The 40,372-nt window shown below is 39.1% G+C and carries 34 protein-coding genes; 19 read left to right on the forward strand and 15 right to left on the reverse strand.

What is annotated here, in order from left to right:
- From QZ562_RS04085 to QZ562_RS04100, 4 genes are all read left to right on the forward strand, one after another.
- Window positions 1-991: alpha/beta fold hydrolase (locus QZ562_RS04085; RefSeq protein ID WP_293757184.1), on the forward strand; the 991-nt coding region annotated here is incomplete at its 5' end.
- Between the two features lie 337 nt (window positions 992-1,328).
- Complete coding sequence (locus tag QZ562_RS04090; protein WP_293757186.1) at window positions 1,329-2,429, forward strand: glutathione S-transferase family protein; 1,101 nt, start codon at window positions 1,329-1,331, stop codon at window positions 2,427-2,429.
- A 46-nt stretch (window positions 2,430-2,475) separates the two neighbouring features.
- Window positions 2,476-2,907 carry a thioredoxin TrxC gene (gene trxC / locus QZ562_RS04095; RefSeq protein ID WP_293757188.1) on the forward strand — a complete coding sequence of 144 codons (432 nt, stop codon included), beginning with the start codon at window positions 2,476-2,478 and terminating at the stop codon, window positions 2,905-2,907.
- Between the two features lie 143 nt (window positions 2,908-3,050).
- Window positions 3,051-4,433 carry an MATE family efflux transporter gene (locus QZ562_RS04100; protein ID WP_293757190.1) on the forward strand — a complete coding sequence of 461 codons (1,383 nt, stop codon included), beginning with the start codon at window positions 3,051-3,053 and terminating at the stop codon, window positions 4,431-4,433.
- Between the two features lie 189 nt (window positions 4,434-4,622).
- Here the strand turns inward: QZ562_RS04100 and QZ562_RS04105 are convergent, their stop codons facing one another.
- From QZ562_RS04105 to QZ562_RS04115, 3 genes are all read right to left on the reverse strand, one after another.
- Window positions 4,623-4,976: a RidA family protein gene (locus QZ562_RS04105; protein WP_293757192.1), complete on the reverse strand. Its 354-nt coding sequence runs from the start codon at window positions 4,974-4,976 to the stop codon at window positions 4,623-4,625.
- A gap of 189 nt (window positions 4,977-5,165) precedes the next feature.
- Window positions 5,166-7,445 (reverse strand): molybdopterin cofactor-binding domain-containing protein, encoded by a 2,280-nt coding sequence (locus QZ562_RS04110; protein WP_293757194.1) that lies wholly within the window; start codon window positions 7,443-7,445, stop codon window positions 5,166-5,168.
- Between the two features lies 1 nt (window position 7,446).
- Complete coding sequence (locus QZ562_RS04115) at window positions 7,447-7,965, reverse strand: (2Fe-2S)-binding protein (protein WP_293757196.1); 519 nt, start codon at window positions 7,963-7,965, stop codon at window positions 7,447-7,449.
- A gap of 362 nt (window positions 7,966-8,327) precedes the next feature.
- Here QZ562_RS04115 and QZ562_RS04120 point away from each other — a divergent pair, with 362 nt between their 5' ends.
- Window positions 8,328-9,269, forward strand: coding sequence for a family 16 glycosylhydrolase (locus QZ562_RS04120; RefSeq protein WP_293757198.1), 942 nt, complete (start codon window positions 8,328-8,330; stop codon window positions 9,267-9,269).
- Window positions 9,270-9,437: 168 nt separating this feature from the next.
- Window positions 9,438-10,202: an SDR family oxidoreductase gene (locus QZ562_RS04125; protein ID WP_293757200.1), complete on the forward strand. Its 765-nt coding sequence runs from the start codon at window positions 9,438-9,440 to the stop codon at window positions 10,200-10,202.
- A gap of 126 nt (window positions 10,203-10,328) precedes the next feature.
- Here the strand turns inward: QZ562_RS04125 and QZ562_RS04130 are convergent, their stop codons facing one another.
- The 4 genes from QZ562_RS04130 to QZ562_RS04145 all read right to left on the reverse strand — a co-directional run bounded on the left by QZ562_RS04130 (window position 10,329) and on the right by QZ562_RS04145 (window position 14,162).
- On the reverse strand, window positions 10,329-11,075 hold the full coding sequence (locus QZ562_RS04130) for an NUDIX domain-containing protein (RefSeq protein ID WP_293757202.1): 747 nt from the start codon (window positions 11,073-11,075) through the stop codon (window positions 10,329-10,331).
- Window positions 11,076-11,601: 526 nt separating this feature from the next.
- Window positions 11,602-12,285, reverse strand: a complete 684-nt coding sequence (locus QZ562_RS04135; protein ID WP_293757204.1) for a DUF480 domain-containing protein — start codon at window positions 12,283-12,285, stop codon at window positions 11,602-11,604.
- Window positions 12,286-12,308: 23 nt separating this feature from the next.
- Window positions 12,309-13,628 (reverse strand): AarF/ABC1/UbiB kinase family protein, encoded by a 1,320-nt coding sequence (locus QZ562_RS04140; RefSeq protein ID WP_293757206.1) that lies wholly within the window; start codon window positions 13,626-13,628, stop codon window positions 12,309-12,311.
- 48 nt (window positions 13,629-13,676) lie between these two features.
- A complete protein-coding gene (locus QZ562_RS04145; RefSeq protein WP_293757208.1) occupies window positions 13,677-14,162 on the reverse strand; it encodes a MarR family transcriptional regulator in 486 nt (161 codons plus the stop codon).
- Between the two features lie 648 nt (window positions 14,163-14,810).
- Between QZ562_RS04145 and proB the strand changes: the two genes are divergently transcribed.
- Window positions 14,811-15,920, forward strand: coding sequence for a glutamate 5-kinase (proB, locus tag QZ562_RS04150; RefSeq protein ID WP_293757210.1), 1,110 nt, complete (start codon window positions 14,811-14,813; stop codon window positions 15,918-15,920).
- A complete protein-coding gene (locus QZ562_RS04155) occupies window positions 15,917-17,164 on the forward strand; it encodes a glutamate-5-semialdehyde dehydrogenase (protein WP_293757212.1) in 1,248 nt (415 codons plus the stop codon). The genes proB and QZ562_RS04155 overlap by 4 nt, the downstream gene beginning before the upstream one ends.
- Window positions 17,165-17,255: 91 nt before the next feature.
- On the opposite strand, the gene QZ562_RS04160 is transcribed toward QZ562_RS04155, so the two are convergent.
- Entirely contained in the window at window positions 17,256-18,590 is a 1,335-nt protein-coding gene (locus QZ562_RS04160) for a M28 family metallopeptidase (protein WP_293757243.1), read from the reverse strand.
- Between the two features lie 177 nt (window positions 18,591-18,767).
- Here QZ562_RS04160 and QZ562_RS04165 point away from each other — a divergent pair, with 177 nt between their 5' ends.
- The 3 genes from QZ562_RS04165 to serA all read left to right on the forward strand — a co-directional run bounded on the left by QZ562_RS04165 (window position 18,768) and on the right by serA (window position 23,393).
- Entirely contained in the window at window positions 18,768-19,664 is an 897-nt protein-coding gene (locus tag QZ562_RS04165; protein ID WP_293757214.1) for a histone deacetylase, read from the forward strand.
- Window positions 19,665-20,429: 765 nt separating this feature from the next.
- Window positions 20,430-21,326: a WYL domain-containing protein gene (locus QZ562_RS04170; protein WP_293757216.1), complete on the forward strand. Its 897-nt coding sequence runs from the start codon at window positions 20,430-20,432 to the stop codon at window positions 21,324-21,326.
- 837 nt (window positions 21,327-22,163) lie between these two features.
- Window positions 22,164-23,393, forward strand: coding sequence for a phosphoglycerate dehydrogenase (gene serA / locus QZ562_RS04175; RefSeq protein WP_293757218.1), 1,230 nt, complete (start codon window positions 22,164-22,166; stop codon window positions 23,391-23,393).
- A 494-nt stretch (window positions 23,394-23,887) separates the two neighbouring features.
- On the opposite strand, the gene QZ562_RS04180 is transcribed toward serA, so the two are convergent.
- Both QZ562_RS04180 and QZ562_RS04185 read right to left on the reverse strand, forming a co-directional pair.
- The gene (locus QZ562_RS04180; protein WP_293757220.1) at window positions 23,888-24,616 is read right to left on the reverse strand and encodes a 16S rRNA (uracil(1498)-N(3))-methyltransferase; all 729 of its coding nucleotides are present in this window, start codon (window positions 24,614-24,616) and stop codon (window positions 23,888-23,890) included.
- A gap of 129 nt (window positions 24,617-24,745) precedes the next feature.
- Window positions 24,746-24,916: a hypothetical protein gene (locus QZ562_RS04185; RefSeq protein ID WP_293757222.1), complete on the reverse strand. Its 171-nt coding sequence runs from the start codon at window positions 24,914-24,916 to the stop codon at window positions 24,746-24,748.
- Between the two features lie 304 nt (window positions 24,917-25,220).
- Here QZ562_RS04185 and QZ562_RS04190 point away from each other — a divergent pair, with 304 nt between their 5' ends.
- Window positions 25,221-26,045, forward strand: a complete 825-nt coding sequence (locus tag QZ562_RS04190) for a mechanosensitive ion channel domain-containing protein (protein ID WP_293757223.1) — start codon at window positions 25,221-25,223, stop codon at window positions 26,043-26,045.
- A 56-nt stretch (window positions 26,046-26,101) separates the two neighbouring features.
- On the opposite strand, the gene QZ562_RS04195 is transcribed toward QZ562_RS04190, so the two are convergent.
- Entirely contained in the window at window positions 26,102-26,902 is an 801-nt protein-coding gene (locus QZ562_RS04195; RefSeq protein WP_293757225.1) for a M48 family metallopeptidase, read from the reverse strand.
- A 282-nt stretch (window positions 26,903-27,184) separates the two neighbouring features.
- On the opposite strand from QZ562_RS04195, the gene QZ562_RS04200 reads away from it, so the two are divergent.
- Window positions 27,185-27,388 (forward strand): hypothetical protein, encoded by a 204-nt coding sequence (locus QZ562_RS04200; protein ID WP_293757227.1) that lies wholly within the window; start codon window positions 27,185-27,187, stop codon window positions 27,386-27,388.
- A gap of 187 nt (window positions 27,389-27,575) precedes the next feature.
- Here QZ562_RS04200 and metK read toward each other — a convergent pair whose 3' ends face one another.
- Window positions 27,576-28,721, reverse strand: a complete 1,146-nt coding sequence (metK, locus tag QZ562_RS04205; RefSeq protein WP_293757229.1) for a methionine adenosyltransferase — start codon at window positions 28,719-28,721, stop codon at window positions 27,576-27,578.
- A 267-nt stretch (window positions 28,722-28,988) separates the two neighbouring features.
- On the opposite strand from metK, the gene tkt reads away from it, so the two are divergent.
- The 6 genes from tkt to QZ562_RS04235 all read left to right on the forward strand — a co-directional run bounded on the left by tkt (window position 28,989) and on the right by QZ562_RS04235 (window position 35,189).
- Window positions 28,989-30,986: a transketolase gene (tkt, locus tag QZ562_RS04210; protein WP_293757231.1), complete on the forward strand. Its 1,998-nt coding sequence runs from the start codon at window positions 28,989-28,991 to the stop codon at window positions 30,984-30,986.
- Between the two features lie 107 nt (window positions 30,987-31,093).
- Entirely contained in the window at window positions 31,094-32,110 is a 1,017-nt protein-coding gene (gene epd, locus QZ562_RS04215) for an erythrose-4-phosphate dehydrogenase (protein ID WP_293757232.1), read from the forward strand.
- Window positions 32,111-32,140: 30 nt separating this feature from the next.
- Complete coding sequence (locus QZ562_RS04220; RefSeq protein ID WP_293757233.1) at window positions 32,141-33,304, forward strand: phosphoglycerate kinase; 1,164 nt, start codon at window positions 32,141-32,143, stop codon at window positions 33,302-33,304.
- A gap of 123 nt (window positions 33,305-33,427) precedes the next feature.
- Window positions 33,428-34,327 carry a fructose bisphosphate aldolase gene (locus tag QZ562_RS04225; RefSeq protein ID WP_293757235.1) on the forward strand — a complete coding sequence of 300 codons (900 nt, stop codon included), beginning with the start codon at window positions 33,428-33,430 and terminating at the stop codon, window positions 34,325-34,327.
- Window positions 34,328-34,441: 114 nt separating this feature from the next.
- Window positions 34,442-34,780, forward strand: coding sequence for a hypothetical protein (locus QZ562_RS04230; protein ID WP_293757245.1), 339 nt, complete (start codon window positions 34,442-34,444; stop codon window positions 34,778-34,780).
- A 265-nt stretch (window positions 34,781-35,045) separates the two neighbouring features.
- Window positions 35,046-35,189, forward strand: coding sequence for a hypothetical protein (locus tag QZ562_RS04235; RefSeq protein WP_293757237.1), 144 nt, complete (start codon window positions 35,046-35,048; stop codon window positions 35,187-35,189).
- A gap of 882 nt (window positions 35,190-36,071) precedes the next feature.
- Here QZ562_RS04235 and ppx read toward each other — a convergent pair.
- The 3 genes from ppx to QZ562_RS04250 all read right to left on the reverse strand — a co-directional run bounded on the left by ppx (window position 36,072) and on the right by QZ562_RS04250 (window position 40,283).
- On the reverse strand, window positions 36,072-37,613 hold the full coding sequence (ppx, locus tag QZ562_RS04240; protein WP_293757239.1) for an exopolyphosphatase: 1,542 nt from the start codon (window positions 37,611-37,613) through the stop codon (window positions 36,072-36,074).
- Complete coding sequence (gene ppk1 / locus QZ562_RS04245) at window positions 37,606-39,687, reverse strand: polyphosphate kinase 1 (protein ID WP_293757241.1); 2,082 nt, start codon at window positions 39,685-39,687, stop codon at window positions 37,606-37,608. Before ppk1 ends, ppx begins: the two co-directional genes overlap by 8 nt.
- 89 nt (window positions 39,688-39,776) lie before the next feature.
- Window positions 39,777-40,283 carry an ACT domain-containing protein gene (locus QZ562_RS04250; RefSeq protein WP_293757247.1) on the reverse strand — a complete coding sequence of 169 codons (507 nt, stop codon included), beginning with the start codon at window positions 40,281-40,283 and terminating at the stop codon, window positions 39,777-39,779.
- Between the last annotated feature and the right edge of the window lie 89 nt (window positions 40,284-40,372).

Below are 40,372 nucleotides of genomic sequence, written 5' to 3' on the forward strand. Positions count from 1 at the left end.
CAGTATGTACTCTCTTAATGTATCGTCTGAGTCTATTGAACTTGATTTTGATAGATTTGATGTTATTTATAAGAGACAACTTGGGACTACTCGTGGCTGTCAAACACCTGAAAGAAACGTCTTCAGGGTCTGTTCTACACGCTTAAAAAATGATGGTAATGCGCCTTATATTTTGCATCATGATAAGGTCACTAAAAAAGTAGTGGTGCTGTTCCATGGACTCAGTGATTCGCCCTTTTTTCTTCGTTCTATTGCGCAATCCATATACCAGCAAGGTAATAATGTGATTGTTGCACTCATGCCTGGTCATGGTAAAAAACAAGCTGATAAAGATATGCAAGACACAGAACTGGCGGATCGCTGGCGAGCGCATGTATCAGAAGTCATTGAGTATTCATCTAGTTTAGGTGCTCAGCGTTATGTAGGAGGTTTTTCAACAGGTGGCGTACTAGCTACCGAGTATATTCTACAAAACCCAAAAACGGTTAGCGGGTTGATGTTATTTTCTGGGGCGCTGGCGTTAGACTCAAATGTAGAGGCTATGGCTAATATTTGGGGGATCCAGTGGTTAGCTAAAATGTTAGATGGTGAATATGAAACGCAAGGACGTAATCCTTACAAATATCCACGTGTTGCGCGTTTTTCAGCATTTGAATTAACCGAAGTTATCTTTTCAGTTCGATATTTAATTCAACAGGGCGCACTACTTAATCTACCCATTTTTGTGGCTCACTCATTGGCCGATACAACAATACCTGTAATAGGGGTTAAAAATTTAATGGCGGCGAATAGAGGACCAAATACTTTTTTTGAAATGTCCTTAGATGCTGACGTCTGTCATGCTGATGTAGTAATAAACGAAAAGCAATTATCTGATATGCATTATGATGTTTCAATGTTGGATGAAATAATGCCTTGTGATGTGCCCAAAGCCAATCCTAAACATGCAGAAATGATAGATTCTTTGAGCCAGTTTTTGGTGGCTTATTAGGGCTAGCTATCATGAATATTCTGATGGTTTTACTCAGCAGCATCGATGCCGGACCACGAAAGCATTGCACCTACAAAAACGAGAATATATAAAGGTAGGGTGAGATTGCTAGGTTGTTCAAACCATATCAATTTGGAAGTACTCACATATTGAATTTAAGGCAAGCCTTAAAAAATAGTGCATCTTTTTACTAATTGACAAGGTGTTTTATTTTATTGCCACTGATGGCATTGGTTTTTTAAATTAGCTCATTAAGTCGAAAAATATCTGAGCATGGTAATCACTGTCAGAAACTGTAACACTGTCAATAAACTACTCAAGCTAAGGCGACTAAATTATGCCAAATGAATATACGCTCTATGGTGCTCCTATGTCGTTGTATACAGGTAAGGCTAGAGCCTATTTAATATTTAAAAAATTGCCGTATAACGAGGTGTTTTCTTCGCTTAAGGTTTACAAAAGTATTATTGTACCTAACACAGGCGTCCGTTTTGTGCCTGTGCTTAAAACACCTAAAGATGAGTATTTGCAAGACACTGCAATGATTATTGATACGCTTGAGCAACGCCATCCAGAACGTTCGATCACGCCTGAATCTGCTAAGCAGAAGCTAGTTTCTTACTTATTTGAAACATGGGCAGATGAGTGGCTGGTTATACCGGCTATGCATTACCGTTGGAATAAAGCCAATTTCCCTTTCATTTATGAAGAGTTTGGAAAAGTTATTGTGCCGAATATGCCAAGGTTTATCCGTGCCTTTCTCGGTAAGAAAATTGGCGCTAAATTTAAGGGTTTTGTGCCCCTGTTAGGTATTACCGACAAGAGTATCCCTGCAATAGAAAGTTGGTACGAAAATCATGTGTTGCCATTATTAGATAAACATTTCTCTAAAAATGATTATCTACTAGGTAGCAAACCATGTTTAGGCGATTTTGGTTTGATGGGGCCTTTGTATGCTCATCTATACCGTGATCCTGCACCAGGTGCATTGATGAAAGAAGTTGCGCCTAATGTGGCTAGATGGGTCGAAAGAATGAATCAGCCTCAAGATGCTGAGGGCATGTTCTTGGCTGATGATGTTATACCAGATACGTTGCTAATTTTGCTGACACGTATATTTAAAGAACAATGGCCAGTGTTGATCAACACGGTGGAAAGTATAGATACGTGGATTGTTCAAAATCCACAAGTCAAAGCAGTTCCCAGAACCATAGGTGAACACACGTTTACTATTGGTGATATAACTGAGAAACGTGCCATTGGCACTTTTCATCAGTGGAAAGTACAGCGAATAGTAGATTGCTACCACCAATTCGACAGTAAAGAAAAGTTATCAGTGGATGCCTTTCTACAGTCGGTTGGTGGACTACATTGCATGCAGTTAGATATTAAAAAGAGATTAAGTAGAATTAAGAATAAATTGGTATTGAGTGATTGAAATTAGTATTCAATTAAATTGAATTGGGCACCTTATAGGAAGATAAATGCACATAGTTTGTTCCCAATGTTTTGCAATAAACCGTATACCAGAAGATAAAAGTCACACACAGGCCAAATGTGGTAAATGTCAGCAAGCCGCTTACTGTTTGAGCCCTATAGAATTATCTGACTCTTCTTTTTATCGTTTTATTGAAAAAAATGACTTACCCGTTGTAGTCGATTTTTGGGCCAGTTGGTGTGGACCCTGTAAAGCTATGGCACCAGTATTTAAAGCAGTTGCTGGACAGTCCGACAGTCTGCTGTTTGCTAAAGTGAACACTGAAGAGGCACAAAAAGTATCGACCGATGCTCAAATTCGTAGTATTCCAACTATTATCTTTTTTCATAAGGGGAAAGAAATAGATAGAATGTCAGGAGGTCTAAGTCAAGCACAGCTAAAAACTTGGTTATTGCAGTGTGTACAAAAACTAAGCTGATATAATTTTGACACCTTGATTACTCTTTTCGAATTATGTTTCTTTTTTGCATTTGTTACGTAAACACATCCATTACTCACTTCGTTCGCCTTTATGAAAAGCGGTTCAAAGAATAACGGTTCAAAGAATAACTAAGGAATGCCATGAGTAAATCTTCTCGTGATTTAACTGTAGGGTCTTTATGGACCGCCATTGCTGTACTAACTTTGCCCATGATAATTGGCATTATGGCAACCATGTCTGTGTCCATTGTTGACACCTACTTTGTTGGTAAGCTGGGTACTAACGAACTAGCGGCATTGTCATTTACCTTTCCAATAACGATCACTATCGCAAGTTTAGCCATAGGCTTAGGCGCAGGTGCGGCGGCAGTCGTTTCACAGGCAATTGGTGCCAAAAATGAAAAAGAAGCTAAACGTTTGTCGACTGATAGTTTAATTATTGCGACTTTAATTGTGGTGATCATTTCGATAATTGGTCTGCTCACTATTAAACCTTTATTTATGTTGTTAGGAGCACAAGGTGATGTGCTTTCGATGATTGAACGTTATATGTGGATTTGGTACATTTCTATGCCATTTTTGGTTGTTCCTATGGTTGCTAATGCGATCCTTAGAGCGGTAGGTGATGCGGTGTGGCCGAGCATTATTATGATTGGTGCGGCTATTATCAACATTATTACAACCCCTATTTTAGTCTTCGGTTGGGGTCCCATTCCTGCTTTTAATATTGAAGGTGCGGCATATGGCACTCTCATCGCAAGAGTATTCAGCTTGTTATTAGCCTTATACGTTGCTTATTATCGCGAAAAGATGATTGTTTTGTTTGTGCCCGCTTTATCAGAGATTGTTCATTCCTGTAAAAAAGTACTAAAAGTGGGAATACCAGCGGGCGTAGGTAGTGCCGTTAACCCCTTTGGCGTGACGATTGTGACCAGTGTTATTGCCACTTTTGGAGCTGAAACTGTTGCTGCTTTTGGTGTGGCCACGCGAATTGAAACCTTCGCGTGTATCCCAATGTTTGCTTTGTCTGCTTCTATCGCTCCCATAGTAGGGCAAAACTGGGGCGCAAATAAGAAAAGCAGAGTACTGAAAGCCGTAAAATATTGTTACGTTATGTGCTGTGTGTGGTCAGCCTTTATATTAACGTTATTATATTTTTTGGCTGAGCCCATCAGCCAAGCGTTATCCTCTGATGCCGCAATTGCAAAAGAGTCTTCTAGTTATCTGGGTATTGCTACGATTGGACTTTGGGGGTATGGCATTGTGATTGTCTCGGCTGCGGCTTTTAACGCTTTGGGTCGTCCGATGAGTTCTTTGGGCTACTACTTATTGCGAACAGCACTCTTGTATGTGCCATTAAGTGTTTTAGCCGGAATTTATTTCGATATAAAAATGGTCTATTACGCCATTGCCGCCGCCAATGTTCTGTCAGGTTTAACGGTCGGTTGGTATACATTATGGTGGCTAAAAAAATCTAATACCTATGAGCGCCAATCAAACTTGTCGGATACACGAACTATTTAGTGAGTGGTTTGTGCTTTTTTAGCTGGTTGATAACCCCCCAAGCAATGCCAGTAAGTAGACAACAGACAACTAATTAGAGCAATGAGGACTGCATATAGCGTTTTCTTAAAAATGATGACCCTACTCAAATAATGCTCTGAAGGGGATGAAATAAAAATATTGTGGAAGTAAATAGAGTGACATCGAAATCTACTTTTGTGCGGCGACCACCGATATTTCAACCAACAATTCAGGTCTGGCCATAGATGCCTGAACACAGGCTCTAGCAGGAGCATAACCCTCTGGCACCCAGTTATCCCAAACCGTATTCATGGTTGTAAAATCCTGCATATCTTTGATATAAATAGTGGCTGATAGCATATGCTGTCTATCGCTGCCCGCATCTAATAACAATTGGTCCACTTTATCGAGCATAGTTTGGGTCTGATGTTCAATACTTTGGGTAGCATCAGCACACACTTGTCCGCAAAGGTAGATGATCCCTTGGTGGATCACAATTCGGCTCATGCGTTGTTTGGTTTCTTTGCGCTGTATCATTGTCATTTTTCACTTAGTTCATTGTATTATTTTGTATTTTTCGGCGTCGGATTATAACAAGATTAAGATTAATGATGCATTTTAAATAATAACGCTGTCATAAGAATCAGATATGACACATATCATTACTAAAAAAAACGCCATTGCTTGTATCAAGAAATGGCGCTGAAAATATGTACTTAGTCAAAAATGTAATTATATTAAAGCTTTGACAGCCTTAGGTGTGATGGGTAAGTCACGCACTCTTGCGCCAACTGCATTAAATATTGCATTACCAATAGCAGGGGCAACCGCAATTAAACCAGGTTCACCTAATCCAGTTGGAAACTCGGTATTTTGTATAAAACTGATATCCAATTCTGGGACATCAGCCATGCGTAATGGCGTATAGCTATTTAAATTTGTATCAGCAACTTGACCATCTTTAATGGTTGTTCCTTCATGCAATGCAAGGCTCAGTCCCCAAAGCATTGCGCCTTCCGTTTGAGCTAGGGCGCCATCAGGATGTATTACAGTGCCACAGTCCATTACATTGGTAAGCTTTAACACTTTAACCGAGCCAGTGGCAGGATCAACTCTAACATGTGCGACACAAGCACTCCATGTAGGCATCGCGCGCTCTTGTCCTGCGGCAATTGCCACACCCAAGCCTTCATTTTTAGGTAAGGTCTTACCCCAACCAGATTTTATTTTTGTTTCATTTAACACATGAGCAAGACGTTTTGCTCCGCCTACGGCCTCGGGTGCTTTACTTGCATTTTTACCTTTAGCGTCGAGTAGTTGCATTCTAAAGTCAATAGGATCTATATTTTGTGCATGAGCGATTTCATCCATAAACGATTCTACCCCCCAACCAATCCAACCTGGTCCAACAGCACGTAAATAACCCGGTACAAAGGTTTTTTGAGCAAGTGGGTTGTTGATTGCTCGCACTCTATGGTTGTTTAGGCTGTACCAATGATCTGAACCACTGATAGAAAAAGCATCGACTTTGCTTTTTTTGTCTACGCTATCTGGCATAAAACCTGGCGCCATAGTCAAGGATGGCCAACCCGCTGCAGCGGCATGATCAATGCCTTGTAACGCATCTTCGCCATCCCAGTAGGCAGCAAAATGTTGTACCGAAGGTGAGCGGATACAGTCGAAGCGTGAGTCGTCTTCGCGAGTAAATACTAGCTTAACCGGTTTACCAATGGCCTTGGCCGTTAGTGCTGCCGGTATCATGTAGTCACCGGCTAAACGCCTACCAAAACCACCACCTAAGTAATATTGATGAATAATAACTTGGTCATCGCTGAGTCCAACAGATTTGGCCACAACGGGTAAAAATAATGATTGCCATTGGTTACCCGTATGTACATGACAAATACCGTCTTTGAATTCGACTGCTGCATTGACTGGCTCTAATGCAAAGTGAAGAGCAGAGGCAGTTCTGTATGTGGAGTCGATAGATTTTTTGGCTTCTGCAGCTGTTTTATCAATATCACCATGGTCGACAAAAAGCCCACCTGTAGATTTGTCAGCAACCAGTTTTTCACCTTCACTAATTAAATCTTGTTCACTGACATTGGCTGTTTCACCGGCCTGATATTCTACTTCTATGACTTGTGCAGCACTAATTGCTCCATAGTAAGTATCTGCTAGAACAGACACCCAACCTTGTAAGAGATTGCTGGGATCTTGCAAAATCTCGAAGCCTAAGTAGCCTTTAACACTATTCGCTTTGCTATCGTTTACCTTTAGCACTTTTGAACCATAACGAGTAGGAGGTATCAACGGTCGGGCATATACCATACCTTCAATTTCTACATCAATGCCATACTCTGCTGTTCCTGTTGATTTTGCCGGTATATCCAATGCTTTACTTGGTTTAGATATAAGCTGCCTATCTTTTGGATCCTTAGGAGTGAACTGAGCTAGCTCTTCAGGACTAAATTTTCTATCTATATGACCTTTATTGATGATGTTGGCGAAGCTAATCGACTGGTCACCACATGTCACCTGGCTATTTTGTGCTTTACAATCACCTGCCTGAACGCCAAGTAATTTTGCTGCTGCTTCAATCAAAACTTTTCGACCCGCGGCTCCTGCTTGAGACATGGGCACGTAAGATTGGAAAACAGACCATGAACCCCCCGTTACCATATAACCCCATCTAGGGTCAGTATCCACATGTTTGATGGTGACTTTATTCCAGTCTGCACCTAATTCATCTGCGACAATTCGTGCCAGTGCAGTACCTACGTGTTGACCCATTTCCGCTCGCGAAACATTAACTAAAATCGAGCCAGCGTGATCGATCTCAAACCAGACTGTTGGATTGAAAAGTTTTTTAACTAGAGAGGAAGAGGCAGATTCTGATGAACATGAGGTCAACACCGGAGCAAAGGCCATAACCAAGCCTGTGCCTACTGTGCCTATCAAAAATTGACGACGACTTTGTTCAATTTTTTCCGTTTTATTGAGGCGAGTCATTTTACACTACCTCCTGTTTATTATTTTTTTCTAAAATACTTTCTCTCAGAGGATCATAAATTTCTACTACACCGGCACTAGCTGAAGATACTTGTTTGATAGCTTCTTTAATGCGTGAATAAGACATGCAGCGGCATAAGTTTCCAGTCATATAATTAACAATTTCTGTATCTGAGGGATTTGCGCTAGTAGCCAATAATGCAGAAGCTTGCATGATTTGACCTGATTGGCAGTAACCACATTGAGGAACCTGATTTTCAACCCAGGCATGTTGTAATGGATGTTTATTTTCAAGTCCTTCGATGGTCCTTATCTGAGTTCCATCAAGGGCGCTAATCGGCAAAGAACAGGATCTAATTGGACTACCATTTAAATGAACAGTACAGGCACCACACATGGCGATCCCGCAGCCAAATTTTGTGCCTTTAAGTCCAAATTCATCTCGAATGACCCATAATAATGGTGTGTCTGAGGGTGCATCGGTGCTCATCTCGTTACCGTTAAGTGTAAATGTAATCATAATTCCGCCCATTGAGCGACTTAGCAATGTGCCTCGTCTTGGTACTTTACAGTGTAACAACAAAAAATCAGGTTGATACCCGAACTATGAAAATCTATCTAAAGATATCAGTGTGGGTCCATTATATTTTGATTTAAATAACGAGTAAGTTTGGCTGTTTTTGAGGTAAATAGAATATTATATTGAATAATTACAGTTGCTTGTACGCGGGTGATTGATATTATTCGATTTTTGATTAGGTCGTGTTTTGTTTATTGCCTATGTGTCGAAAATAATGTCAAAAATAATGTCAAAAATAATGTCAAAAATAATGTCAAAAATAGTGTCAAAAATAGTGTCAAAAATTACTAATAAGGCCAAATATGTCAGCCATTAAACAGATTGTGAATCTACCCCTTTTTTTACTCGTGTTGAGTAGTTGCACGGGCGGGTCTTTAACACGACACACCGATGGTGAGAATTTACCCGTAGCTTATGTTGGTTTTACAGGCCAATACAATGGATTTAGTCTAGTACTGGACGAACGTTTTGACTTTTTAAATCAAGATATTTGGGAAATAGGTGACGGTGCAGTAGGTGGTGAAGCAGCCTGCCGTTTTCAACCTCAAGGAGTACAAGTAAATAATGGGCTACTGAATTTAATCATTCGTGAGGAACCCATCGCGGCGGGGTGGTCTGATGACCATAACATGGACAAGTCGACTTACGAGTTTTCCTGTGGCGAGCTTAGAAGTGTTGACAACAAAAGGATCAAGTATGGCCGTTTTGAAACCCGCATGAAAGCCCCTAATAGAGAAACCGCATCGGGCTATATTTCTTCACTTTTTACCTACACCAATGAGGGTACTCCTAGAGAATGGGAAGAAATAGATGTGGAGTTGGAAGGTGGTAGGCCAGATAAATTTCAAGCTAACTTAATTTATGGAAATGATGTATGGGCTTGGTGGGCCACCAGACAATGGGGTGCATGGGAAGACAAAATTGAAATAGCCCCGGCTGATGAATGGAGGGTATATGCCATCGAATGGTTGCCGACAGTTATTAATTGGTACGTTGATGGAGAATTAACTAAATCCTTAAAAGCGACCGATTTAGATTGCAAACCTAGTTGTGTTGGTAATCAGGTCTACGCAACCCCTATCCCAGATAACCTTACTCAATTAATGATGAATTTTTGGATCCCTAAAGATCATATACAAAATAATTTTGGTGGCAATAAAGAGCGCAATCGTTATCCCATGTATGCGCAATATGATTGGATCCGTTTTTATGAATTAGACTCAGAGCCTTTTACACAGTGGTGATTTTGTCACGAGATTAAATCAGAAAGTATCTCCAGGCTTTCTAGTGACCCTACTCAGTTAATCTTTAAAATATTCAGTATATTGATACAACAACATCTTGAAAGACTATTGTCGGTTTTTATCTGCGGCTGATAATCTGACAAATATTAATAATTGAGAGTGTATTACATGGATATTCAAGGACAATTCAATGACAAAGTAGTGTTAGTGACTGGTGCTGCTAATGGAATCGGTGAAAATGCCGCTCAGGCATTTGCTATTCAAGGTGCCGAGGTGGTGTTGGCGGATATAGACACAACTGGTCAACAAGTTGCAGAACGTCTGTGTGCCCAAGGTCATAAGGCTGTTTTCCATGTCTGTGATGTGAGTGATCCAGAGTCAGTGGCATCACTTTTTACGTTTATCCAAGATACTTTTGGCCGGTTAGACATTGCTTTTAACAACGCAGGTATAGATATTGAGTCGAGTAAATTAGCCGAGGGCAGTGAGCATGTTTTTGATAAAATTATGGATGTTAATGTCAAAGGGGTGTGGCTGTGTATGCAACATGAAATCCAGACTATGCTCAAAACTGGTGGTGGAGCAATCGTAAATACTGCGTCTGTTGCGGGTTTAGGTGCTGCGCCGAAAATGAGTATTTATGCTGCGAGTAAACATGCAGTAGTGGGACTGACTAAGTCAGCTGCGGTTGAATATGCTAAAAAAGGCATCAGAGTCAATGCTATTTGTCCTGCTGTAATTGATACGAAGATGTATCGTCGAGCTATAGCGGGTGATGAAAAAAAGGCCCATGCTATTGGCTCTATGCACCCCGTTGGCAGAATAGGAAAAGTGGAAGAAGTTGTTGGTGCTGTTTTGTATTTGAGCTCCGATGCAGCAGGCTTCACCACAGGAGCAACCCTACCCGTTGATGGCGGCTCAACTGCTATTTAGTCGTTGAGCAAACTAATAAGGCCGAATATATCATCGCCCTTATTAGTCCTAACACTAAAACTTAACAAGTTCGTAAATAGGGAAGAAATGCTAAGATGTTATAACTTTTGCGTGAACCAAACGTTGTTAGGATTCATTATCTGCTAAAAAAATTTCATGCTTTAGTTTGGAAAATTGACTGAAATCTAGAGTCGATTTACCTAAACCTGTTGTATTGAGTAAAGATTTAATCAAATATTTATTAAACTTACTATTGTTGTCATCGGCTAAGAAATGTTCAGGTAATGTCCATTTTGCGTCGTCAATTTCGTGGGTATCTTGAATATCGATTTGCGTTGATAACGGGGCTAGCTTACACACTATGTATATGTTAGATTTTCCAAATCGGTAAGGGTGAGTACTGGCCATGCCTAAAACAGAATTAAATGTGGTTTGGATACCTGTTTCTTCCAGTACTTCTCGGATCACCGCATCCTCAATTTTTTCACCTAACTCAATGTGGCCACCGGGCAGTTTATAAGTAGTGGCTTCGCGCTCACGTATCACCAATATTTCTCCCTGTGGGTTTTGCACTAGACCGCCTGCGCCAAGCGAGTGTGTGGGCACAAAAGGAACAAAGTCCTGTGGTTGAGATTTAAAAATTAAGGTGACTTCGGTGGATAAACAATTATGAAAAGTGAAACCTTGTGTGGTGGCTGCAGCTATCAAATGCGCTAAACTAATAGATAATGTTAACCAGATAACTGATTTTTCCTGAAGTTTGGCATGGCTCAATAAAGCGTTTAATTGTGGTGAAAATACATCTATGTCTTCAGGTATTTGATTGCTGTTGATAATGATGCCGTTGAATTTGTTGTACTCAAATGCTAACAAAACTTCTCACTTATAAATAAATATGTTTCATTTTAAAGGACATTATAGAACATATAAGTAATGACTACAGTGTTAAGGTGTTGATTCACATAAAATATGAGGCAGTCAATTGAACTTTTTATCTCTGTCATCTAGCAACAGCCATAACGGAATTACAATTACCCAAATTTGTTATAAATATTATGTGTATGTGATCAATTTATGTGGAGTTATACGCATGATGTAAACAAAGGTTAGAAGAGAATAGAGAATAGAGAATAGAGAATAGAAATTAGAAATAGGGAATGATTACCTAGATAGCAGCAAACCTATCAATCGCAAGACAAGGCTTTGGACTCAATACTGACTATTAAGGAGAATGACTCTAGCTTATCTAATATGACAGAGTAATAAAAATAGGTTAAAAGCTTAAGAACTCTCTATTCGAATTTAAATGATAATGTTGGGCAAAATTACGTAGCTTAAAACAATGTCACGCAAAAATACGGCTTTGGTATTTGCTTGAATAATTATTTATTCACTCAACTTATTCACTCAATATATCCACCAGTTCTTTTAATTCTACTAATTGGTTAGTTAATTCAGCTACTTGTTGTTCCAATAGTGTAATACGTTCACAGGCCTGAAGGCTGTTCTGTGCTGTCTTGTGATACACGTTGGAAGAATTTTCTGTTGCTTTTGAAACCACTTGCAACCCATCTTCACCACTAAATAAATGTGCATAACGAGAGTCACGTTTACCGGGTTCACGGTCTAGCTTAACGACTAATTGTTCATCGTTTAAATCGTATAACTTATTTAATGTAGCTTCTACTTCTTCAACATTATTAAATTCAGCTAAGCGATTAGTGCGTGTCTTGAGTTCACCGGGTGTTTGTGGTCCGCGCAATAACATGGCACAGATAATTGCTAATTGTTGGCGACTAAATTTTAAGTCACTAAATTCAGTATTGCAGAAGCGGTGTTTGTATTTTACAACTCGACTTCCAACACCAGTTTGTTCAAAAATTAGTTTCTTATCTTTTAGCTCATCTAAACCAATTATCACATCAGATTCACTTAGGAGCATAACAGGGTCACGGTTACTTTTCTGATTGCAACCTAACGTTAAACCATTGAGAGACAAAGGATATTGGTCAGGCGTAGTGACTTCTTTTTCAAGTAATACACCGATAAGTCGTGCTTGGATTAGGGTGAGTTGAATGAGCATTTAAGCGTCCTTGATGTTGCTAATTAAGCTTTATTATACGGCGCAAATAGGCTTTGCATATCCACTTTGGCTTTCAATTTTATCGCTAACAAAAATAGCCCACCTAGTTTACGATGTAAAAATATCGCATTAGCTGAAGGAGTGTGAGCGTATTGCTTTTCTAATCCTAACTGCATCCCTTCTTGTTGTAATCTGGAAGTCAGGTCTGAACCAGCAAAGTCGTAAGGTGATTCACCGTATAATGGCTCACAAGCCACATAAGCCAAATCAGTGATATCTTGCTGAAGCTTTTCAGGTAAATCCTGCCTGATTAAACCTATATCTAAGATTGCTTGTCGTATCTCAGATTTTTTATGATTTCGGGCGCCTTGCATAAGTTGGCGATAACTTTCGGCCATTTTTAACGTGTAAACGCGAGTTGCGCCAAAATCTAAAAGCACAATTTTTTGAGATTCTTCATCGTATTGGTAATTGGCAAAATTAGGGTCTGTTTGTACCAGTTGAAAGTCGAATAGTTCTTTAAAAAATAAGCGCATCAGTTGGCTCATAACATGGTCGCGTGTTTCTTGCGGTGCATTTACTAACTGCTCTATTGGTATGCCATCAACAAAACTCATTGCAAGGATTGTGTCTGAACTGAATTCTTTATCCAAAACAGGCATTATAAAGGCATCATCATTTTTAATAACAGCGGCATATTGTTCTAGGTAACGACCTTCGAGGGCGTAATCAGCTTCATCGTGAAGCTGTTTCTTGGCTTCGGTTAACAAGGGTTTAAGATCCAGCCCTTTGGGTAATAGTCCGCTCATTTTCACTAGAGTCGAAACATTATCGACGTCACTATCAATACTTTGTTTAATGCCTGGGTATTGGACTTTAATAGCTAAACGTTGTAGATCTCCGGTTATGACTTTATGCACTTGACCTATTGATGCGGCAGCAATGGGTTGGAGTGGAAACTGGATAAACTTTTTTTGCCAACCGTCTCCCCATTGAGCTCCTAATAAACGAATCAGTTCTTTCTCTGGCATGGACTTAGCATCTGATCGCAGTCGGGCAAGTAAATCAGTTAGCTCAGCAGGCAATATATCTCCTGCGTCCATAGATATCATTTGGCCCACTTTCATCGCGGCACCCCGCATTTGAGCAAGTTGATCTGCCACACGTTTAGCATTAGAAGGTGTCAGCAACAAATCTTTAATTTTAGGCCTATTACCTTTAACTAATTCGCTAACCCCTTCGGTAAGTATGTTTCCAGCCACACGACCTGCTAAGGAACCAAGTTTTCCGAAACGACTTAATCTACCTTTAGGTATGGCTGCTGTATCAGCTTTTTTTTGCATAAATATTAACTCTAAATGTCTTAAGTACGTTAGATTCTGAATTCCAGACTACTCTATTGGCGTTATTTCTTGGATTGCACCCACCTCTAGCATGGGCGCTGCATCTAAGTTTTCTGCATCCATCATGTATGCAATACGTTGCATAGTTGAGACTAACTGGGTTTGCTCCCATTCCTGAAGTTTTTCAAAACGGTCAATAAAATGCGCTTGTAGCGGCCTTGGAGCGTCTTTAACTACATCCTTTCCATGGCTAGTAAGGTACAAACCAACTTTTCGTTTATCTGTAACTGAGCGCTCTCGAATGACATAGGCACGTGCCTCAAGTCGGTCTAAGATACTGGTCACTGTGGCCGAACTAAGATTAATGCTTTTAGCTATATCTTTGACCATACAACCGCCATTTTGTTGAATTTCGTTAAGAACAATAAGCTGGGGACTGGTCAACCCACTTTCTTTAGATAACTTTTTCGAATACAGACCAATAGCTCTAGTCACTTTTCTTAAGGAAACCAATAACTCTTCATATTTTTGCATAACTCTTCCGTATATATATTTTAAATTTGGCTGATGCTACTGCTAACAGGGCCCAATAATAGGGGCCAAAAAATTGATGGCTAATGTATGCGTAATTAACGTAGAATTCAATTTTTATATTCGGAAATAACAGCTTAATTATGGGCGTTTAAAAGTTCAATTCTATCTAATAATCCTAAGCGCGGACTATGCTAATCGATTATTAGCTGGATTTTCAATGAAAAATTAGTTAGTATACGAATTATTAGTCCACTACGTTATTTTAGTTCACATATCTAAAGGTTAATATGCAGTCCCTAAATCAATCAGAAACTTTACAGGTCAACAATAGTTCGAGCAACAGCCAAGAAATCTTTTCTGCTGTCGGTCAATCTTTTTGCCTTAAGTTAATGGTAGTTTTGGAGTTGCTAGTAGTGCTAATACAAAAGACCAGAAGCATACTCCTCGAACAACATACCAATATTCAACAGCATAATTGGTACTTAAGCACCAAAGCCACAAGCTTTACCCACCAAGAAAACAAGCCCTGACGAACTAGGCTTTTCAACAAAATAAACTTATAAATTAACGAAATAAATTAGTAAAACAGGCACTCATGCCTAAATTAATATTTAAGCGTTTAATGACGCAAGGTAAATAATTATTCACATGAATAAATTAGAATGGAAACGTATTGTCATAAAAGTTGGAAGTGCTTTGATAGCACCACATGGAAAAGGCTGTAGTAGTCAATATTTGATAGGTATTGCACAATTTATCGTGAGCTGTCGTAATCAAGGTATCGAGGTGGTGTTAGTATCATCAGGCTCTGTTGCTGCAGGTTCACATTTGTTTCCAGATGAATTACAACAGACTATAGCAATCAAAAAGGCCATGGCTGCAGCTGGACAAGCTGAAATGATGGCGACCTGGGATAAGTTATTTTGTTTTCCAACTGCACAAATGTTGTTAACTCGTTGTGATTTGCGTGACAGAGAACGTTATGTAAGTGTCAGAGAGACCATATTTACGTTGTTAGAACATGATGTACTGCCGATTATTAACGAAAATGACACCATTGTAACCGATAAGTTAAAAGTAGGAGACAATGATAATTTATCCGCGATAGTCGCTGCTGCCGCTGACGCCGATGCCTTGATCATTTGTTCTGACATTAACGGCTTGTACAACAAAAATCCCAATAAACACGATGATGCTGTACTAATTCCGAATATCTCTGAAATAAATGCTGATATTTTTGCTATGGCTGATGGTGCAACAAGTGCAGTTGGCACAGGCGGTATGATAACAAAAGTAGAAGCAGCTCAAAAAGCGACGCTTCACGGCATTGATACATTTATAGTTAATGGCTTTACTGACTTATCATTTGATAAATTATTAAAGGGCGAAAATCCAGGGACCCATTTCTCGTCAGACCCTTCTCCTATGAAAGAGCACTTGCACTGGATGACACACACATCTACCGCACAGGGTGAAGTCATCGTTGAAGATGACTTTACCACTAAATTAGATGCACACAGTGAAGAGCTTACCAGTGAAGATTTGGTCGGAGTCAGTGGTGAATTTGCTGTCGGTGATACAATATTAATACGTAAACATGACGGCACTAAGTTGGCAAAAGCTAAATCAAATTACAGCAGTTGTTTGTTGAATTTCATTACGAGTCAAGATGATAAAAACCTTGCTAATGATTATCAAGAGCAAACAGGACCTATTATTTCAGACAAAAATGTTGCCCTTTTGGAGGAGACTTTATGAGCTTAATTAGTACGCTAACATTAGGCGCGGTAAAAGCATCCAAAATATTAGCCACTTTAGAAGAATCGGTTAAAAACCAAGTATTAGCTGCTATGGCAGAGGCTTTACGTGAGAAAAAACAAAGTATTTTTATAGCCAATAAACAGGATCTGGCTCAAGCAAAACAAAATAACCTGAGCCATTCTATGATTGACAGGCTCACTTTAAATGATGAAAGAATTGAAGCAATGGCATCAGGCATCGAAGTTATTGCTGGTTTGGCCGACCCGGTTGGCGCTGAACGAGTTGTTAGTGAACGTCCTAATGGATTACAAATTCGCAAGATGCGAGTACCTCTTGGTGTTGTTTGCATGATTTTTGAAGCAAGACCTAATGTGACAGCAGATGCGGGTGCGTTGTGTTTTAAATCAGGCAATGCCGTTATTTTACGTGGCGGTAAAGAGGCACTAACTTCTAGTTTAGCCATCGCACAAGTTCTACAAGATGTACTAACAAAATTTGATTTACCTGAAGAGCTTATTACAGTTGTACCTGATCCTAGCCGTGACTTAATGTTTGAGTTGATGCAGCAGCGAGGCAGTATTGATGTGATTATCCCAAGAGGTGGTGAAGGCCTGATTAATTATGTAACTGATAATAGTAAAATACCTGTTATTCAGCATTACAAAGGGGTCTGCCATTTGTTTATAGACAAAGATGCTGACCTAAATGTTGCGTTAGACTTGTTAATTAATGGTAAAACTCATCGAACTGGGGTGTGTAATGCGATTGAAGGCTTGCTGGTAGACAAATCAATTGCTGCGGTATTTTTACCTAAAGTTGCAGAAAGACTCATAGAAAAACAGGTGAAAATAAATGCTTGTGTCGATTCTAGCCAATTTTTTAGCGATGCTACTGTTTTAGGGCTAGACGATTTTGGTCAGGAATACCTAGACCTGGAGATTGCTATTCGAATTGTTGATGGTGCTGATGAAGCTATGGTACACATTGATAGATTTGGAAGTCATCATACTGAAGTTATCTGTACTAAAAATGAATTAACAGCTAAGCGTTTTCAACGTTCTGTAGATGCTTCTGTGGTGATGGTAAATGCATCTTCACGCTTCTCTGATGGTAGTGAACTCGGATTAGGTGCAGAAATTGGTATCGCTACAACCAAGTTGCATGCATATGGCCCTATGGGAGTAGAATCCCTGACCACCGAGAAATACTTGGTTATGGGCAACGGCCAAATACGTGCTTAGTTAAAATAACTCATATGCATTAATAAAAACAGAGTGAGTTAAAAGACCACTCTGTTTTGTTTCTAAAGTCTGATTTTCTGATCCTGTTTTATTATTCCCCAAAAGCTCCTGCCGCGCCAGGAAACACAACTGGACTCTCAAAACCTTCTTGATTGACACTGGCAACACCAAAAAAGTAGTTGTCTATCACCACATTTTCTAAAGTATAGTTGGTAACGTCGCCTACAAACTTACTGAACTGCCATTGCGGTGCGTCGGTGTATCGCCAATAAATTTTATATCCAGCTAGTTGTTTATTTTGGTCTTTGTCTAGCGCCTCCCAGCTCAATGTGGTGCTTGGTTGGACTGCACCTTTTATGGTTACCTCTGCCGGTGGAGAGGGAGCCCATGCCATAGATGCTAGCGATACTGCGTTTAAGGACGTAAGTTTTGCTGCATAATCAAAATTTACACCGTCTATGGTGTCGCCATATGTCACACCATCCTCAACTCGTAAATCTTGATGTTGACGTTCGTAATGTTCGTTGGTTTCCATGATCCTCACTCCAGGAAAGCCTAAATCATTGAATGGGCGATGATGACCGCCGCGACCGAATCTGTCCAAACGGTAAACAACCATCGTATCTAAGTTAGGAATGTAGCGATCAGCCATCAAATCGATATAACGTGCCAAATTTCGACTAGGGGAGTCAACTTCGCCACCTGTATACCTGCGGTTACGTGCCTCAGCATCAGTTTCAGTATAGCGAGTACCTTCGGCAAAAATACGGGCCGTAGTGTTATTGATCACGCCATTGATCCCAGAAATATTGCCAATCATGTCATTATTTAAAACTGCTTTTAAGCGCCATCCATCTTTTTTCGCTGTTTCAGCTAGTATTTTTCCACCGAATAAACCTTGTTCTTCACCTGCCAAAGCCGCAAAAACGATACTGCCGTTAAACTTGTATTGACTAAGTATACGCGCTGCCTCTAGTGTGCCGGCAACACCAGAAGCATTGTCATTGGCACCCGGTGAATCATCGGTATAATTCATCACATCTGAGATGCGTGAGTCGATATCACCAGACATCATGACGTAACGGTTAGGATCAGTGGCACCTGTTTGTACAGCAATGACACTAATGACTTCAGTCGCATCAGGAATACGTTTTTCATCTTGAATAGTTTGTGACTGAAAGTACACTTCTAAACAGCCACCACAAGCTTTAGAAATATTATCAAACTCGGACTTGATCCAGCGTCTTGCCGCACCTATACCGCGAGTTTCAGATTGTGTTTCTGACAAAGTATGGCGTGTGCCAAAGCTAACTAACTTACGAATATCTTTCTCAATACGTTCTGCAGACACTTGTCGCTGAATATCATGTAATTGCTGTTGATCCTGATACTTTAATTCTTGTGCTTGCGTTGTTGAGGCAAAAATAAAAAATAAAAATGCATATAAAAAAATATACAAGAAGGGATATATTGTTGGCTGAAGTGTTCTCACAATCTGTTCCTAAATGGTTCGTTTATTAATTTGAAATACTTTAACGTGTTTTGAACTGATATTGTGCATTATTAGTATTCATTATCCTTGCAGTAACAATCGAGTAACATTATGATCCCATTAGTATTTCACCCCATTTATAGTCAACTCGACTTGCCTGCACGACATCGCTTCCCCACTGAAAAGTACCAAGGGATCCGAGATGGTTTGGCAGCTAAGGGTGTTGCAGATAATTGTTTTAATGAACCAGCACCCATTTCGCCAGAACACTTACGGCAAGTATTTAATCCGCAATATATCCAACATCTTGTTAACGGAACTCTAGATGCTAAAGCAATGCGGCGTATCGGTTTCCCTTGGTCGGCACAACTTATTCAGCGTTCATTAACGGCAGTGGGTGGCACGGTGTTAACCGCTAAATTGGCCTTGGAGCATGGTAAAGCGCTAAATCTGACAGGGGGCTATCATCATGCATTTGCAAATTACGGATCAGGTTTTTGTCTATTTAATGATTTATATTTAGCCGCCTTGACCATGCTACAAAATCCTAATATCGATAAAATACTGATTTTCGACTGTGATGTGCATCAAGGTGACGGTACTGCGAAGTTAGCCGAAAATAATCTGCAAATTTATACTGTATCGATCCATGGTGAGAAAAATTTTCCACACCGTAAACAACAATCAGATATGGACTTTAACTTAATGAAAGGAACACAAGACACTGAATATTTAGAAACAGTCGACAGTGCTTTGCATTTGGCTATTAACACTTATCAACCTGACGCAGTGATCTATGATGCTGGGGTAGACATTCACATAGATGATGATTTAGGGCATTTAGACATCAGTACTGAAGGGGTATACCAAAGAGACCGTTTGGTTTTTGATACTTGTAAACAAAAGGGTTTGCCTGTCGCGGCGGTAATAGGCGGTGGATATCAACGAAATATAAATGCGTTAGTAGATGTGCACCTTCAGTTATACAAAGCCGCAGGAGTGATATAACCACAATAATCATATATTTAGACATATTTTGACTCGGTGTCTTCCGGCTAAGCAATGGACTTGGCCAAAATTTTTTAGTCTTAACTGAAACAATGACCAAAAATTATTATCGAAATAGTCAGTTGAAACAATATCAATCTGCTGCATTTTTAAAGACTAAACGTGTTGCAGGATGTTGTCAGTGTGCCAGTGTGCCAGTTTGTCAAAATGAGGTTCTTACCTGTTAAAATTTTTTAGGAGTCAATAAAAACCTTGATGTCCGCAGTGTTTTAAACAAATTACATCGTAATGTGATTAATCACTTATTGAATTTTATCGACTGATTATTTACTAACTAGTGTTATCAACTAGAGTTTGTTGTGCTGTCAGCACCTATCTCAGCGGATACCTAATTTTAGTAAAAGCGTTGATTAATATATTTTTATCGTACTATTATGTTTTAAGATTTTGATTAGGTTAGCCATATTTGTGTTTATTCAAAGATTAGTTTTTTAAATATAGTTAAAAGTTGTCTTAAATACGTGTATTGCATTTTGTTTAACGTGTTTGTCATCGTAAATCATGATTCTGAGCTTTACAGAAGTTAGTATTTACGTTTTAGATAAAATTTGATCCGCACACGTTCTTTATTTCGAACACAGTAACTAATGCCATGATATTTGATTTGAAGGGGAAATTAACCAAAGAAAGGTGTAATCATAATGATTGCATTGCATGTAAAACTCATCTAATCTGCTAGAAACTAGTTATTACGAGTCTATCCTAGTGGAATATCAGAATAATTTAAATGCATTACAAATAGATAAAAAATTAGCAGAATTAACTCATGCTCAAAAAGATCGTTTAGCATTCATTGATTTTAGTTTACAGTTTTTTGGGCATGTTGCTCGTAACGATCTTATCAAGCGTTTTAAAACGGGGCTAGCTGCAAGTACACGTGACTTTAGTACTTATAAGGAGCTTGTCCCATCCAATCTCATTCTGCGACATCAAACAAAAAATTACTACCGCACAGACAACTTTCAGCCAATATTTACACACGATCCTGAGGTTATTTTGACTTCCTTGAGTCGTGGATTTGGTAACGGTATATCCACTGGTGTACAACCTTCTGAGCAATGTTTCGATGCGGTCAGGCTGATACATCCTAATGTCGCTATCATTGCCAGTATTATGCGGGCAATTCACAATAAACAAGCAGTCAGGTGTGGTTATGTATCAGTATCATCAGGTGAAACAAAACGCGCCTTAGTACCACATTCAATTGTCAACAATGGTCATCGTTGGCACGTGCGTGCTTATGATCGCAAAGGCAATCGTTTTCGTGATTTTGTATTTACTCGTTTTACCTTTATTGATTTATTGCAAGGGCCTGTGCATGTGCACGAAGCCAGCCCATATGATCAGCAATGGCAACAAATTGTGAATATTATACTTATTCCTCATCCCAACATTAAGCAGTCAAAGGCGATTGAGATGGATTACAATATGTCGGATGGGATGCTTTCAATACAACTTAGAGCTGCCGTTGCGGCTTATGTGTTGAGGCAATGGCAAGTGGATTGTTCAACTAACCATATTAAAAACGACCAAGGGTTCCAGTTAGCACTTGCTAACCCCGAGGTATTAAATTTGATTGACAATTTTTTATTAGTTTCCTAATCTAATCTGAATTATTCAATGGCATTCGGCATCTGCAAATTGTGATGACGTTATCTAAGACACATTTGATAAGACACATTTGATGATTTATGGGTCGGATTTTTATATCAGTGGGAATATCACAAGGCCATTGTGTTGAGATGAACGTTTGAACATAAAATAATATTCTAGATAAATAGATAAGCATGTATGCCAGATTTAATTTTTACTTGATCGCGATTTGTGACTAATACATCCGTATCGTAAAAAATAATATCAAGTTTTGATTCAGTCTAAAGTATTCATCTTGACAAGTATTTTTCGGTTTCTTGAATATACTAAATAACCAATTATTGACAATCAATAATTAAGCTGTCGGTTTAGTAAAACAAGAAAGGTAATTGAATTGATTGACATTTTGACTGTTGTAAAAAAAACAGCTTAGTGCTGATACATAACTATCATCTTGACGGATTGCTGCATCGCGTTTAGCTGCAAGTGACTAGGATGATATGTGGATAAATGACGCAGAAGTAATGTGATATTGATTAAATAGACTTCTGTGGTCTGTCATTGGTAAAATCATTGTTCTGAGTGAATGGTTTTATAAAACGATTTACAATTAATGCTTTTATCATAATAGAATCCATTGTTTGGCAACGCTTGCTAACTTTTCAAGCCCATATGGCTGGTAGTGAAATAAATGATTAAACATTTTGTATATAAACAATAACTATAAATCCACTTTTTTAATATGGCTTAAGTCACAATTGGCTTTATATGTAAGTCGATTTCTGCTATTTTCTCCATCAAATAGACGTCCAGATGTCTTAAATTAAACTGCCACGTGGGAATATAATGAGCAAAGTATCGTTGCCGAAAGAAAAAATCAAAATATTACTACTTGAAGGTCTTCATCAAAGTACCTTGGATACACTTCATGCCAGTGGTTATGAAAATATTGAGTACCTGAAAACATCATTACCAGAAGATGAACTGATTGCCAAGATTAAAGACGTGCATTTTGTTGGTATCCGTTCCAGAACACAGCTGAATGAGAACGTAATTGCCGCTGCTAGTAAATTAGTGGCGGTAGGTTGTTTTTGTATTGGTACTAACCAGGTTGACTTGGTCGCTACACAAATACGTGGCATACCTGTTTTTAATGCGCCTTTTTCAAATACACGTTCAGTGGCAGAGTTAGCGCTTGCTCAAATTATTTTGCTTTTGCGTGGCGTGCCAGCCAGAAATGCCAAGGCACATAAGGGCATCTGGGATAAAAGTGCAGTGGGCTCTTTTGAAGCGCGTGGCAAAACCTTGGGTATTATTGGTTATGGACACATTGGTACCCAATTAAGTATTTTGGCTGAGCATCTTGGAATGCGAGTGCAGTTTTTTGATGTTGAAAATAAATTAGTCTTAGGTAATTCAACACAAACTAAAACCTTAAAACAATTGTTAAATACTTCAGATGTAGTCACTCTTCACGTGCCTGAGACAGTACAAACACAAAATATGATCAGTGCCAAAGAGTTAAGTATGATGAAAGATGGTGCAATCTTAATAAATGCTGCCAGAGGCACTATCATTGACATTGATGCTTTGGTTGATGCATTAAAAAGTGGAAAGTTAGCTGGTGCAGCGATTGATGTATTCCCAGTGGAACCGAAGTCTAATGACGAACCATTTGAATCACCATTGACTCAGTTTGATAATGTTATTCTGACTCCTCACGTAGGAGGCAGTACTCAAGAAGCCCAGCAAAATATTGGTATCGAAGTTGCCGGTAAGCTTGCCAAGTACAGTGATAACGGTTCGACGTTGTCAGCAGTTAATTTTCCAGAAGTATCTTTGCCTGAACAAACTGAGCGCTCACGTTTATTGCATATTCATAAAAATGCACCGGGTGTACTAACACAAATAAACCAAGCATTTGCTCAAAAAGGGTTAAATATTGCTGCTCAATACCTACAAACTAATGCAAATATTGGTTATGTGGTGATTGATGTTGAAACTGATGATGCAGAAGAAGCATTCGAGCAACTTCAAAAAATTGACGGCACAATCAAAACAAGGATATTGCATTAGTTTATTTACTATTTCCAACACCAAATTATGAAAATGCCTGCCAATTTAGGTGGCATTTTTATTGACGAGTGATGAAATATTAAGCACATAAATAGACGAGTAACAAACAGAATTGGAAACACTGTCTCTGTGATACCCATTTTATCTAACTATACCTAATTGAGATCCAATTTAGACCAACTATTTATAGTTCCTAGAAGTTGCTTCATTATGTTGTTGATACAGATATGCATGCAAAGCAAATAGCTTTTAGTGTTTTTGGCAAGGGGCAAAGATGGTTTATTCACATGCAAAATCATTTTGTATCAATAATGACAATACCAATATTGTCCTTTCAATATGCTGGGGTAGGTTATTGTTTTTTTAATGATGCCTACTCAATATTGGTCATCACATTCATTCAGCACATAAAAGCTGATACGAAAATAAATATTAGCTATGCAGATTAATACTTAAATCAAAATATTTTTATTAATAACAATATACTCAGATGTCTATAGATCTCCGTGTATTGCCTGTAGAGCTGATATGGCTGTGATTGCAGCGGTTTCTGTACGTAGCACTCTTGGTCCTAATTGAATAGTCTGAAACCCATTTTGTTCAGTTTGGTAAATTTCTTTATCTGAGAAACCACCTTCGGGGCCTATTAATAATTTGGCACCCGCTGGAGGCATAGCTACGTGTCTAAACGCTTTTTCAGCTCTTGGGTGAAGTGTGAGGCGGACCTGGTTAGTTGATAAGTTTACCCAGTCACTAAATAAACTGGGCGCATGCAATACTGGTAGTACGTTTCTGCCACACTGTTCGCAAGCTGCAATAGCTAATTTTTGCCATTGTTCGTGTTTTTTTGACCATCTTTCATTGCTCAGCTTAACACCGCACCGTTCAGTGATAAGAGGAGTAATTTCAGTTACGCCTAATTCAACTGACTTCTGGATCACCCATTCCATTCTGTCGCCTCGAGAAATTCCTTGTCCCAAATGAATACTTAATGGTGATTCTATGCTGATAGAAATTTTTGAGTCAACGCGAACAACTACTTTACGTTTAGCGACTTCAAAAAGCTGAGCACTATATTCATTTCCGTCACCATTAAATAGCACTACGGCTTGCCCAGTTTTTGCTCGTAAAACATTGGCTATATGATTAGTCGCGTCATCAGTCAATGTGACATAATTGTCAGTGGATAAGGTAAAAGGATAATAAATTCTGATAAGACGCATTTTCGTTACTTAGACATAATTTTATAAATGGTATCAACACGGTGAAGTTTAAGAAGGTATAAGAAGATAAATAACTAAAATATTAAGTATAGGCGGATGGTTTAATTCCACCTAACTTTGAATTATTGTTCAATTAGTTTCAATTCCTTCCGAGGTGTCAATAGGGTGAGCAGTCTTTTGCTCTTGGGCTATGGCGTAAACGCCTCTTCGAGCGAATTTAGTGTTTTTGCCATTTTCTCCAGACATCGAATAAACTAAAAGAAACACTAAAGACATAACTAATAAACAAACTAATATCATTTTCAATTCCTTTGAAATATCAGACTACCAAATAGCCCTCGAATTATTATAGCATCAATTTTTTTTGAAATTCAAGTCTACCAATTTGACTAAATAAGTGTGTTATAGCTTTAAGGAGTAAATAAATTAGCTGGAGTTATAAAATTGATGTTATTTTTTAAACATTCCGAACTAAGTTAAAAAGTTTATTAAAGCTGGATTTTACCTTATTGATTAACTTATCCTTTTATTCATGGTGATAATGCAGTGAATTCCGGCATGCTGTTAAACATGCTTCTTAATTATTAAAATGTTGGAGTGAAAAATGTTCAGATTTAATACGGAACAAATGTCCCAGGTCATGGATACTTATATTATTCCTTGGGGAATTGATATTGTAATGGCTATTGCTATATACATTATTGGTAAGTTTACTGTGGGTATCTTAGTTAATGTCTTTGGTAAAGTGATGGCTCGTTCAAAGTATGACGAGATGTTGATTGATTTCATCAAAGCTATTGTTAACTCGATTCTTATGTTGTTTGTTATTGTTGCATCGTTAGATAAGCTGGGTGTAAACACAAGCTCAATGGTTGCTATTTTTGGTGCTGCGGGCTTAGCTATTGGCCTCTCTTTACAAGGGTCTCTACAGAACTTTGCAGCAGGTGTGATGTTACTTGTATTTAGACCCTTTAAGTCCGGTGATTTTATTGATGCGGGTGGAGAAATGGGAACTGTTATGAGTATTAGTATTTTTACTACCATCATGACGACACCTGACAATAAGCAAATCATTGTACCAAATGGTAAAGTTTACGGTGGCAACATCACAAATTTTTCAGCTAATGCAACTCGTCGGGTAGATATGGTAGTAGGTATTAGCTACGACAGTGATTTAAAAAAAGCCAAGGAAATTTTAAATGAAATGGTAGCAGCAGATGAGCGCATTCTAAAAGACCCAGCGCCTACAGTTGCTGTTTCTGAGTTGGCCGAAAGCAGTGTTAATTTTGTGGTGAGACCATGGGTGAAATCCGCTGATTTTTGGGCCGTTAAGTTCGACTATACAGAAGCAGTTAAATTACGCTTTGACTCCGAAGGAATTGGCATTCCATTTCCGCAAATGGATGTACATGTCCATAAGAATGATTAGTGTAATTAATTGTAAAAAAAATGCCGCCATTAGCGGCATTTTTTTATTTTTTTTAATTAAATTTTACAATTGGGCTTGTTCTTTGCCAAACGATAACCTTTCATGGCATTTGGCATATTGTTAGCTAAATTTTGTATACGAGTTGCAGGCAAAGGGTGCGTTGATAAAAACTCTGGCTGACGATTGTCACCGTCGATTTTAGCCATGTTATGCCATAAATTGACCGACTGCTGTGGATTGAAGCCTGCTTTAGCCATAAGGTCTAGTCCAATTAAATCAGCTTCTGATTCATGAGTGCGCCCGAATGGTAATTGTACGCCAACTTGCACACCTAAACCCAAACCAGCCATGATCATATTACTACTAGCAATTTCATTTGTTTCCAACAACTGGTTAGTGACTTTCATTCCCGCACCAATTAAAGCACTACTCGACATTCTCTCATTACCGTGTTCAGCAATCACATGACCCACTTCATGGCCGATAACAGCAGCAAGCTGATGTTGATTTTCGCTGAGTTCAATTAACCCTGTGTACACCCCAATTTTACCCCCTGGCAAGGCAAACGCATTAATTTGCGGTGAATCAAATACCACCAGCTCCCAATCACCTGTAAAAACTGATTTTGGTACATGTTGTGTAATAGCATCGGCAATACATTTCACATACTGATTTGACACTGGTTGACTGGAAATTTTTTGTTCTGTCTTCATTCCAGCAAAAGCCTGTTCGCCCATACCTGCCAACTGAGAGCTTGAATAGAGTTTAAGTTGATTGCGCCCTAAAGGAGATTTAGCACATGATGAAACAAAGATAGTGATGACAAAAATTAAGCACAAGTAATGATTTTGGCGCATGGAAATTATTCGTTTAGTCTAAATGAAAGTTTATTATACCCGATTTAGTTAATCGATTAAGCTCCTGTTCAATTCAAAACAGCTAATTTATTCATTCATTAATAAATTTTTAAGATAAAACTAATATCTACAAATTCTATGTTGTTGCTTCAACAATATTAGGATGCTGTTTCCCATCTGCATGTGCCAATTCAAACTAAGTCGATCATCATGAAAAAAAAATTTGTTACAGCGTTTTGTGCGTGAGGTGAAAACGTTGAGAAACTTAAACTGAAGCCATATGTGGGTCAGGGCGCTGCAATAGTTACGGTGGATGGATTACTCGATAACGCAAGTGGTAATCGCCAGAATATGTTTGTTGGAGGTGTTATTAGTGGATTATTTGGTGGCCTACTCACTACTTTGTTTGAGGTTAAAGACAATGGTTATGAATACCAACTGGCAGCATTGAATGGTGATCTTGTTAGTGTGATTGTAGAAGAATAAGCAGCTTAAAAAGGACAATGTATGAGTATGAGTATGAGTATAAGTATAAGAGTGGACTCTGACGCACGAATTAAATTAGAACCAACGAGTGTCTGAGAGGAAGCTGCGATAGAATATCCACAGCTTTAATTAAAACAGAACAAATATAGACTAAATTTAAGGCTGTATTTGTTCTGAACGAATCTGTTTAAATACTTGCTTTGAGCTGTTCAGCAATATCTGTTCTTTCCCAAGGAAAATCTTCTCTGCCGAAGTGCCCGTAAGCAGCTGTTGCTTGATAAATAGGTCGCTCAAGGTCAAGCATTTTGATCAGTCCGTATGGTCTTAGTTCGAAGTTGTCACGCACCAATTTAACTAATAATGCATCTGAAACCTTACCCGTACCAAAAGTATCAATGTTGATGGATGTCGGTTCTGCAACGCCAATGGCATATGACAATTGAATTTCACATTTATCTGCAAGTCCTGCGGCTACAATATTTTTTGCTACGTAACGTCCAGCATAAGCGGCTGATCTATCAACTTTTGATGGATCTTTTCCAGAAAATGCACCACCACCATGTCTTGCCATACCCCCGTATGTGTCGACAATAATTTTACGTCCTGTCAGACCACAGTCACCCATCGGTCCACCAATGACAAACCGACCTGTTGGGTTAATAAAATATTTAGTTTTTTTACTCAAAAATTTTTCAGGCAATACAGGTTTGATTATTTCTTCCATAACCGCTTCGCGAAGATCAGCTGTGCTGATGCTCTCATCATGTTGCGTTGATAACACTACTGCATCGATCGCTACGGGTTGATTGTTTTCATAAATAAAAGTGACTTGGCTTTTTGCATCTGGTCGTAACCATTTCAAAGTGCCATTTTTACGTACTTCAGACTGGCGTTTAACTAAGCGATGAGAATAAGTAATAGGCGCAGGCATTAATACATCTGTCTCATTACTAGCATAACCAAACATTAGACCCTGATCGCCTGCTCCTTGTTCTTCTGGAGAAGAACGGTCAACGCCTTGGTTGATATCAGGAGATTGTTTGCCTATAGCATTTAATATGGCACATGAGTCTGCATCAAACCCCATATCCGAATGTACATAACCTATTTCTCTGACTGTTTTACGGGTAATCTCTTCAATGTCTACCCAAGCTGATGTTGTGACTTCGCCACCGACTAACACCATACCTGTTTTGACAAAGGTTTCGCAGGCCACTCTAGCTTTTGGATCTTGGGTCAAAATGGCGTCTAAAACGGCATCAGAAATTTGATCTGCGATTTTATCAGGGTGTCCTTCAGAGACAGATTCAGAAGTAAAGAGATGTGAGGTCATAAAAGGGCCTTGATTTAAAAAGTCATTATAAAAATTTAGTGTATTTTAACTATTCAAATATAAAATACCAGTATTTACTTCTAGACGTCCAAACGTCTGTTATTGTTATTCTACTAAGCTGTAAAAAAAAGTCATATACAAATGACTATTCATAATGGATTTAGCATTGCAGTTAGATGCTAGCTAATACAAAATACACAGCTATCTTAGGTAACTGTAATTTCGAGTTACGGAAAGCCATAATTATTGGATCAGTCAGGAGAACACATGTCTTCATCACGTCAAGAACTCGCCAACGCCATTCGCGCCCTTAGTATGGATGCTGTTCAACAAGCTAATTCAGGTCACCCAGGTGCTCCCATGGGTATGGCAGATATAGCGCAAGTGTTGTGGGCAGATCATATGCAACATAACCCAAGCAACCCAGATTGGGCCAACAGAGATAGATTTGTCTTATCTAATGGCCATGGCTCGATGCTTATTTATTCGTTGTTACATTTAACCGGTTATGCATTACCTATTGAAGAGTTAAAAAATTTCCGTCAGTTGCATTCTAAAACTCCAGGACATCCAGAATATGGTTATGCACCGGGTATTGAAACCACTACTGGACCTCTGGGACAGGGATTAAGTAATGCAGTGGGCATGGCTATTGCTGAAAAAACCTTAGCTGCGCAGTTTAATCAACCAAATTTTGATGTGGTCGATCATTTCACTTATTGCTTTTTAGGCGATGGTTGTCTGATGGAGGGTATTTCTCACGAAGTGAGTTCATTAGCAGGCACATTGGGCTTAGGTAAATTAGTCGCATTCTGGGATGACAACGGTATTTCAATTGATGGTCATGTTGAAGGTTGGTTCACCGATAATACTCCCGCTCGTTTCGAAGCGTATGGCTGGCATGTCATTGCCAATGTCGATGGACACGACTCTCAAGCTGTTGCCGATGCGATTACAGCTGCCAAAGCTGAAACATCTAAGCCAACATTAATTTGTTGTAAAACCGTTATAGGTTTTGGTTCACCGAACAAATCAGGAAGCCACTCCAGTCATGGAGCACCTTTAGGTGAGGAAGAAATTAAAGCCACTCGCGATTTTCTAAACTGGCCTCACGCTGCTTTTGAAATTCCGGCTGACGTTTATGCTGGTTGGGATGCAAAAGTGTCTGGCGCAGAAAAAGAGCAAACCTGGAATGAGACATTTGCTGCCTATCAACAAGCATACCCAGAACTTGCAGCAGAGCTAACTCGTCGTTTGGCTGGTGAGCTACCTGCTGATTTTACTGAAAAAGCGGATGCATTTATCCAGCAATCGCAAGATAAATCTGAAAATGTGGCCAGCCGAAAGGCCTCACAAAACTCGATAGAAACTTTTGCTACTTTGCTACCAGAAGTGTTAGGTGGCTCAGCAGATTTAGCTGGTTCTAATCTTACCATCTGGTCTGGTACCAAAGGTATTTCAGCCGATGATGCTAGCGGTAACTATATATATTATGGTGTGCGTGAGTTTGGTATGAGTGGCATCATGAATGGTATTGGTTTACATGGTGGTTTCCGTCCATTTGGCGCTACTTTCTTAATGTTTATGGAATACGCGCGCAACGCAGTGCGCATGGCCTCGTTAATGGGCATTCCAAATATATTTGTGTATACCCATGACTCTATCGGTCAAGGTGAAGACGGGCCTACTCACCAACCCATTGAGCAAGTAGCCAACTTGCGTCTTACTCCAAACTTAGCGACATGGCGCCCTTGCGATGCAGCAGAAACTGCGGTTGCATGGAAATCAGCGCTTGTGCGTAAAGATGGTCCATCGGCATTGATTTTCAGTCGTCAAGGCTTACCTGCTCAAACGCGTAATGCCGAGCAGTTAGCCAATGTCTCTAAAGGCGGTTACATATTAAAAGATTGTAACGGTACCCCTGAAGTCATTTTAATTGCCACAGGCTCTGAAGTAGGGATCACTGTTGAAGCTGCTGAACAATTGTCTGCGGAGGGTAAGGCAGTGCGTGTTGTATCTATGCCAAGTACCACAGTTTTTGATAAGCAAGATGCTGATTATCGCGAGTCTGTGTTACCACGAGCTGTGACTAAGCGCGTAGCGGTCGAAGCTGCTCATGTTGATTTTTGGCACAAGTATGTCGGTTTTGATGGCGCTGTAGTTGGTATGTCCACCTTCGGTGAATCTGCCCCGGGTGCTGCCTTGTTGAAATACTTTGGTATCACTACAGAAGCAGTAGTTGAAGCTGCCAAAGGCTTAAAGTAAAAGCTTATTCAATACCCAAAGGCGTTTATTAGCGCCTTTGTTCTAAGGTGTTTAATAGTAGAAGTATTAGGTGGGGGTGCTCACCTTAAATCAAATTAAAGAGTGTTATGTTACGAATTGCAATTAATGGTTTTGGCCGTATCGGTCGCAACGTTGTGAGAGCTTTATATGAAAGTGGACGTAATTCTGACATTAAAGTTGTGGCAATCAACGAATTAGCCGAGCCAAAAGGCATTGCACACTTGCTCAAATACGATACGTCCCATGGGCGCTTTGGTTTTTCTGTCGATTTACAAGAAAAATACCTAATTGTGGCTGGTGATAAAATTCAGCTATTGCAGCATGAAAATATCGCTGCTCTTCCTTGGCAGCAACTCGATATTGATTTGGTACTTGAATGCACGGGTGTGAATAATGACAGAGCGGCTGGTCAAGCACATTTGGATCAGGGTGCCAAAAAAGTGTTGTTCTCTCAGCCTTGTGGATCGGATATGGATGCAACGGTGATTTATGGGATCAATGACCACCAGTTAAAAATTGACGACCTTATTGTGTCTAGTGGCTCGTGCACAACCAATTGCATTGTGCCAATAATACAGGTGTTGGATGATGCATTTACCGTATTAAGTGGAACCATAACCACTATACATTCTTCAATGCATGACCAACAAGTCATCGATGCATACCATACTGATTTGCGACTTACTCGAGCAGCCAGCCAATCGATTATTCCTGTTGATACCAAGTTAGCGGTTGGGATAGAACGAATTTTACCTAAATTTGCTGGCAAGTTTGAAGCGATAGCGGTGCGTGTACCTACTATCAACGTTACAGCAATGGACTTGAGTGTTACGTTAGAAAAACATGTGTGCATTGATGAGGTTAACCAAGCTCTGAAAGACGCGAGAGTAGGTCGTTTAGAAGGTATTTTAGACTATACTGAAGAACCTTTAGTATCGGTTGATTTTAACCACGATCCGCATTCTTGCATAGTAGATGGCAGCCAAACGCGCGTCAGCCATAAACAATTGGTTAAAACCTTAGTCTGGTGTGACAACGAGTGGGGTTTTGCTAATAGAATGATTGATACTGCAATAGTGATGTTCAATACAAATGAAAGCTAAATTCAGAAGTTATTAATTACAAGGTAAAATATGTCTATATTGAAAATGACCGAGCTTGATTTAGTCGGTAAAAGAGTATTAATACGCCAAGATTTAAATGTACCAGTCAAAGATGGTGTTGTGACCTCTGCCGCTCGCATTCGTGCTTCATTGCCCACTATCGAAGCTGCTTTACAGCAAGGCGCTAAAGTGATGATTATGTCACATTTAGGTCGACCTGTAGAAGGCGAGTTTGCAGATGAGTTTTCGTTGCTACCCATAGTCAATTATCTAAAAGAAAAAACCAACTTGAAAGTTCGGTTAGTGAAAGATTACTTAGATGCTGTAGACGTCAATGATGGGGAAGTGGTGGTATTAGAAAACGTACGCTTTAATGTTGGCGAAAAGAAAGACGATGCAACACTTGCTAAGCAATATGCTGCATTGTGTGATGTATATGTAATGGATGCTTTCGGGACTGCCCATCGCGCCCAAGCCTCAACCCATGGTGTCGGTGTGTACGCTCCTGTAGCTTGTGCTGGGCCTTTACTCGCCGGTGAGCTTGATGCCTTAGGTAAAGCGTTAAATAACCCACAACGTCCTTTGGTTGCAATCGTTGGCGGTTCAAAAGTATCGACAAAATTAACCGTATTAGATGCCTTATCTAAAATTGCTGACCAACTTGTGGTGGGAGGTGGCATTTCAAATACCTTTATTGCAGCCCGTGGTCATAACGTTGGCCGGTCGTTACATGAAGCTAATTTAATCCCAGAAGCTAAACGTTTAATGAACTCCCTAGATATACCAGATGCTGTTGATGTGCGTGTTGGCAAAAACTTTAATGAGTCAGAACCGGCTGTGATAAAAAATGTAAGCCAAGTATTAGACGACGAAGAAATTATGGACTACGGCCCTCAAACTGCTGAAAATGTAGCATCAGTATTGAAAGGTGCAAAGACTATTTTATGGAATGGCCCTTGTGGCGTTTTTGAATTTGATAATTTTGCTAAAGGCACAGAAGTGGTGGCTCGAGCCATCGCTGATAGCGATGCGTTTTCAATAGCGGGTGGCGGTGATACGCTTGCAGCGATAGATAAATGGAATTTGAGTGATAAAATTTCTTACATTTCTACCGGTGGTGGTGCGTTTCTTGAGTTTGTTGAAGGCAAAGTGTTACCTGCCGTTGCGATGTTAGAAGCCAGAGCGTCAAAATAGTTAATCGGTGTAAAACATTGTAAAGTGTAATAACGAGAAGAGCTTGAGCTCTCTATTAAATACTTTTAACCCCACGAGCCGTTATGCTCATCAGCTTCAACATAATAAAAAGGAATGTTGCACATGGCATCACAAACACAAATAGATATGCTTGCAAAAGTTAAAAAACAAAGTGGATTTATTGCTGCACTTGATCAAAGCGGCGGCAGTACACCTAAAGCTTTAGGTTTGTATGGTGTAGATGAGACTGAGTATCAAGGTGACGAAGAAATGTTCACCAAAGTACATGACATGCGGACCCGTATTATCACCTCCAGTGTGTTTAACGGAGAACGTGTTTTAGGAGCGATCTTGTTTGAAAACACCCTTGATAGGAACATTCAAGGCCAAAGCACCTCTAGTTATTTATGGAATGTAAAACAAGTTGTGCCTTTTTTGAAAGTTGACAAAGGTTTAGAAACTGAAGTAAATGGTACCCAGTTATTAAAAGTGATACCTGATTTAGATAACTTGTTAGCCAAAGCTAACCTACAAAATGTGTTCGGGACTAAAATGCGTTCAGTGGTTAAGTTGGCTAATGTACAAGGTGTTGATGATTTGGTTGAGCAGCAGTTTACAGTGGCTAAACAAATTTTAGCTGCGGGCCTAATGCCAATTATTGAGCCAGAAGTGGATATTTATAGTCCTGAAAAAGCAGCAGCTGAAACTTTACTTAGAGCTTCGATCCTTAAACACCTAGACAGTCTGGCAAACGATCAACAAGTGATGTTGAAACTGACCTTACCCGAGACGGCTAACTTTTACCAAGACTTGGTTGAGCACCCTAAAGTGTTAAAAGTCGTCGCGTTATCTGGCGGATATTCAAGAGAAGAAGCGAATAACAGATTGACAGAAAATAATGGCATGATTGCAAGTTTCTCCCGTGCATTATCTGAGGGACTCAGTGCTAAACAAAGTGATACTGAGTTTGATGCAACTATGGATACGTCTATTGAAAGCATTTATCAAGCCTCAAAAACATAGTTATATTCTGTGATGACATTGGTCGAGCATATGCTTGACTTTTTTTGCTCGGAAGATCGGAACGATTAGGCTATTATTTATTTTTTGACCTTAGATGGACGAGAACTAAAAAAGATGATCCATGATCTGCCCTTACCTATGTATAAAAAACTTACAGTGACATTTAGAGTTGAACCCGGATGTTTAGGCCCTGATGGCATTGATCATATTGAAGGTTTTTGTAAATTTGCCAAAAAAGAAGTGGCTGGACTAGATTCGGATTTTATACGCTGGGTCATTACGCCTCGTTATGATAAATCCTTGCTCGAAGCAGAATACAAAACTAATAATAAACGTCTCGATCATGACAAGGCTGAGAAATATCTGAGGGTGTTTGGGAAAGAGCTTGTCGATTTTGAAGAGCACCTACAAGACAAATTATCAATCTTAATTGATCAATATCTTGGCCGCTAATTAAGTCTTTAATTGTACAAATAACAAGGGAGCATCCAATAAACAGTAAACAAGTAGTCTCAATAGCATTATGTTTGGCGGCTGATTAATATACTGAATAGATTAAGGTTGTCATGTGGCAATCTGTATTTTTAAGACTTCGTTACAGTTCGCGCAGAATAAACAATTTCATCACTTTTTTATCACTATTTTTATCACTATTTTATTCTTTAATATTGTGGTGCTGATGATAAATCATGTCTTTGTTATGCAGTGGAGCAATGACATGATTGGGTATGTATATAAACAAGGGCTCAATGTATTGTGCGGTGTTGCTGCTTCATTATTGGACATTTATTTAAAAGACGGCACTTGGCAACAAATCAATGGCAAACATCGTTGTTTTAAAACATTATTGGTAGATGTTTAGCTGACTCAGAGTCTAGTCCTGTGCAAGGTGACACCTCATCAGCTCAAAGGACAGCATACAAGCTTTGACCAACGTTTATTGCAGAGAAACGTTCTACTGATTAAACGTTTTTAGTAAGACCGTGTTCGACTGATTTAAGCTTTAGTTATATCGACCTCCTAGTTGAGGAAGTCACATTAGACCACTTGGTTATTTGTAAACGAGATCAACTTACTACCGATTGTGAGTTATATTTATTAAGCAGCAACAGTATAGTAGTCGAAGGCTTTTTGGTTGGTTCTGGTTACAATGTTTATAGCGAAACTTCTCACTTCTCACTTCTCACTTCTCATTGATCCTTAGCCATATTTTAATCTGGTGCATGATTCAGATTTAATCTTTTGTCGTTTGGCTTAGTCAGTAACACACAGATTTTATTTTGTTAGATAAAAATATTGCCGAGTAAAAATTGAATTGAAATTGGTAGGGTGATCCGCCGGTCAAGCTCAATAACTATTATCGAAGTCCACAAAATGGCTATAGAACACCAGCCATAAAAGTCACTTCACTAGAGCTCTAAACGTTGTTTTTACTAAGTGCTGAACCGAGCAGGATGTTTTTCATGGGCAGTTAATGATCAGTCGATAAACATTAGCTACAAAGATGACTGTATTGTAAGACCTCACAATATCGATAGCCATATTTTAAAACCTAGAAAGAAATTGCCATGATGGGCCAAGACAGCTGGAAGCAGTCACTTTATGGCTTGGGTAACCAATTAGTTGTTTAAGCTTGGGCAGGAAAGAGTTTAAGTGATTTACACTTCTATCAACTAATATTGACGTCTCCCGATTAATCAGAGTTTAGGTGGTCTAGATGATGTTATGACATAAAAAGTTGTTTTCATTTGTAGCTTAATTTTAAACCTAACTCTAGGATATAGTTACTTTCACGTTCAATATCCGCACTAAATACTGGCTTTTGCTCAAGCCATTCATCAGGAAGTTGAAGCTGAAATGTATCACCATTTGCTTTAAGCAAAATAATGGGCAAAATGTCGTCTTGACGTTTTATGTTAAGCAATACGCCTAAACGTAATAATGCGATAAGTCTATAAACTTGATCCTGGGCTAAAAGAGTGAATTCTGGTATGTCTGCCACTCTAATTTTTTTACGATAAAATCTGGTTAACGTTGCCAATAAGTTTTGTTGTTCTAGCCCAAATCCGGGTAATTCGATATTTTGTAGTATATAACCTGAGTGGCGCTGTATGCCTCTGGTATTAATTTGTAAACCCACCTCATGCAACAAGGCAGACCAAGCCAACATATTTTTAAGTTCTTCATTATCAATTTTCCATGCTTTTTTGCACTGTTGATAAAGTTCCATAGTAGTGGCAAGCACTCGTTTGGCTTGTTCCACGTCAACGTCATAACGAGTCGCTAAGCTTTCAGCACTGCGCTGCCTGATATCGGGATGGGTTAAATGGGTTTCCATCTCATATAGAACCCCTTCACGAAGGGCGTCTTGTGAAAATTCCATCTCCTGAATATCCAGACTTCTGAACGTTGCAATTAAAATAGCCAGACCCGCTGCAAAAACTGAACGGCGGTCATCAGTTAGACCATGTATCTGCAAGTCATTGCTATTACCAGCTGCACAGCATAAGTTCATCAATGTAAGCAAGTCAGTCAAGCACACATGGTTTTCTCTATTTGTACTATCAAGTTGAGCTGCTAATTCGATAATAATTTTGATGGTACCTGATGTTCCAATACACGTGTTCCATCCAATTTGTTTATATTTTTTATCGATCATCTCCAATTCTTGTTGGGCGCTGGTAATGGCACGATTAAAGGCTTTTTGTTTGAGTTCACCATGCTTAAAAAAACGATTGGTATAACTGACGCAGCCCATTTGAAGGCTACGAAGTACATTAGTATTAAACCCCTCGCCAATGATAAATTCGGTTGAACCACCACCAATATCGACTACCAGGCGTCGGCCTTCTTGGTGATTGGTGTGGGCGACCCCCTGATAAATAAGCCGTGCTTCTTCTGCTCCGGATATGATCTCAATAGGAAAAGGAAATACATCTTTTGCTGCTCTCAAAAATTCCTTTGCATTACTCGCTTTTCTCAGTGCATGGGTGGCGACCACTCTTACACATTGTGGCTCAAAACCTTGTAGACTTTCAGCTATTACTTTAAGAGTATTTAAGCCCCGCTGCATCGTCTCTTCAGATAAAGCGCCGTCTGTGCCTAAACCATCTCCTAAGCGTACTTTCTGTTTAACCCGGTGAAGTATTTGAACTGAGCCTGCGACAATACGTGCAACCACTAGATGAAAACTATTCGAACCAATGTCTAACGCAGCTACCTTAATAGAGTCTCTTATTTCTACGTTATCGAAGGTAGGATCAAACGCAGTTTTAGTTTTAGACATTTTGGTCCTTTTCAAGTGCTTTTAAATAACGATAAATTTCAGTTTGAGAGCGCAGGTTCTTACGATTGCCTCTGGTCACGTAATGGTTGGTTTGTTGTTTGTCTATAACACGGGCTTTAAGTGTGTCATTAAATTGTATGTGTAATATATCCATAATTCTGCGTTTTAAATTTTCATCATAGATAGGGCATCCAACCTCAATACGAAAATCCATATTGCGGGTCATCCAATCTGCAGAAGAAATGAACATTTTAATGTCTCCGGCATTCTCAAATACCATTACCCTTGGATGTTCTAAAAAGCGGTCAACAACACTGATGACGCTAATATTCTCACTTAAACCTTTTACCCCGGGTACCAATGAACACATACCTCGGATGATTGCTTTTATTTTAACTCCTGCTTGACTGGCTTTATATAAATCATCTATTAGTAATTTGTCATCTAAATTGTTGATTTTTAATGTTATTTCAGCCTTGCGTCCTTCATTAGCATTTTGCATTTCTTGACGTATTAAGGCTTGAATTTTGGTTCTAGCATTGAGTGGCGACACTTGTAAATGCTGAAATTTCTGCCTTCTGTAGGGCTGTTGAATAAAAGTAAAAACAGCTTCCGCTTCATTAGCGAGTTCTTGATTACGAGTAAATAAACTAAAATCGGTATAAATCTTTGCTGTCTTTTCGTTGAAATTGCCGGTACCAAAATGAGCATACTTAATTAACTGTCCTTTTTCTTCGCGAGTGACGACGCATAATTTACTGTGAATTTTCAATGCGTGCATACCAAAGACTACTTGCACACCTGCGTCGGTCATTTTTTTAGACCATTGAATGTTTGCCTCTTCGTCGAATCTAGCGCGAAGCTCAACTACTACCGTCACTTTTTTACCATTATCTACCGCATCGATTAATGAGCTAATGACCCTTGATTGGCTAGCGACTCGATAAATATTTAAACGGATGTGTTTTACGCTGGTATCGAATGCAGCTTGTCGAATAAACTCAGTGACATGCAAAAAACGATGATAGGGGTAATGTAGCAGAATATCTTTTGCGGTAATCGCGTCAAATACGGTGTCATATTCAGAAAAGTCTTTTGATGTCAGAGCGGGTAACTCTTGGTTTTCTAAATAATCGCGGCCAATATTCGGAAACCCAATAAAGTCCTTAAAATTCCGGTAAGGACCACTAGAGATGAGACTATCGTAAGAAGATATTTTTAAGCGTTTTTTTAAATCCTTGAGCATTTCGCTGGGCATTCTGCTGTCGTGAACCACGCGAACAGGCTCTGCAATCAATCTTTGTTTCATGCTTTCTGACATTTTATCGACATAACTTTCATCTATTTCATCATTCAAAGAATATTCTGAATCTCGGGTCATTTTAAAAGAAAATGCCTCGAGAGAATCAAACTCAATAAACCCCTTAAAAATAGTTTCCAAGTTTAATCGGATAATGTCATCTAGCAGAATAATGTACTTCTTTTTTCGGCTTTTTTCTGGCGGTATAACCACAAATCGTGACATGTTTTGGCTCGGAACCTCTATGGTTGCGTAAGCAATAGCTTTGTCATCCTTGTGAACCCCTACATAAAGATAGGTGGCAAAGTCATTTAATCTGGAAACTAATTTAACCTTTTTGTTCAGTAAAACAGGAGCGATGTGTCTTAAAATTTTATTCTTGAAATAATTACTTAGCCATTGAGTGTGGTAATCGTTGAGGTCTTCTTCACCGAGTAAAAAAATATTGTATCTGGCTAATCCTTTCGCCACATTGGAATGAATACGATCAAAATTTTTGGTCATACCCAAGACTTTCTCTTGTATCTTCTCCATTAATAATTTTGTTTGATCAGCTTCTTCAAATTCACCTTCATTCAAGTGAATATATATTTTGCGCTTTACATCAGCCACTCGAACACGATAAAACTCATCCATATTGTTTGAATAAATACCAAGGAATCGAATACGTTCAATAATAGGATTGTTTACATCAGCCGCCTCTTGTAAAACTCGTTGGTTAAAAGATAACCAACTGAGTTCTTTGGGATAATATATATTAACGGTACCTGGCATATTTCACTCTTTATTTGGGTTTTATACGCCAATGGTGTGTGGCTATTGTGACAATTTAATGACAGCTACATACATAAATTTTCACATAACTACTGAAATTCAATGTCTACCATCAGATCATTTGCAATACTTTCTAAAGACTCTTGTAATTTTTCTAAGTCGAAATCAGCAGCAATACTAATGAGAGCATTAGCTTTAAATAGCGAACCACCCCAATTAGGAGCTGTTTCGAGGTAAGAATCAAATTTAACAATGTTCAGGTTAAATTGATTTAGAATTTGTGTTAGCTCTTGCACAATACCGGTTTTGTCATTACCTGTAATCTCGATTTGTACTTTTTGTTGGGGCTCGTTGGGCTCTTCAACCACACCACTTAACAAATGTATTTTTAAATCAGGATGCTGTAACAAGAGTGTGATAAGTGTTTGATGTTTATCTAGGGGTAAATCAATTTGTACAAAACCAGCAAAGTGTCCTGCCATGTGCGAAAAGTTACTGCCTAACCAGTTGCCTCCCATGCCGTAAACAGTTTTGGCTAGATTGCTAATTAATCCGGGTTTGTCTTGTCCTACTAAAGTAAATATTAACGGTTTCATATAAGTGTCACATTTCTGTAATAAAATTAAAATTATGAAAGCCTGATGCTCCCTTAAGTAGCCTAATACATTCTTTGTTAGTTGTAAGG

Origin of the sequence: uncultured Paraglaciecola sp. (assembly GCF_913058035.1) — a bacterium.
Taxonomy (GTDB): Bacteria; Pseudomonadota; Gammaproteobacteria; order Enterobacterales; family Alteromonadaceae; genus Paraglaciecola.

What these genes read in the sequence shown, in the direction of transcription:
- QZ562_RS04090 (WP_293757186.1), top strand. Translation starts at nt 1,329, where the DNA reads ATGCCAAATGAATATACGCTCTATGGTGCTCCTATGTCGTTGTATACA.
- trxC (WP_293757188.1), top strand. Translation starts at nt 2,476, where the DNA reads ATGCACATAGTTTGTTCCCAATGTTTTGCAATAAACCGTATACCAGAA.
- QZ562_RS04100 (WP_293757190.1), top strand. Translation starts at nt 3,051, where the DNA reads ATGAGTAAATCTTCTCGTGATTTAACTGTAGGGTCTTTATGGACCGCC.
- QZ562_RS04105 (WP_293757192.1), bottom strand. Translation starts at nt 4,976, where the DNA reads ATGACAATGATACAGCGCAAAGAAACCAAACAACGCATGAGCCGAATT.
- QZ562_RS04110 (WP_293757194.1), bottom strand. Translation starts at nt 7,445, where the DNA reads ATGACTCGCCTCAATAAAACGGAAAAAATTGAACAAAGTCGTCGTCAA.
- QZ562_RS04115 (WP_293757196.1), bottom strand. Translation starts at nt 7,965, where the DNA reads ATGATTACATTTACACTTAACGGTAACGAGATGAGCACCGATGCACCC.
- QZ562_RS04120 (WP_293757198.1), top strand. Translation starts at nt 8,328, where the DNA reads ATGTCAGCCATTAAACAGATTGTGAATCTACCCCTTTTTTTACTCGTG.
- QZ562_RS04125 (WP_293757200.1), top strand. Translation starts at nt 9,438, where the DNA reads ATGGATATTCAAGGACAATTCAATGACAAAGTAGTGTTAGTGACTGGT.
- QZ562_RS04135 (WP_293757204.1), bottom strand. Translation starts at nt 12,285, where the DNA reads ATGCTCATTCAACTCACCCTAATCCAAGCACGACTTATCGGTGTATTA.
- QZ562_RS04140 (WP_293757206.1), bottom strand. Translation starts at nt 13,628, where the DNA reads ATGCAAAAAAAAGCTGATACAGCAGCCATACCTAAAGGTAGATTAAGT.
- QZ562_RS04145 (WP_293757208.1), bottom strand. Translation starts at nt 14,162, where the DNA reads ATGCAAAAATATGAAGAGTTATTGGTTTCCTTAAGAAAAGTGACTAGA.
- proB (WP_293757210.1), top strand. Translation starts at nt 14,811, where the DNA reads ATGAATAAATTAGAATGGAAACGTATTGTCATAAAAGTTGGAAGTGCT.
- QZ562_RS04155 (WP_293757212.1), top strand. Translation starts at nt 15,917, where the DNA reads ATGAGCTTAATTAGTACGCTAACATTAGGCGCGGTAAAAGCATCCAAA.
- QZ562_RS04165 (WP_293757214.1), top strand. Translation starts at nt 18,768, where the DNA reads ATGATCCCATTAGTATTTCACCCCATTTATAGTCAACTCGACTTGCCT.
- serA (WP_293757218.1), top strand. Translation starts at nt 22,164, where the DNA reads ATGAGCAAAGTATCGTTGCCGAAAGAAAAAATCAAAATATTACTACTT.
- QZ562_RS04180 (WP_293757220.1), bottom strand. Translation starts at nt 24,616, where the DNA reads ATGCGTCTTATCAGAATTTATTATCCTTTTACCTTATCCACTGACAAT.
- QZ562_RS04185 (WP_293757222.1), bottom strand. Translation starts at nt 24,916, where the DNA reads ATGATATTAGTTTGTTTATTAGTTATGTCTTTAGTGTTTCTTTTAGTT.
- QZ562_RS04190 (WP_293757223.1), top strand. Translation starts at nt 25,221, where the DNA reads ATGTTCAGATTTAATACGGAACAAATGTCCCAGGTCATGGATACTTAT.
- QZ562_RS04195 (WP_293757225.1), bottom strand. Translation starts at nt 26,902, where the DNA reads ATGCGCCAAAATCATTACTTGTGCTTAATTTTTGTCATCACTATCTTT.
- metK (WP_293757229.1), bottom strand. Translation starts at nt 28,721, where the DNA reads ATGACCTCACATCTCTTTACTTCTGAATCTGTCTCTGAAGGACACCCT.
- tkt (WP_293757231.1), top strand. Translation starts at nt 28,989, where the DNA reads ATGTCTTCATCACGTCAAGAACTCGCCAACGCCATTCGCGCCCTTAGT.
- epd (WP_293757232.1), top strand. Translation starts at nt 31,094, where the DNA reads ATGTTACGAATTGCAATTAATGGTTTTGGCCGTATCGGTCGCAACGTT.
- QZ562_RS04220 (WP_293757233.1), top strand. Translation starts at nt 32,141, where the DNA reads ATGTCTATATTGAAAATGACCGAGCTTGATTTAGTCGGTAAAAGAGTA.
- QZ562_RS04225 (WP_293757235.1), top strand. Translation starts at nt 33,428, where the DNA reads ATGGCATCACAAACACAAATAGATATGCTTGCAAAAGTTAAAAAACAA.
- QZ562_RS04230 (WP_293757245.1), top strand. Translation starts at nt 34,442, where the DNA reads ATGATCCATGATCTGCCCTTACCTATGTATAAAAAACTTACAGTGACA.
- QZ562_RS04235 (WP_293757237.1), top strand. Translation starts at nt 35,046, where the DNA reads ATGATTGGGTATGTATATAAACAAGGGCTCAATGTATTGTGCGGTGTT.
- ppx (WP_293757239.1), bottom strand. Translation starts at nt 37,613, where the DNA reads ATGTCTAAAACTAAAACTGCGTTTGATCCTACCTTCGATAACGTAGAA.
- ppk1 (WP_293757241.1), bottom strand. Translation starts at nt 39,687, where the DNA reads ATGCCAGGTACCGTTAATATATATTATCCCAAAGAACTCAGTTGGTTA.
- QZ562_RS04250 (WP_293757247.1), bottom strand. Translation starts at nt 40,283, where the DNA reads ATGAAACCGTTAATATTTACTTTAGTAGGACAAGACAAACCCGGATTA.